57 protein-coding genes and 1 riboswitch (2 of these 58 running past the window's edge) are annotated in these 56778 nt (G+C 42.1%); of the genes, 23 read left to right on the top strand and 34 right to left on the bottom strand.

Translation table 11 applies throughout. The features are described from left to right. From spoT to gmk, 3 genes are all read right to left on the bottom strand, one after another. Window positions 1-1860 carry the 5' portion of a bifunctional GTP diphosphokinase/guanosine-3',5'-bis pyrophosphate 3'-pyrophosphohydrolase gene (gene spoT / locus CWO27_RS11990; RefSeq protein WP_048661313.1) on the bottom strand. The gene continues 267 nt to the left of window position 1, outside the view, so 1860 of the gene's 2127 nt are visible here — the first part of the coding sequence; its start codon is at window positions 1858-1860; the stop codon falls past the left edge of the window. A gap of 39 nt (window positions 1861-1899) precedes the next feature. Further along, on the bottom strand, window positions 1900-2172 hold the full coding sequence (gene rpoZ, locus CWO27_RS11985; RefSeq protein ID WP_009848003.1) for a DNA-directed RNA polymerase subunit omega: 273 nt from the start codon (window positions 2170-2172) through the stop codon (window positions 1900-1902). A gap of 279 nt (window positions 2173-2451) precedes the next feature. Beyond that, the gene (gene gmk / locus CWO27_RS11980; RefSeq protein ID WP_048661314.1) at window positions 2452-3075 is read right to left on the bottom strand and encodes a guanylate kinase; all 624 of its coding nucleotides are present in this window, start codon (window positions 3073-3075) and stop codon (window positions 2452-2454) included. Between the two features lie 324 nt (window positions 3076-3399). Next, window positions 3400-3499, top strand: a riboswitch (purine riboswitch). A 58-nt stretch (window positions 3500-3557) separates the two neighbouring features. Between gmk and CWO27_RS11975 the strand changes: the two genes are divergently transcribed. The 3 genes from CWO27_RS11975 (at window position 3558) to cspE (ending at window position 6066) form a co-directional block, all read left to right on the top strand. Beyond that, entirely contained in the window at window positions 3558-4928 is a 1371-nt protein-coding gene (locus tag CWO27_RS11975) for an NCS2 family permease (protein WP_060983211.1), read from the top strand. Between the two features lie 189 nt (window positions 4929-5117). Next, window positions 5118-5543: a phosphate-starvation-inducible protein PsiE gene (locus CWO27_RS11970; RefSeq protein ID WP_050652097.1), complete on the top strand. Its 426-nt coding sequence runs from the start codon at window positions 5118-5120 to the stop codon at window positions 5541-5543. A 310-nt stretch (window positions 5544-5853) separates the two neighbouring features. Then, window positions 5854-6066, top strand: a complete 213-nt coding sequence (cspE, locus tag CWO27_RS11965; protein ID WP_004735656.1) for a transcription antiterminator/RNA stability regulator CspE — start codon at window positions 5854-5856, stop codon at window positions 6064-6066. A gap of 347 nt (window positions 6067-6413) precedes the next feature. On the opposite strand, the gene CWO27_RS11960 is transcribed toward cspE, so the two are convergent. After that, on the bottom strand, window positions 6414-7280 hold the full coding sequence (locus CWO27_RS11960; protein WP_048661316.1) for a YicC/YloC family endoribonuclease: 867 nt from the start codon (window positions 7278-7280) through the stop codon (window positions 6414-6416). Between the two features lie 248 nt (window positions 7281-7528). Between CWO27_RS11960 and rph the strand changes: the two genes are divergently transcribed. Both rph and pyrE read left to right on the top strand, forming a co-directional pair. Beyond that, a complete protein-coding gene (gene rph, locus CWO27_RS11955; RefSeq protein ID WP_019826449.1) occupies window positions 7529-8245 on the top strand; it encodes a ribonuclease PH in 717 nt (238 codons plus the stop codon). A 106-nt stretch (window positions 8246-8351) separates the two neighbouring features. Continuing rightward, window positions 8352-8993, top strand: a complete 642-nt coding sequence (gene pyrE, locus CWO27_RS11950) for an orotate phosphoribosyltransferase (RefSeq protein ID WP_107899019.1) — start codon at window positions 8352-8354, stop codon at window positions 8991-8993. A 157-nt stretch (window positions 8994-9150) separates the two neighbouring features. On the opposite strand, the gene lpxL is transcribed toward pyrE, so the two are convergent. The 3 genes from lpxL to coaBC form a co-directional block, all read right to left on the bottom strand. Then, window positions 9151-10131 (bottom strand): LpxL/LpxP family Kdo(2)-lipid IV(A) lauroyl/palmitoleoyl acyltransferase, encoded by a 981-nt coding sequence (lpxL, locus tag CWO27_RS11945; RefSeq protein ID WP_107899018.1) that lies wholly within the window; start codon window positions 10129-10131, stop codon window positions 9151-9153. 39 nt (window positions 10132-10170) lie between these two features. After that, on the bottom strand, window positions 10171-10761 hold the full coding sequence (slmA, locus tag CWO27_RS11940) for a nucleoid occlusion factor SlmA (RefSeq protein WP_017063086.1): 591 nt from the start codon (window positions 10759-10761) through the stop codon (window positions 10171-10173). Between the two features lie 139 nt (window positions 10762-10900). Next, window positions 10901-12142, bottom strand: coding sequence for a bifunctional phosphopantothenoylcysteine decarboxylase/phosphopantothenate--cysteine ligase CoaBC (gene coaBC / locus CWO27_RS11935; protein ID WP_107899017.1), 1242 nt, complete (start codon window positions 12140-12142; stop codon window positions 10901-10903). A gap of 224 nt (window positions 12143-12366) precedes the next feature. Here coaBC and radC point away from each other — a divergent pair, with 224 nt between their 5' ends. The 6 genes from radC (at window position 12367) to CWO27_RS11905 (ending at window position 16436) form a co-directional block, all read left to right on the top strand. Continuing rightward, the gene (gene radC, locus CWO27_RS11930; RefSeq protein WP_048666236.1) at window positions 12367-13041 is read left to right on the top strand and encodes a RadC family protein; all 675 of its coding nucleotides are present in this window, start codon (window positions 12367-12369) and stop codon (window positions 13039-13041) included. Window positions 13042-13332: 291 nt separating this feature from the next. Beyond that, a complete protein-coding gene (gene rpmB, locus CWO27_RS11925) occupies window positions 13333-13569 on the top strand; it encodes a 50S ribosomal protein L28 (RefSeq protein ID WP_004728407.1) in 237 nt (78 codons plus the stop codon). A gap of 13 nt (window positions 13570-13582) precedes the next feature. Then, the gene (gene rpmG / locus CWO27_RS11920) at window positions 13583-13750 is read left to right on the top strand and encodes a 50S ribosomal protein L33 (RefSeq protein ID WP_002535344.1); all 168 of its coding nucleotides are present in this window, start codon (window positions 13583-13585) and stop codon (window positions 13748-13750) included. Window positions 13751-13966: 216 nt separating this feature from the next. Beyond that, window positions 13967-14527, top strand: coding sequence for a hypothetical protein (locus tag CWO27_RS11915; RefSeq protein WP_102432190.1), 561 nt, complete (start codon window positions 13967-13969; stop codon window positions 14525-14527). 3 nt (window positions 14528-14530) lie between these two features. Next, window positions 14531-15340 (top strand): bifunctional DNA-formamidopyrimidine glycosylase/DNA-(apurinic or apyrimidinic site) lyase, encoded by an 810-nt coding sequence (gene mutM / locus CWO27_RS11910; protein WP_102432189.1) that lies wholly within the window; start codon window positions 14531-14533, stop codon window positions 15338-15340. Window positions 15341-15431: 91 nt separating this feature from the next. Then, entirely contained in the window at window positions 15432-16436 is a 1005-nt protein-coding gene (locus CWO27_RS11905; protein ID WP_050644496.1) for an NAD-dependent epimerase, read from the top strand. Between the two features lie 79 nt (window positions 16437-16515). Here CWO27_RS11905 and CWO27_RS11900 read toward each other — a convergent pair whose 3' ends face one another. From CWO27_RS11900 to CWO27_RS11890, 3 genes are all read right to left on the bottom strand, one after another. Further along, window positions 16516-17268: a glycosyltransferase family 25 protein gene (locus CWO27_RS11900; protein WP_102432188.1), complete on the bottom strand. Its 753-nt coding sequence runs from the start codon at window positions 17266-17268 to the stop codon at window positions 16516-16518. 242 nt (window positions 17269-17510) lie between these two features. After that, window positions 17511-17993: a pantetheine-phosphate adenylyltransferase gene (gene coaD, locus CWO27_RS11895; RefSeq protein WP_048663095.1), complete on the bottom strand. Its 483-nt coding sequence runs from the start codon at window positions 17991-17993 to the stop codon at window positions 17511-17513. 1 nt (window position 17994) lies between these two features. Beyond that, on the bottom strand, window positions 17995-19077 hold the full coding sequence (locus tag CWO27_RS11890) for a glycosyltransferase family 9 protein (protein ID WP_050652090.1): 1083 nt from the start codon (window positions 19075-19077) through the stop codon (window positions 17995-17997). Window positions 19078-19173: 96 nt separating this feature from the next. Here CWO27_RS11890 and CWO27_RS11885 point away from each other — a divergent pair, with 96 nt between their 5' ends. Beyond that, window positions 19174-19893, top strand: coding sequence for a 3-deoxy-D-manno-octulosonic acid kinase (locus CWO27_RS11885; RefSeq protein WP_102432187.1), 720 nt, complete (start codon window positions 19174-19176; stop codon window positions 19891-19893). A 2-nt stretch (window positions 19894-19895) separates the two neighbouring features. Here CWO27_RS11885 and CWO27_RS11880 read toward each other — a convergent pair whose 3' ends face one another. Both CWO27_RS11880 and waaA read right to left on the bottom strand, forming a co-directional pair. Continuing rightward, window positions 19896-20375, bottom strand: a complete 480-nt coding sequence (locus CWO27_RS11880) for an acyltransferase (RefSeq protein ID WP_240698005.1) — start codon at window positions 20373-20375, stop codon at window positions 19896-19898. Window positions 20376-20442: 67 nt separating this feature from the next. Continuing rightward, window positions 20443-21717: a lipid IV(A) 3-deoxy-D-manno-octulosonic acid transferase gene (gene waaA, locus CWO27_RS11875; RefSeq protein ID WP_102432185.1), complete on the bottom strand. Its 1275-nt coding sequence runs from the start codon at window positions 21715-21717 to the stop codon at window positions 20443-20445. Between the two features lie 108 nt (window positions 21718-21825). Here waaA and CWO27_RS11870 point away from each other — a divergent pair, with 108 nt between their 5' ends. The 3 genes from CWO27_RS11870 to CWO27_RS11860 are packed head-to-tail and all read left to right on the top strand — an operon-like array spanning window position 21826 to window position 24763. Beyond that, complete coding sequence (locus CWO27_RS11870) at window positions 21826-22872, top strand: CDP-glycerol glycerophosphotransferase family protein (RefSeq protein WP_107899016.1); 1047 nt, start codon at window positions 21826-21828, stop codon at window positions 22870-22872. 9 nt (window positions 22873-22881) lie between these two features. Further along, window positions 22882-23673, top strand: a complete 792-nt coding sequence (locus CWO27_RS11865; RefSeq protein WP_102432183.1) for a glycosyltransferase family 2 protein — start codon at window positions 22882-22884, stop codon at window positions 23671-23673. Between the two features lie 10 nt (window positions 23674-23683). Next, a complete protein-coding gene (locus CWO27_RS11860; RefSeq protein WP_107899015.1) occupies window positions 23684-24763 on the top strand; it encodes a glycosyltransferase family 4 protein in 1080 nt (359 codons plus the stop codon). 20 nt (window positions 24764-24783) lie between these two features. Here the strand turns inward: CWO27_RS11860 and CWO27_RS11855 are convergent, their stop codons facing one another. The 13 genes from CWO27_RS11855 to rfaD form a co-directional block, all read right to left on the bottom strand. After that, a complete protein-coding gene (locus tag CWO27_RS11855) occupies window positions 24784-25476 on the bottom strand; it encodes an acylneuraminate cytidylyltransferase family protein (RefSeq protein WP_102432181.1) in 693 nt (230 codons plus the stop codon). Continuing rightward, entirely contained in the window at window positions 25476-26537 is a 1062-nt protein-coding gene (locus CWO27_RS11850; RefSeq protein WP_102479810.1) for a nucleotidyltransferase family protein, read from the bottom strand. Before CWO27_RS11850 ends, CWO27_RS11855 begins: the two co-directional genes overlap by 1 nt. Before the next feature lie 67 nt (window positions 26538-26604). After that, window positions 26605-27591 (bottom strand): pyridoxal phosphate-dependent transferase, encoded by a 987-nt coding sequence (locus CWO27_RS11845; protein WP_102432179.1) that lies wholly within the window; start codon window positions 27589-27591, stop codon window positions 26605-26607. Beyond that, window positions 27575-28738, bottom strand: a complete 1164-nt coding sequence (neuC, locus tag CWO27_RS11840) for a UDP-N-acetylglucosamine 2-epimerase (RefSeq protein WP_107899014.1) — start codon at window positions 28736-28738, stop codon at window positions 27575-27577. Before neuC ends, CWO27_RS11845 begins: the two co-directional genes overlap by 17 nt. Next, complete coding sequence (gene neuB / locus CWO27_RS11835) at window positions 28738-29739, bottom strand: N-acetylneuraminate synthase (protein ID WP_102432177.1); 1002 nt, start codon at window positions 29737-29739, stop codon at window positions 28738-28740. The genes neuC and neuB overlap by 1 nt, the downstream gene beginning before the upstream one ends. A gap of 8 nt (window positions 29740-29747) precedes the next feature. Beyond that, entirely contained in the window at window positions 29748-30740 is a 993-nt protein-coding gene (locus tag CWO27_RS11830) for a GNAT family N-acetyltransferase (protein WP_102432176.1), read from the bottom strand. Beyond that, entirely contained in the window at window positions 30740-31891 is a 1152-nt protein-coding gene (locus CWO27_RS11825; RefSeq protein ID WP_102432175.1) for a LegC family aminotransferase, read from the bottom strand. Before CWO27_RS11825 ends, CWO27_RS11830 begins: the two co-directional genes overlap by 1 nt. 12 nt (window positions 31892-31903) lie before the next feature. Further along, on the bottom strand, window positions 31904-33094 hold the full coding sequence (locus CWO27_RS11820) for a UDP-N-acetylglucosamine 4,6-dehydratase (protein ID WP_102479816.1): 1191 nt from the start codon (window positions 33092-33094) through the stop codon (window positions 31904-31906). A 47-nt stretch (window positions 33095-33141) separates the two neighbouring features. Continuing rightward, complete coding sequence (locus tag CWO27_RS11815; RefSeq protein ID WP_102460930.1) at window positions 33142-34245, bottom strand: polysialyltransferase family glycosyltransferase; 1104 nt, start codon at window positions 34243-34245, stop codon at window positions 33142-33144. Between the two features lie 61 nt (window positions 34246-34306). Further along, on the bottom strand, window positions 34307-35059 hold the full coding sequence (locus tag CWO27_RS11810; RefSeq protein WP_102431738.1) for a glycosyltransferase family 25 protein: 753 nt from the start codon (window positions 35057-35059) through the stop codon (window positions 34307-34309). Next, the gene (locus CWO27_RS11805; protein ID WP_102460923.1) at window positions 35052-36251 is read right to left on the bottom strand and encodes an O-antigen ligase family protein; all 1200 of its coding nucleotides are present in this window, start codon (window positions 36249-36251) and stop codon (window positions 35052-35054) included. The genes CWO27_RS11810 and CWO27_RS11805 overlap by 8 nt, the downstream gene beginning before the upstream one ends. Before the next feature lies 1 nt (window position 36252). Next, entirely contained in the window at window positions 36253-37206 is a 954-nt protein-coding gene (lpxM, locus tag CWO27_RS11800) for a lauroyl-Kdo(2)-lipid IV(A) myristoyltransferase (RefSeq protein ID WP_102432358.1), read from the bottom strand. Window positions 37207-37346: 140 nt separating this feature from the next. Then, window positions 37347-38288 (bottom strand): ADP-glyceromanno-heptose 6-epimerase, encoded by a 942-nt coding sequence (gene rfaD / locus CWO27_RS11795; RefSeq protein WP_102432359.1) that lies wholly within the window; start codon window positions 38286-38288, stop codon window positions 37347-37349. Window positions 38289-38439: 151 nt separating this feature from the next. Between rfaD and CWO27_RS11790 the strand changes: the two genes are divergently transcribed. Next, window positions 38440-39603, top strand: coding sequence for a nucleotide sugar dehydrogenase (locus tag CWO27_RS11790; protein ID WP_102432360.1), 1164 nt, complete (start codon window positions 38440-38442; stop codon window positions 39601-39603). Window positions 39604-39711: 108 nt separating this feature from the next. Continuing rightward, window positions 39712-40350 carry a TetR/AcrR family transcriptional regulator gene (locus CWO27_RS11785; RefSeq protein ID WP_055320036.1) on the top strand — a complete coding sequence of 213 codons (639 nt, stop codon included), beginning with the start codon at window positions 39712-39714 and terminating at the stop codon, window positions 40348-40350. A gap of 655 nt (window positions 40351-41005) precedes the next feature. Here CWO27_RS11785 and CWO27_RS11780 read toward each other — a convergent pair. From CWO27_RS11780 to CWO27_RS11740, 9 genes are all read right to left on the bottom strand, one after another. Further along, the gene (locus CWO27_RS11780) at window positions 41006-42157 is read right to left on the bottom strand and encodes a murein hydrolase activator EnvC family protein (RefSeq protein ID WP_107899013.1); all 1152 of its coding nucleotides are present in this window, start codon (window positions 42155-42157) and stop codon (window positions 41006-41008) included. A 405-nt stretch (window positions 42158-42562) separates the two neighbouring features. Then, window positions 42563-43384 carry a serine O-acetyltransferase gene (gene cysE, locus CWO27_RS11775; RefSeq protein WP_009847961.1) on the bottom strand — a complete coding sequence of 274 codons (822 nt, stop codon included), beginning with the start codon at window positions 43382-43384 and terminating at the stop codon, window positions 42563-42565. 265 nt (window positions 43385-43649) lie between these two features. Further along, window positions 43650-44696, bottom strand: a complete 1047-nt coding sequence (gene gpsA, locus CWO27_RS11770; protein ID WP_102431277.1) for an NAD(P)H-dependent glycerol-3-phosphate dehydrogenase — start codon at window positions 44694-44696, stop codon at window positions 43650-43652. Window positions 44697-44874: 178 nt separating this feature from the next. Then, the gene (secB, locus tag CWO27_RS11765; RefSeq protein WP_009847959.1) at window positions 44875-45342 is read right to left on the bottom strand and encodes a protein-export chaperone SecB; all 468 of its coding nucleotides are present in this window, start codon (window positions 45340-45342) and stop codon (window positions 44875-44877) included. A 98-nt stretch (window positions 45343-45440) separates the two neighbouring features. Continuing rightward, a complete protein-coding gene (locus CWO27_RS11760; protein WP_016786319.1) occupies window positions 45441-45875 on the bottom strand; it encodes a rhodanese-like domain-containing protein in 435 nt (144 codons plus the stop codon). Window positions 45876-46582: 707 nt separating this feature from the next. Beyond that, window positions 46583-47320: a hypothetical protein gene (locus tag CWO27_RS11755; protein WP_102431276.1), complete on the bottom strand. Its 738-nt coding sequence runs from the start codon at window positions 47318-47320 to the stop codon at window positions 46583-46585. A 9-nt stretch (window positions 47321-47329) separates the two neighbouring features. Next, entirely contained in the window at window positions 47330-48052 is a 723-nt protein-coding gene (locus CWO27_RS11750) for an SDR family NAD(P)-dependent oxidoreductase (protein ID WP_102431275.1), read from the bottom strand. Continuing rightward, window positions 48052-49407, bottom strand: a complete 1356-nt coding sequence (locus CWO27_RS11745) for an AMP-binding protein (protein WP_102431274.1) — start codon at window positions 49405-49407, stop codon at window positions 48052-48054. Before CWO27_RS11745 ends, CWO27_RS11750 begins: the two co-directional genes overlap by 1 nt. After that, complete coding sequence (locus CWO27_RS11740; protein WP_102431273.1) at window positions 49388-49633, bottom strand: hypothetical protein; 246 nt, start codon at window positions 49631-49633, stop codon at window positions 49388-49390. Before CWO27_RS11740 ends, CWO27_RS11745 begins: the two co-directional genes overlap by 20 nt. A gap of 944 nt (window positions 49634-50577) precedes the next feature. On the opposite strand from CWO27_RS11740, the gene wecB reads away from it, so the two are divergent. The 6 genes from wecB to CWO27_RS11710 all read left to right on the top strand — a co-directional run. Continuing rightward, the gene (gene wecB, locus CWO27_RS11735) at window positions 50578-51702 is read left to right on the top strand and encodes a non-hydrolyzing UDP-N-acetylglucosamine 2-epimerase (RefSeq protein ID WP_102431272.1); all 1125 of its coding nucleotides are present in this window, start codon (window positions 50578-50580) and stop codon (window positions 51700-51702) included. Between the two features lie 17 nt (window positions 51703-51719). Further along, complete coding sequence (wecC, locus tag CWO27_RS11730; protein WP_102431271.1) at window positions 51720-52997, top strand: UDP-N-acetyl-D-mannosamine dehydrogenase; 1278 nt, start codon at window positions 51720-51722, stop codon at window positions 52995-52997. Then, window positions 52997-54085 (top strand): dTDP-glucose 4,6-dehydratase, encoded by a 1089-nt coding sequence (gene rfbB / locus CWO27_RS11725; protein ID WP_102431270.1) that lies wholly within the window; start codon window positions 52997-52999, stop codon window positions 54083-54085. Before wecC ends, rfbB begins: the two co-directional genes overlap by 1 nt. Next, a complete protein-coding gene (gene rfbA / locus CWO27_RS11720; protein WP_102431269.1) occupies window positions 54085-54945 on the top strand; it encodes a glucose-1-phosphate thymidylyltransferase RfbA in 861 nt (286 codons plus the stop codon). The genes rfbB and rfbA overlap by 1 nt, the downstream gene beginning before the upstream one ends. A 406-nt stretch (window positions 54946-55351) precedes the next feature. After that, window positions 55352-56503: a dTDP-4-amino-4,6-dideoxygalactose transaminase gene (rffA, locus tag CWO27_RS11715; protein ID WP_102431704.1), complete on the top strand. Its 1152-nt coding sequence runs from the start codon at window positions 55352-55354 to the stop codon at window positions 56501-56503. After that, window positions 56496-56778: the beginning of a TDP-N-acetylfucosamine:lipid II N-acetylfucosaminyltransferase gene (locus tag CWO27_RS11710; RefSeq protein WP_102431705.1), read on the top strand. 773 nt of this gene lie beyond the right edge of the window; 283 of the gene's 1056 nt are visible here — the first part of the coding sequence; it begins with the start codon at window positions 56496-56498; its stop codon lies off the right edge, out of view. The genes rffA and CWO27_RS11710 overlap by 8 nt, the downstream gene beginning before the upstream one ends.

Raw genomic sequence — 56778 nt, 5'->3', positions numbered from 1 at the left:
CGCCATGTATTTATCTGGTTCTTTCTGGTAACCACGAACGTTTGGACACGTTTCGCGGTGAACCACAAGGCCACGACCTGGAGATACATGAGCAATGATGTGATCGTCTGGAATCGGGTGACAACAGTTAGCGAACGTCAGTAGCAGGCCTTCAGCACCACGAATAGGCAGTTTCTTCCTAGGCGCATCGCTGTTGTTTTTCACTTCCGTCAGTTCGTCAGCATCACCCAGTAGACGACGAGCAATAACGATACTCATCAGCTCACCAAGACCAATCGATGCGAGCAAGTCTTCAACGCTTTCTAGGCGCAAGTCAGACAATACATGTTCGAGATTCTCTTGGCCGATATCGGTAATAGAGTGCTCGCCAAGTGCGTGGTTCAGTAGACGACGACCAAGGGTAATCGACTCTTCACGACGCATGGTTTTCAGAACCTGACGGATCTTAGTACGTGCACGTGATGTCACCACGTAGTTGAGCCATGCTGCATTTGGACGTGCGCCCGGAGCACTGATGATCTCAATGGTTTGGCCATTCTTCAGCGATTTGCTGAGTGGGTAAGGGTTCATGTCTACACGAGCACCTACACACATGTTGCCGACGTCGGTATGCACCGCGTAAGCAAAATCGACCGCTGTTGCACCTGCCGGAAGTTCGACAATGCGACCTTTCGGCGTGAATACGAAGATCTCATCTGGGAACAGATCAGATTTAACGTTTTCAATGAATTCGAATGAGTTACCTGCGCTTTGTTGTAGCTCAAGTAAGCTCTGCATCCAACGTTGTGCTTTAACCTGTGCGGTTGTCCCGTTACTGCTGCGCGAGCCATTACCTTTGTAAGACCAGTGCGCCGCGACACCTTTATCTGCCATTTGCTCCATATCTTCAGTACGGATCTGGACCTCAACTGGCACCCCGTGAGGGCCGATCATTGACGTGTGCAGAGATTGGTAGCCGTTGGCTTTTGGTACCGCAATATAGTCTTTCATGCGGCCAGGACGAGGCTTGTACAGGCTGTGAGCCTGACCAAGTACGCGATAACAAGTATCTGGGGTATCAACCACTACGCGGAAAGCGTAGATGTCCATAATGGTGTGGAAGCGCTGCTCTTTGGTTTTCATCTTGTTATAGATGGAGAACAGATTCTTCTCACGACCAAGTACGCGAGCAGGCAAACCGACTTCTTCAAGGCGGCCTTCGATTTCGCTATGGATACGTTGGATCATCTCCTTACGGTTACCACGCGCAGCTTTCACTACGTTTTTAAGTACGCGATAACGGTTCGGATAAAGGGCTTCGAAGCCTAATTCTTCTAGTTCGGTCTTGATGTTATGAATACCAAGACGGTGAGCTAGCGGAGAATAAATCTCGAGGGTTTCACGAGCAATACGACGCTTTTTGTCAGGACGAAGTGCCCCAAGCGTGCGCATGTTGTGAGTACGGTCAGCTAATTTGATCAAGATAACGCGGATGTCTTGCACCATCGCGAGAACCATCTTGCGGAAGTTCTCTGCTTGCGCTTCTTTGCGATCACGAAATTTAAGCTTATCCAGCTTAGATACACCATCAACCAGTTCAGCAACAGTATTGCCAAATTGAGCTTCTAACTCCTCTTTTGTAACTTCAGTATCTTCAATTACATCATGGAGTAGGGCTGCTTGCAGAGTTTCGATATCCAGACGCATTTCTGCCAGGATTCTTGAAACAGCAACAGGGTGGATTATGTATGGTTCACCCGTTGAACGGGTTTGCCCTTCATGGGCGTTTCTCGCTACCACATAAGATTGACGCAGAGCCTCAATTTGAGGCTCTGTTAGGTATTCTTGGGCAACGTCTTTGAGGCTATCGAATAGATACAAATTAAAGGCCCGGAAGGTTAATTAGTTCGAATGACGTTCTTATCGAGTGTGAGCGATGCTGCTTACTGCTGCAAGTTCAGCCGCTTCTTGCTCTTGTTGCTCTTGACGCTCACGAGCATCTAGTACGTCTTTAGTGATAAGACCTTCTTCGATTTCGCGAAGAGCGATAACCGTTGGCTTATCGTTTTCTTCAGGCACTAGTGAATCTTTACCGCCAGTTTGCATTTGACGTGCGCGGCGAGCCGCAATAAGAACTAGGTCGAAACGGTTGCCAACTTTTTCAACAGCGTCTTGAACAGTTACGCGTGCCATGAGGACTCCAAATAGTAATTAACTAATAAATTTTTGATGACGAGAAAGTATACAAGTTTAACTAGAGACTTTCTAGATCACCGTATACTTATCTCAATGGAAAATCCAGTTATACCAATCACAGTAAATAAGTGCTCAGAGATAGCGCCGGAAAAAAGTTTGAGAACAAGGCAGAATTTTTCGATAAGTAGTGACCCTACAATCAAAAATTCTAACGACGTTATCAGGCTTTTTCACAAGCTAGAATGACCAGTTGTTTACTACGATTGGTATCAGAGATTATTCCGCCAGTAGTGCTGTAAGCATGCCGCTGTATTTAGCTGCTTGCTTATCTTCTTTCAAACGCTCCGCACGAATGATTGCTCTGAAGTCCATTAGGGCTGCATCAAAGTCATCATTCACGATCACATAATCGTATTCTGCATAGTGAGAAATCTCTGATTTTGCTTCGCTCATGCGTTTCGCAATAACTTCGTCGCTATCTTGACCGCGAACATTCAAACGACGCTCTAGCTCACCATTTGATGGTGGAAGAATGAATACACTCTTCGCTTGAGGCATTTGTTCACGGATCTGACGAGCACCTTGCCAGTCGATATCTAGGAACACATCGATACCGCGGTCTAGGTTTTCTTCAATCCAAACGCGTGAAGTACCGTAGTAGTTGCCGAACACTTCAGCGTACTCTAGGAACTCACCTTTACCAATAAGGTCTTCGAAGTGATGCTTTTCTACAAAGTGGTAGTGAACACCATTCTCTTCACCAGGGCGCATACCGCGAGTGGTGTGTGAAACAGATACCTTCATTGCGTAGGTTGGATTGGTTTCTAGCATTGCTGAGATCAAGCTCGACTTACCTGCGCCACTAGGTGCAGATACGATGTAAAGAGTACCTTTGCCCATCTGTATATTTCCACTGTTGGTTGGATTGAGTGAAGGCAATAAACCTACACTATAAAAGATAGCACTGACTCTAATTGTTGTTCCGTTGGTTACGTCTATAAAGAGATAACGAGTAAAACTAATAGAAGCAACTGGTGAAAATTAGGTCAGAAAAATGGAGGCGAAGAGTAGCATATTTAGATGATTGAGAACAACTGGCTTGATCGTTATTTATTGGCGAATGATCTTCATGAGGATCTTTGTAGAAATGTAATGACTGGTCATCGGTACTTTTTTATGTGATCTGGACAAAATTTGTTGAAGTTTTAATCTCAATCCTTACAATCCGCGCAAACGATTAAATGCTGTATATGTCTAGTGATATGGACTAGATGTTTCTACTACCGAGCCTACCTTGGTGACTACAGTTTTTAGTGTAGAGACTTCTCTATTCTCACAGCATTTGAATCACCAAATTCTTAATTTATTGCATAGGTTTTGTTGTGAGTACCGATTCCACCCTAAAAGCCCAGAACTCTTCTGGCTCACTTGATTCGTTGTTTAAAATCACTGAAAGAAAAACCACGATTGGCACTGAGCTGTACGCGGGTTTCATTACTTTCTTGGCGATGAGTTATATTCTGGCGGTCAACCCAGCGATTTTGGGTGGTATTCCTGGCATGGATAAAGGCGCCGTGTTTACTGCAACAGCACTTGCTGCGGCTATTTCGACCCTAATCATGGGTATTTGGGGCAATTATCCAGTGATGCTTGCGCCGGGCATGAGCATGAACGGCTTCTTCAAAGGCTTGCTGTTAAGTGGTTCAGTCGCGGTACTTTGGAATGAGGCGCTGTTCGGCATCTTCCTGTCAGGTATCCTGTACCTCGCGTTCTCGTTAACCAATATTCGTAAATCGATGATTGAGTCGATTCCTGAAGATTTGAAGTTGGCGATTACCGTTTCTCTCGGGCTGTTCATTGCTTTCTTAGGTCTTAAGAATGCGGGCATCATCGTTTCTAACCCATTCGTATTGGTTGGCTTAGGTGATATTTCCGATCCAAAAGTGATCATCGCTTACGTGAGTATCTTCATCGCACTGGGTTGTATGGTTCGAGATATCAAGCTAGCGACGTTTATCTCGTTCGTTTCAGCTATCGTGTTGACGATTCTTGCTGACGTCTTCATGGGCACTTCAAACGCACCAATCCCAGAACAGTTAGTAGCTATGCCACCAAGCATGGCTGGTAGCTTCGGCGCTATCTTTGATTTCTCAGCTTTCACGCCTGAGAAAATGTTCGACCTATTGTTCATCGTGCTTATCTTCTTGATTGTCGATTTCTTTGATGGTTTGAGTACGATTGTTGGTGTTGGACGCGATGCGGGCATCATCGATAAAGATGGTAAGGTGCCAAACGCGAAATCGGCTCTAGTGGCAGATGCGGGCGGTACTGTGATTGGCTCTATTCTTGGTACCACATCGATTACCGCGTTCTCTGAGTCTGGCATTGCTTCTTCTCAAGGTGCGAAAACGGGCTTGGCAGCAGTGATGGTGGCTGGTCTGTTCTTAATATCACTGTTCCTATACCCAATCTTCTCTATCTTCTCGGCAGCTATGGTTGCACCGGCGATGGTAGTAGTGGGCATCTACATGGTAGGTCGCCTTGGTCAGATTAACTGGGAGAAGAAAGAGTCACGTATTGCGGCCTTCTTCACCATCATGTTCACAGTGCTAAGCTTCTCTCCAGCGAACGGTATGGCGATGGGCTTTATCAGCTACGCATTCACAATGGTTGTGGCAGGTAAGCGTAAAGAAGTGCACCCGCTTATCTACGGACTGTGTGTGGTGTTCTTAACTTACCTGATTCTGCTGTAAGGTTAATTAGTCACTAGAAGTCGCTAAGTAAAAGACAAACAGATGGCTCTGCAGTGAATGTGGGGCCATTTTTGTATTTGCCGTCTCTAGACGTGTAACTGGTGGCGTTATCTTAAACTTGACAGTACGCGACTTATATTGATGCATGCTATTGTAGAGACTGGATTAATTATTTTTTGAAGAGTGACTATGCCTTCTAATTTACCTAGATCTTTTAGTAAGCCGTTTTTAAAAGTATTCCACATTATGGAAGCGGTATTGCTGGTGGCGATCACGCTCGCGACCTTGTTTGCGATGGTCGAAGAGTTCATGCATGTTTTCGCTGAACGCCGTGTACAGCTGACCGACATTCTACTGATGTTTATCTATTTAGAAGTGTTGGCGATGGTTCAGCAGTTTGTGATGAACGGTAAGATCCCAGTGCGGTACCCAATCTATATCGCGATGATGGCGATTGCTCGTTACATCACTTTGGGCATGAAAGAACTCGATGCGGTATTGATCGTTTGGTTATCTTTAGCGGCATTTATCTTGGCCGCTGCAACACTCTTGATTCGTGTTGGGCATCATTATTGGCCGTATGTAGACCTTCGAACCAAGCAGCCAGATGAGTAACACTTTGAAGGTTAAGGTTTTATAAATGAAGCCCAGCGATATCGTTGGGTTTTTAATTGGGCTAATTGAACAAAAAAGCATCGATTTATCCAAATAACGCTTTACAAGCAGGCTAAGATCACCAAGAATGGCGTCGCTCTGTTTTCAGGGTTATTAAATGAAACATCCAGTTGTAAAGTAAAACCCTTAGTATTGCTTCATTGTTATTCTCAGTGTTTCCCTTAGCTTCATAGATACATTAAATAATTCAAGCTTTCAGCGCATCGCACTTTTGGCGATTAATTTTTTATTTTTATATAAGGGACACATCATGTCTAACAAAACAAACGGCGTAGTAAAATGGTTTAACGAAGAGAAAGGCTTCGGTTTCCTAACTCAAGACAACGGCGGCGCTGACGTATTCGTACACTTCCGTGCAATCGCTTCTGAAGGTTTCAAGACTCTTAAAGAAGGCCAACAAGTGTCTTTCGAAGTAGAGCAAGGCCAAAAAGGTCTTCAAGCTGCAAACGTTGTAGCTCTATAAGATTTTAAGTCGGCGCAGGTTGCAACAGCAACTTGCGTCACTTTCTCTCTCAAATCTGTTTCCTCCTCAGTTTTACCGTAACACTCTTCTCCACTTGCAATACCTCCTCAAAATATCAAAAATCCTGTTTTACATCCGTCATCTCGTTCTATCTATCGCTGTATCTATTTCTTGCTCTAAGTAAATCTCCAGCGTAACTATCCGCTTACTGACTAGCCTTGATTTTCATTACTGTATCCATAAAAAAAGCCCCTAAAACTAGGAGCTTATCTTGATCTAATCAACACTGTTAGTTAATCAACACTGATTCAGCTAATGGCTATTCACAGTGTGTTACTGACAAACTGTTATTCAATATTCTGGATCTGCTCACGCATCTGTTCGATAAGAACTTTAAGCTCTACGCCCGATGCTGTGATGTCTGTGCTGATAGACTTAGATGCTAGCGTGTTTGACTCACGGTTGAACTCTTGCATCATGAAGTCAAGCTTACGGCCACAAGCGCCGCCTTTCTTCAGTACTACATTCGCTTCTTTCACGTGAGAGTCTAGACGGTCTAGCTCTTCTGCTACGTCTGACTTCTGCGCAAGTAGGATAAGCTCTTGCTCAACACGAGAACCTTCAAGCTCGATTTTCGCATCTTCAAATTTGGTAAGAAGACGCTCACGTTGCCACTCTAGGATTTCTGGCATGCGTGCACGAACTTTAACTACTTCTTCAGTGATTGCATCTAAGCGCTGTACGATTAGCGCCTTCATGTTTTCACCTTCACGAGCACGAGCGTCAATGAACTCCGCAATAGCATCGTTGAATGCTTCTAGTAGGTCTTTGTTGATAGCATCCATGTCTTGCTCTGGAGTTTCCATCACGCCAGGCCAGTTCATGATTTGGAATGGGTTCAAACGGCTCTCTTCGCCTGTCATCGTCATTACTTGGTTGGCTGCATTAATGACTTGCTGAGCTAAGCCTTCGTTAATGCTTAGTTCACCCTTTGCTGCAGGGTTTGCTTCAAAGCGTAGGTTACATTCAACCTTACCGCGCGCTAGACGCTTACGGAAACGCTCACGTAGGATTGGCTCTAAACCACGGAACTGTTCAGGCATACGGAAGTAAGTTTCTAGGTAGCGTTGGTTTACACTACGGATTTCCCATACTGCGCTGCCCCAATCGCCTTTTACTTCTTTGCGTGCGTACGCGGTCATACTATAAATCATCGAATTTTCCTGTCTTTTATCATTCTGAAAATAACGCGCACGCATAGTATCACGATATGGTGTGCTCCCGAAGCTTGTCTCTTGTGACTATAAATAGCCGGTTACGGTAAATAGCTTTGAACGGTAAATAGATTTGAAAGATAAACTGCTATATAATCTCGCCCCAATCAAAACTGTCTCACCCCTTTCTTAGGTGATGCACTCTTTCGATAGTAAATCACTTCAGACTGTTAATAAGGTAGATACCAATGCGTCCAAATGACCGCGCTGTAGATCAAATTCGTCCAATTAAAATTACTCGTAACTACACAGCTTATGCTGAGGGTTCTGTATTAGTTGAGTTCGGCAACACTAAAGTTCTATGTAATGCGACGGTAGAAGAAAACGTACCGCGTTGGTTAAAAGGCCAAGGTAAGGGTTGGGTAACCGCTGAATACGGCATGCTGCCACGTGCAACGCACACTCGTAACCGTCGTGAAGCGGCGAGCGGTAAGCAAGGTGGTCGTACGATGGAAATCCAACGTCTGATCGCGCGTAGCCTACGTGCTGTTGTTGACCTGAAAGTAATGGGTGAAATCATGATCACTGTCGATTGTGATGTTATCCAAGCAGACGGCGGTACACGTACTGCTTCTATCTCAGGTGCAAGCGTAGCAATGGCTGACGCTATCAACAGCCTACTAGCAAGCGGCAAACTGAAAAAGAACCCAATGAAAGGCCACGTAGCGGCAGTTTCAGTGGGCATCGTTGGTGCACAAGCACTGTGTGACCTTGAGTACGTTGAAGACTCAGCAGCAGATACCGACATGAACGTTGTAATGACAGAAGACGGTAAGATGATTGAGATTCAAGGCACCGCAGAAGGCGAACCGTTCAGCCATGAAGAGCTGATGCAGCTTTTAGCCCTGGCGAATAAGGGCATTGCTGACATTGTTGAAGCGCAGAAGTCGGCGTTAGCAGAATAGTTTTTAGATAGCTCCTTTCATAAGGAGCTATTTTTTTGTCTGTAAAACTCGAAAGAGTAGTGCAGAGCGTAAGTTAAGTTTTATTGAATAAACGTAGAGGAAAAACATGAAAGCATATCAACGTGAATTTATTGAATTTGCACTAGAGAAAGAAGTACTTAAGTTTGGTGAGTTTACTTTAAAGTCTGGCCGTAAGAGCCCTTACTTCTTCAATGCTGGATTGTTTAATACAGGTCGTGACCTAGCACGCTTAGGTCGCTTCTACGCAGCGGCATTGGCTGATTCTGGTATTGAGTTCGATGTACTGTTTGGCCCTGCATACAAAGGTATCCCAATCGCGACCACGACAGCAGTTGCACTGGCGGATCACCACGATGTAGACACGCCTTACTGCTTTAACCGTAAAGAAGCGAAAAACCACGGTGAAGGTGGCAACCTTGTAGGTAGCGCACTTGAAGGCCGCATCATGCTGGTGGACGATGTGATCACTGCCGGTACTGCGATTCGTGAGTCGATGGAAATCATCCAAGCAAACGGCGCTGATCTAGCGGGTGTGCTTGTTGCTATCGACCGCCAAGAGAAGGGCAAAGGCGAGTTGTCTGCGATTCAAGAAGTAGAGCGTGACTTCGGTTGTGCAATTATCTCAATCGTTAGCCTGACTGACTTGGTGACTTTCCTTGAAGAAAAAGGCACAGACGCAGCACACCTAGAGTCAGTAAAAGCGTACCGTACTCAATACGGAATCTAATTCTTGAAGCGTCGAACCTAACGGTTTAGCGTTCTAAGTTTAGAATCGAAAAATCAAAAAGGCCCGAGAGATAAATATCTTTCGGGCCTTTTACTTTTCTATTGAAGTGAGCTGTTTTTTTATCTAAGAAATAGTCGCTCTATTTGTAGCGGCTACTCTATTTATAACGAATGCCGCGTTCAGCTTCTGGATCTTCCATGGTCTTGAAGCGTTTGTGTAGCCACATCCACTGTTCTGGTGCTCTTAAGATAATCTTCTCAAGATAGCTGTTCATGTAGGCAGCGGCGGCTTTCTCATCTTTTTGTGGATAGTTATCTTCAATTGACTCGTCGGCCATGATTTCATACTTGCCGTCGGCATTTCTAAAACCTGACCCCGGAACAAGTGCGCATCGGCTGGTGTACGCAAGAATGCTGGTACCTGTGGTAGTACACGCATCTTCTACCGCGAAGAAAGGCACAAACACTGCTTTGTTACGGCCGTAATCATGATCCGGAAGGTAGAAAAGGATCTCACCCTGACGCAGGATTCGAATCATACGCTTCACGTCTTTACGGTGAATCAGGCGGTTGCCGTTTTGAGTACGACCACGGTATTGAATGAATTCATAAGCCGGATTGTTGTGCGGGCGATAAACACCTAAACCTGAAATACCGAGAACAGCCATTGCTCGCGCAGTGATCTCTAGGTTCAAGGCATGCACACAACACAGCAGAACACCTTTGCCGTTGGCTTTATGTGTACGCAGCATTTGAGTGTCTTTATCTACTAGGATTCGCTTGAAGCGCCACGTCGGCCAAAACCAGGTAATGCCCGTTTCGATGAGTGCCATACCGGTGTTCTTGAAGTTCTCACTGACCATTGCCGCGACTTCATCTTCTGGCTTGGCTGGGAAGGCGAGCTCCAAGTTACGTGTTGCGACTGCGACGCGCTTTTTGCCATAGCGAGCGCCCAAAGTGCCTAATGAGCGTCCTAACAGTAATAACAGGCGGTAAGGTAGAACGTTAACGATAAGCGCCAACAGCCCAAAGCCGAACCATACTCCCCAGTATTTAGGGTGGAGTAACGCCAGAGTAAAAGGTGGCTTAGTAATAACGTGTTGTGCAGTGCTGCTTGTCGGAGAAGTTTTCGTCGTCATAACCATCACTTAAGATTTGATTGCTACTTAATTTGATTGCTACTTAATCTGAGCGCTTAATAGAGCCCAATAAGCATCAAAATTTTCTGTCGGTTGATATTTGAAGTCTGAACGAACAAAGCGATTCAAGCTGCCTTCAACTTGACCGAGCAGCTGAGCCGCTAAGATTTTCTCATCAACCGGGAATGATTTCCCTTCACGAAGTTTTCTTTCACGCAGGATTTGGCGAAGTTGCGTCTCAATGCGTTCGAAAAGTTGGTTGATGCGATCACGCAGTCGTTCATTTTCAAACATTAGAGCATGACCAGACAAAATTCGAGTCAGGCCAGGGTTACGTTCTGAGAAAACTAAGATAAGTTGTAGCACTAGGCGTATGCGCTCTAGCGTGTCTTTCTCTTCATCCAGAATACGGTTGATTCGAGACATCAACGCTTCTTCAATGAACTCGATTAGGCCTTCAAACATGCGAGCTTTGCTTGGGAAGTGGCGGTATAACGCAGCCTCAGAAACACCCACTTGCTTGGCCAACTTTACCGTTGTGATACGAGAAGCACCTTCGGTCGATTCCAACATTTGTGCGAGAGCTTGTAGGATTTCTTCACGACGGTTTGATTTTCGAGCACCAGCCATCTATTTACTTCCTTTCCTAAAGATGAGGATTGAGTGAAGAAGGATTATAAACACCAATCAATTCTGTTTCCTAGTTTTGTGAGCCCTAGGTCAACAGAATCGAGAGGTGTCAGCAGATTGTCAGAGCAAATTTGTGCGTTTATGCATCAATAAGCTGTTGGATCTGATCGAGGATCTGGAAACCAAGTGTGTCTTTGCTTTCCAGTGGCAGAGACTTATCGCCGCCTTTCCAATAAAGATGCAGCTCATTGCTACTGCTATTGAAGCCTTGACCTTCGACAGAAACGTCGTTGGCGCAAATCATGTCGAGGTTCTTTCTTTCCAGTTTGCCGCGCGCGTACTTCTCAACATCTTGAGTTTCAGCTGCGAAGCCGACAGTAAATGGGCGACCTTCAGTCATTGTAGCGACAGAAGCGACGATGTCAGGGTTCTTAACCATTTGAATGGTCATGTCGTCTTTACCGTCGACCTTCTTAAGCTTTTGGTCTGCGATGGTCTCAGGGCGATAATCGGCAACCGCGGCGCAGCTGATGAAAATATCGTGTTGAGCGGCGTGAGCAGTAACAGCATCAAACATCTGTTGAGCGCTGTCGACATCGATACGATTAACCTTATTTGGTGTCGCGAGTGATACAGGGCCGCTGACTAGAGTCACCGTTGCACCTTGTTTCGCGGCTGCTTCAGCCAGTGCATAGCCCATCTTGCCTGAGCTGTGGTTGGTAATGTAACGCACAGGGTCAATCGCTTCACGAGTCGGGCCTGCAGTAATAAGCACAGAACGGCCAGCGAGTGGCTTAGGTTGGAAAAATTCTTCACAGCGATGTACGAGCTGCATTGGTTCTAGCATACGCCCCATACCGACATCACCACACGCTTGTTCGCCTGCTGCTGGGCCCCAGATCTCACAGCCACGACGTTTTAGTGTCGCGATGTTCTCTTGAGTCGCAGGGTGGCTGTACATCTGTTGGTTCATTGCTGGAGATACCGCAACTGGCGCATCGGTTGCTAAAACCAAAGTGGTTAGCAAGTCGTTACCCATGCCAGCTGTCATACGAGCAATAAGGTCTGCGGTTGCTGGCGCTAGTAATACCAAGTCAGCCCACTTTGCGAGCTCAATGTGCCCCATGGAAGCCTCAGCAGCAGGATCAAGCAAACTATCAGACACTGGCCTACCAGAGACGGCTTGCATGGTGAGAGGAGTAATGAACTCCTTGGCTGCATTGGTCATGACGACCTGCACTTGTGCTCCACGCTCAACCAAACGTCGAGTCAGCTCGGCACATTTGTAAGCAGCGATACCACCACTAATACCAAGAAGAATTTTTTTCCCTGCTAGGCCTTGTAGGTCCGCGTTACTCAGTGGATTAACCTGTGTTTGCATGATTCTGTTCCTTAATTTTTCTGCGACTTACGATATCAGAACAAAGGATGAGTGCCTAGAAGCAGAGTTGGAACAGATTTGACGCTCATCAAGTTGGTGTTATCAAACTTATCAATTACACGGTTTTGCTAGTGAGTCGTTTCCTTTTATCTCTATCGAAGGATCTCTGATTACGATCTCATTACGGTGGTGGGTCGTGTTCATGACTAGTGATCAGTTTTTATATGCCAATAGATAAAATACCTGCCGAATCGATGCCGAGAGAAAAGCTATTAAATAGAGGGCCTGATTCTTTGAGTGATGCGGAACTGCTCGCGATATTTCTGCGAACAGGGACACAAGGAATGAACGTGTTGGAGCTCGCTGACAAGTTGATCAAAGACTTTGGTTCGCTCCGCCATCTCTTTTCAGCAACGCAGGAAGAATTTTGTGCTCATAAAGGGATGGGACAGGCTAAGTATGTTCAGCTACAAGCTGTATTAGAGATGACGCAGCGTTATCTAGCGGAGACTTTGTCTCGTGGAGATGCGCTCACTAGTCCAAGTCATACTAAGCTTTATCTTTCGAGCATGTTGCGTGATCGCCAGCGAGAAGCCTTCTATATATTGTTCCTCGATAACCAAAATAGGGTAATAAAGGACGAGGTGATGTTTGAAGGAACCATTGATGCCGCATCGGTTTACCCGCGGGAAGTGGTTAAACGGTCACTTCATCACAATGCGGCGGCATTAATCTTGGCTCATAACCACCCTTCAGGTGTTGCTGAGCCCAGCCAAGCGGATAGGAGGATTACACGCCGATTAACCGATGCATTAGCGCTGGTGGACATCCGAGTTCTCGACCATTTTGTCGTTGGAGATGGCGAAGTTGTCTCTTTTGCAGAGCGTGGATGGATTTGAATCACATTTTAGGTTGTTAGTTGCGTTAAATCTGCTATTATTCCGCCCACATTTTTAGACCTAAAATCAGCTCTGATTACTCAAGCAAGCTGCGCTGCACAAAAAAAGATCACGAAATCCGTAAAAAGGATCTGTTCGGGTCTTGAGCAATGCGTGTCAAGTTAGTATAATGCGCGACCTTTGATAGCCTTGTATGGATTTTCCATAACGGTTTTTACCTTCTATTTTAATTGATAGAGAGGTTCGGCCACCAAGGTTGATATCGAGCTGAAACGATTGGAGAAGACATTCATGTCCCGAGTATGCCAAGTAACTGGTAAGCGTCCAGTAACGGGTAACAACCGTTCACACGCACGCAATGCTACTAAGCGCCGTTTTCTGCCGAACCTACAAACTCATCGTTTCTGGGTAGAGAGCGAAAAACGTTTTGTTAAACTACGTCTAACTGCTAAAGGCATGCGTATCATTGATAAGAAAGGCATCGATGCTGTTCTTGTTGATATCCGTGCACGTGGCGAAAACGTTTAAGAGGAATTAAGCAATGGCTAAAGGCATTCGTGAGAAAATTCGTCTAGTATCTTCTGCAGGTACTGGTCACTTCTACACAACTGATAAGAACAAGCGTAACATGCCAGGCAAATTTGAGATCAAAAAGTTTGATCCAGTAGTTCGCCAACACGTTATGTACAAAGAAGCTAAAATCAAGTAATTGATGCTTTTTTTGCTCTTCTTCAGTAGAAGAAAGAATTGAAAAACCCAGTTTAATCGCTGGGTTTTTTTATATCTAAAATTTGAGTAACTCAATTGCTCTTGTTTGATGTAGCGCTTGATATAGCGTCTGATAGATAGAAAACTGCGCAACATAGCAAGTATTGCTACTTTCACGATATACTGATAGCTCAATAGGTTAGATGAGTGGAATCAGATGAGATATCGTGGACGCCGGTGGAACAACATACTCATGTTCAGTGTGATCGCTTTTATTGGCGTGTTAAACCTTCCAACATTGATCAAAGCGTACCTTATCGAGCCTGAGCCTCAGGTAGATAGCCCTTATCCTTATCTCCTGAATCCAAAAGCAGAGCTTCAAGCGTTGCACTTTGCTAAGTGGTCTGTCATTCAACAAGACAATAAATGGTTTTACCAGTTCCAAGGTACGGACTTCCCTCAAACCACCAATGCACAAGAGCTGTCACAACGTTGGAAAGAGCTTGTGGGCACGGAAGTCGACTTACAGACCTACACAGACCTTACGCCTCGGTTAAAGACACCACACACTATTGAAGTTTGGTATCAAGACCAAGAAGAGCCGCAACGCATTACTTATTATCAGCTACCTGAGTTTTGGTTGTTAAAAAACTGGAATGATCAGTGGTTGGCGGTGTCTATTGAAGAGAGCTACCTGTTTCCAAGCTTTAGCTCGAAACCTTCATTTAAATCAGACAAGCTATCTATATCAGACAAACCACCTAAATCGGACGACTAGATTATGCCTGAATTACCCGAAGTCGAAGTAAGCCGCATGGGGATCTCGCCTCACTTAGTTGGCGAGACCATTAAAACCCTTACTTTTCGCACTCCAAAGCTGCGTTGGGATATCCCACAAGAGCTTAAAAAGCTAGAAGGGCAGGTGATTCGCTCTATCTCGCGTCGCGCAAAGTACCTATTGATTGAAACAGATACTGGCACTGCCATTGTTCACCTTGGTATGTCTGGCTCACTGCGTGTGTTAGACGCTGACTTCCCTGCAGCCAAACACGATCACGTGGATCTTAAGCTCACCAACGGCAAAGTACTGCGCTATAACGATCCGCGCCGCTTTGGAGCATGGTTATGGTCGGCGCCTGATGAGATTCATCCTGTGTTACTGGGATCTGGTCCTGAGCCGCTCACTGACGACTTCAACGCCGATTACATAGCCGAGAAGGCAGAGAAACGTAAAGTCGCCGTCAAGCAGTTCATCATGGACAACAAAGTGGTGGTCGGGGTAGGGAACATCTACGCCAATGAAGCACTATTTTCTTCACGTATTAGCCCTTTGCGCCCAGCAAGTAAAGTGACAAAAGAAGAGTGGGTCTTGTTGACCCAAGAGATCAAACAAGTACTCGCTACCGCCATCAAACAAGGCGGTACTACGCTTAAAGATTTCGCTCAAGCAGATGGCAAGCCGGGATATTTCGCTCAAGAGCTACAAGTGTATGGCAAAGCAGGCGAAAAGTGCCCTACTTGTGAAGCTCTTATTCAAGAGTTAAAAATAGGGCAGAGGAACACGTTTTATTGCGAAGAGTGCCAAGTATAAAAAAACTGAACTCGTGTTCACTTTTTTACGCTAGTAGATAGGCAGGCTAATAGCTACAATTACACTAATGATATGAATTGAGAATAGTAGAATGAAATATTTAGTAACTGGCGTTGCCGGGTTTATTGGCTCTGCAGTTTCAGAGCGACTATGTGCGGCTGGACATAAGGTTGTCGGCATTGATAACTTGAATGACTACTATGAAGTCTCTTTGAAACATGATCGCCTAAAGCGCATTGAGCATGAAAACCTGACCTTCATCGAGCTAGATCTTGCTGATAGAGAAGGCATGGCAACACTGTTTGCTGAACAAAAGTTTGACCGTGTTATTCATTTAGCGGCACAAGCGGGCGTTCGTTACTCAATTGATAACCCGATGGCGTATGCCGATAGCAATCTGGTTGGTCACCTAGCTATTTTGGAAGGCTGCCGTCATAACAAGGTTGAACACCTAGTTTACGCTTCATCAAGCTCAGTTTATGGCTTGAACCAGAAAATGCCATTCCACACGGCAGACAGTGTTGATCACCCTATCTCGTTGTATGCTGCGACCAAGAAGTCGAATGAGCTAATGGCGCATACCTATTCTCATTTATACGATGTACCGACAACAGGTCTACGTTTCTTTACGGTTTACGGCCCTTGGAGTCGCCCAGACATGGCGATGTTCAAGTTTGCGAATTTAATCGTAGCGGGTAAAGAGATCGATATTTATAACAACGGCGACATGATGCGTGACTTCACTTATATCGATGATATCGTTGAAGGTATTATTCGTGTTCAAGACCGTATTCCAGCTAAGCAGCCAGATTGGACTGTGGAGCAAGGCTCACCAGCAACCAGTTCAGCACCATATCGCGTATTTAACATCGGTCATGGTAGCCCGGTTAAATTAATGGACTACATCGAAGCATTAGAAGGTGCTTTAGGTGTTGAAGCGAAAAAGAACTTCATGCCAATGCAACCAGGTGATGTGTACGCGACTTATGCTGATACGGAAGATCTGTTTGAAGCGGTTGGCTACAAGCCTCAAGTTAAGATCCAAGAAGGAGCGAAAGCTTTCGCGGATTGGTACAAAGCCTATTACTCGCTGTAATAATTGATGGTTTTGAATAAAAATAGCGCTCACTGAGCGCTATTTTTTTGAAGAGGGTTAGTGTTTTACTTTCCTATCTTTAGAGCTTTGGTCTGAACTCTTTATCTAGAACTACAAGGTGGTAAAGGTTTGTTGATAAGTTGAACGTCATACTTTTTATTTTGTTCACAATCTTCATAAAGGCGACAGAATAGTCTTTTCTGCCTTTATGTTTACGACTACCAATAATTGACGGCTGTTTACTACGTTGTAATCCCGCAGAAGAAACACCAAACATGGGGTGCTTGTGAACCCAAGTATTCCGTAGGAAGACATCGACAGGATAATTGAACGTTGAACTTTGTTCGATGAAAGCTTGTGCAGCTTTGGGAGATATAGCGTAACAGGCGGTTCCTTGAGGAACTTTCAAATACTTTACAAGATGTTGGGTATCGTGCCTATCAACGGAGTAATGTAGTTTGTTCTTACTGTCTTGTAAGCGAATAAAACCACACTGATTAATATGCTGCTCGGCGATAGTCAGAGTATTACGAAAAGTGTCGGTATCAATCTCGGCATGATCTTCGAAGACTAAAATTGGCTCATTGAGCTCTATACATTTTTGCCAAATAAGGTAATGGCTTGCATAACATCCAACTTCTCCAATTGCATGCGGCCTACCCATATTATGTAAAAAAGCTCTATCGTGAATTCTTGCTAGTAGAGGGTGTTCATCGGTTCGTGCATCCACTCCAATAAAAAACTCAAAATCAACCTGAACATCCTTGAGGGCGTCGGCTGTTGATTTTTGTCTACAATGATTCGCTTTTAAGGTAATACAGTATGATTTCATAGAGCTATATTGATGTGTTTATTTATAGTGAACTATGTTATCACTCGCCTCGCTTTTTGTAATGACGGTTCACTTATTTAGCGATTATGGTTGTGACGGGCTTCAAGAATGTTGAGGCAGTACGGCTGATTGACTGTTATAGGCTCTGTAGTGTCAGAGCGACTGTGCTAGGAGGGACTAAGTTATAGGTATTAACAAAAAAATAGCGCTCACTGAGCGCTATTTTTGTTTTGAAGAGAATATTACTTAGCTGTTTTTATTTTGATTTCAGCTGCAACTTTTTGTGGCACAAACTGACTAATATCCCCGCCGTGTATAGCGACTTCACGAACAATAGTTGAAGAGAGGAAGGCATACTCTTCTGAAGGGGTTAGAAACACACTTTCAAGGCCGGGCAGGAGTTTTCGGTACATACTCGTGAGACCGAATTCGTATTCAAAATCCATGGTCGTTCTGAGGCCGCGTACCAGCACATTAGCTTTCTGTTGTTTGACAAAGTCGACCAGTAACCCAGAGAACCCCTCAACAGACACGTTAGGTAAGTGAGACACAGCATCACGCAACAGCTCTACTCGTTCATCTAACTTAAACATGGTTTTTTTGCTTGGGCTCGCGGCTACTCCTACAGTGATATGATCAAACATGCTCGCTGCACGGACGATGATATCGAGGTGACCATTGGTTACCGGATCAAAAGTACCAGGGTAGATAACGTGTGTGGTCATATTAGCTGTCCTTGCTTAATGTAGTGTTCGGGTTCGGTGTTTTAATAGAGTTTAAGGCTTTGTCGAGTTTTTGCTTTACCATATCGACGGTGATGTCCTTCATTAAATCATCGCCTTTTGCTCGAGTTCCCCACGGAAGGTCTTGAACCGGTTTCCCTTGTTGCGCCTCTACGTGCTGTTGATACACGCTGACCACGATATCCAGATCGTTGTAAGGGCCAGTTCTACGAGGATCGCTATGTGCGTACAAGCCAATTACCGGGGTTGATTGTGTCGTTGCCAAGTGGGCTGGACCAGTATCAGGTGCCAATACCACCGTTGCATGCTTGAGTACGGCGGTGAGCTGCTTTAAGTTGGTTTTGCCTATTAAATTGATGACAGGAGATTGGCATAGCGCTTCGATGTCCTTACCAAGGTTTACTTCTCGTGGAGCAGGAGAGCCACAAAGTACCACTTGCATGCCTTTTTCTGTAGCGTAATCGGCAATAGCTGCATATCGATTAGTCAACCAGTTACGCGAATCCTTGCTTGCGGCAGGGGAGATAACCAAGGTTGGTTTCTCTGTCATGGTGTCGATGGCCAGCTGTTCGTCTTCCGGTGTTAAAGGAATATCCCATTGAGGCTTATCGAAGGGGACACCAATGTAGCGAGCAAATTCGGCAAAGTTATCCAAAACATGAAACTTATCTGAAATAGGTAGATGGCGATTAGTAAAGAGTGACTGCATTTCACGAGTGCGATCTTTGCCAAATCCTACTTTGCACTTTGCCTTTATCCCCCAAGATAGCACACTAGCTCTGAGTGCGGCTTGCATATGCAGAAGTGCATCAAATTTACGGTCAGATAGCTGAAGCCATAATTCACGCATCCCTTTGAAGCCTTGTTTCTTATCGAAAACAATCACCTCAATACCAGGCAGGTCGCCGATCAGCATGGCTTCTATTTTCCCGGTTATCCAAGTGATTTTCGTTTCAGGCCACTGCTTCTGTATGGCTTGAACCACAGAAATAGCATGACAAACATCACCAATCGCGGAGAGGCGAAGTATGCAAAGAGATTGAGGTGCAGTTGAGAACAGTGACATAAAGTGCCCGAAAAAAGTGAATAACATCAGAATTATGCAGATACTCGCATTAGTTGTAAAATAGCAATGACGAAAAGCGACCCAAAGGCCTCATAGATGGAAACGATTAGCACCAAGAACCAAACAATTTGGTATGACCCTGAACTTCTGGCGCAAGTGCCGGAGGATGAGATGGTTCAGATCTTTGAGGCACAATACTGGCAGCAACGTGAGGCTATTTCAGGGAGTGCGCAGGGGCGTGGTACCACCTGGTTTATTCAACTTGATGGAATGCAAGCCGCGTTGCGTCACTATCGTCGTGGTGGGTTATTTGGCAAACTCGTTGAAGACCAATATCGTTTCTCGGATTGGGAAAGTACGCGCTGTGCGATGGAGCTTAATGTTCTCAAAGCATTGGCAAACGCAGGTGTGAATGTCCCTAGGCCTATTGCTGCTAGAGCAATTAAAAGCGGACTACTTTATCGAGCCGACTTAATGTCTGAACGAATTCCCAAAGCCAAGGACCTGGTTGATGTATTGGTCAATGGCCCGATAGATGCGGATGTTTATCGTCGAATTGGCCAAGAGATCCGCAAAATGCACGATGCTGGCGTTAATCACACTGATCTCAACATCCATAATATCCTGCTTGATGACTCGCAAAGGGTGTGGATCATTGACTTTGATAAGTGTGGCCAGCAGGCGGGTGATGGCTGGAAGGAAGGTAACTTGAATCGCTTAAAGCGCTCGTTTTTAAAGGAAGTGCACAAGCGCCAGATTCAGTGGCAGGTGTCAGATTGGGAGTATTTAGTTCAGGGCTACAAGGCAAATGAATAAAACTATTTGTTTTTTATAAATTTAGCAGGTACACCGCCGTAAACAGTATTTGAAGGTATATCTTTTGTGACTACACTATTGGCTCCAATGGCAACATTGCTACCGATTGTTACTCCTGGGAGGATTACAGTATTAGCTCCAATCCAGACCCCTTCGCCAATATCAATATTACCAAAATAGTTTTTTAGAGGACGTTGCGTGAAATCTTGTTGAGTTTCTGTTGATGAAGTGTACATTCTGACGTTGTGGCTAATACGAGTCCTTTTACCTATTTTTACTGTATAACCAGGCATCGCTTGTATTGCTGTGTTGTGGCCAACATAAGACTCAGCACCACCAATAATGTCGCCTTTTCCATAAAACCTAACGTGGCTTCGTTTCAAATCAAATGTACTATCAATAGAGTAGCGCCTTTTATATTTCGCTTCCTTCTCTTTGATATGTGCTTTCTCTAGTGCTCGAAATAGAGCAGAACCAATCATATAGAACATATAACCTCAAAAATTTAAAACCTGACCAAACTATAATCATTATTTCCTTTGCGTGCTACTAAGTAGGTTGGTTAAAAATTATAATATCTAAGGTTTTGCCTAGAGCCCCTCGGTTCTGCTCGACCACTTGATAAGCCGCTAAGCCTTTCTCTTTACGTAAGTTAGGTTGGGTGAACAGCTCTTTGAGTTGGTGTGCAATTTCATTGCTGTTTTGGCAAATAGTGACGGCTTGAGCTTCAAGCAGTTTGTCTGTGATCTCGCTGAAGTTAAAGTAACTAGGACCATTGAGTAAAGGTAACTGCAGGGCCGCAGGCTCTAGAAGATTGTGGCCACCGACCTTATCGCCCACAAGGCTTCCTCCCATAAAACAGACATCAGATCCGCCAAGTAATACCAACATTTCTCCCATCGTATCCGCAATATACACTTCAATATCAGAGGTGATTGGCTGCTGACTCATTCGAGTGATGGTGTTGAATTGGTGTTGTTTAGCCAGTTCCGTCACTTGGTTAAATCGCTCTGGGTGGCGAGGCACGATCATCAGTAGCGCACTAGGGTTGTCTTTAAGAAGTTGCCTATGAGCGTCTAAGATAATTTCATCTTCGCCTTGATGAGTGCTGGCAGCTATCCATACACAGCGTTCAAAGCCAATTTGTTCACGTAACGCTTTGCTTTTTGATACTTGTTCAGCTGAGATTTCAATATCAAACTTGATCGACCCAGTCACATGCACAGATGCTTTATCTAACCCTAATCGTATAAAACGCTCAGCATCACCTGGGTATTGGCAAAGTACTTGAGAGAGGTTTTTGGCTAAGAGGTCAAAAACGGATTGGAATTTAGCATAGCGCTGGCACGAGCGTTCTGATAGACGAGCGTTGAGTACTGAAATAGGAATCCCAGCTTTCGCGACGCAATGCAACGTGTTTGGCCAAAGCTCTGTTTCCATAATCAACATTTGCTTTGGTTTTACTGATTTAAGGAAGCCTCGTACACACCAAGAAAAATCAATCGGCATGTAGCGATGTTCGACCAAATCACCAAGCTTGTCTATTTGCTCAGCACCTGTGCTGGTTGTCGTGGTAACAATGATGGCTTGATTTGGATCTCGCAGCTTCAATTGTTTAATGACAGGCATCGCAGCAATAGATTCACCCACCGACACGGCATGAATCCAGATAGGGCTTTTACCTTGAGTTTGCGGTGTGATACCGAAATGTTCTTTCCAGCGCTTACCAAAATTTGGCTTTCCGGGTTTGCTCTTATAAAGCCCATAGAGAAGCAGTGGAGAGGCCAATGACAATATAAGAGTGTATATAAGTCGTATAAGCATAAGAACAGTGACACCAGAGGGTAAATTCAGTAATCAGAAGAGTATTTTCTTCAATCTCGAAAGTAAAGAGCGTTATAATTAAATGCTTAGTGACACTTTTAAACGGAAATGGTGAACTCTATCTCATCGCTTATTCAATCCTATCGTTTTTTGCTCTATGTCGAGCAAAACTACTCATTTGCTATCCTTCGTCCATTTTATAACTACGCGAAGCAACTTGGCCATGACGTAAAGTGGTTGCTCGTAGGTGAGGATGCTTCTGAACATCTTTTATTAGAGCAAGAGCAGCGTGTGTCTTTGGCGGAAGCTGTTGCCTATAATCCTTCTGCTGTATTAGTACCCGGAGATCGCGTTCCTGCTTTTATTCCAGGGTTGAAGGTGCAAGTGTTTCACGGTTTGAATGAGAGTAAACGAGGGAACTTATATCCTGAGCGTGGTCTATTTGATTTGTATTGCACAGAAGGCCATGAAAGAACGAGTTCATTGGAACCACTAGCTAAACAGCGCGGCTATTTTCAAGTAAAAGAGACCGGATGGTTGAAGCTAGATAGCTTGTTTAATTACCAAGCTAGCGAGAGCCGTTTTGAAAGACCTCAAATTCTATTCGCTTCCACTTTTTCGCCAAGCTTATCGTGTGCTGAATTGGTTTATGAAGAGCTTAAGTGCCTAAGCCAACTGAGCCAGTGGCAATGGTTGGTGACTCTTCATCCGAAAATGAATCAAGAGACGAGAACGAAATATCAAGCACTGGAAGGGGATAACCTTCTCTTTTTCGATAATGACCAAGTGATTGAAATGCAACATCGTGCTGATGTTATGGTGTGTGACAACTCATCGATATTTCAGGAATTCTTGTTGCTCAATAAGCCTGTTGTCACGGTAAATAATCGAGACCCTCAAGCGAGCTTTATTAATATAACGCAAGCGGAACAGTTAGAATCAGCAATTCAACAAGCGATGCTACCTGATGAAGAAAGAGATAACGCTATCGCTCATTATGGCCCGTCAATAACGCCATATTTAGATGGGCAATCCTCAGCGAGAGTTCTGAGTGCTATTACTGATGTGCTAGAAAGCGGCTGGCAAGATAACAAGCCAAAAAATTGGATTCGTAACTTTAAGATCCGTAAATCATTAAACTATTGGAAATTCTAGGGCTGAATAATGAGAAAACATACCCTGTCTGTCATTGTTATTACCAAGAATGAAGAAGACCGAATTGAAACTTGCCTTAAATCTGTTGTTGATATTGCCGATGAGCTGATTGTTTTAGACAGTGGCTCAACAGATGCAACAGTTGAAATATGCCAAAAATATACAGATAACGTGACAATCACTGATTGGCCTGGCTTTGGTAAGCAAAAGCAGCGAGCTCTAGATAAAGCGACATGTGATTGGGTGCTATCAATTGATGCTGACGAAGCTCTAGATAAAGAGATGAGTGATGCTCTTGTTGCACTATTAAAGCAAGATCAAATCAAACATACAGCGTATAAACTGCCTTGGGGAGTGACCCTTTATGGCACAACGCTCAAGTATGGCCGTAGCGCTCGCGCAGTCTTAAGATTGTTCAAGAGAGAAGGTTCTCGTTATACGCTTGATGAAGTTCACGAGACTGTCGTTCCTGAGCAAGGCTCTACAGGAGTATTGAAGGGTTTTCTTCTTCATTACACCCATCGTGATTATGGTCACGGCTTAGATAAAGCAGCGCAATATGCTTGGCTTGGATCTCAAAAATACCACCGTAAAGGCAAGAAGTCACACGGCTTATTCCTCGCTCTACTACGAGCTATATGGACGTTCTTCTTAGTGTATATTATCCGTCGTGGTTTTATGGATGGCAGTGTCGGTTTCATTATGGCTATGACTTACGCTCAAGTGAATTTCAATAAATACGTCGGTTTGTGGATTCTTGAAAATCGCTCAGAAGACCGTTCAACAGACCAAGCTAAATAGGAACCGATAGATGAAGATTTTAGTTTGTGCATCTTACTTACATGCATGGAACAGTTTGCGTCCAGAAGCTGCGATTTTTATCGAGCTAGCTAGTCAAGGGCATCAAGTGACGATCATGACTCAGGGAGAATCTGAGCACGTATCTAAGCTAGAAGAGCACGGTATCCGAGTAGTCGATGGTTACCCGAAGCGTAAAATTTGTTTTGATACCATTAAAAAGATCCGTCATGAGTTAAGAACGCATAATTACGACATCTGCTATGCTTTTAACTCTAAGACAATCCCCAATGCAGCTTTTGCGTGTATTGGTTTTGACGTTAAGTTGGTTGTTTATCGAGGTACTACAGGAGGGCTGTATCGACATGACCCAAGTGCTTACCTAACTCAGCTGCATCCTCGTGTAGATGGCATAGTTTGTGTTTCAGAAGCGGTTCGACAAGATGTGGTGAAGCGCGTTTGGAAGAACAAAGATAACGTTGTTACCATATACAAAGGGCATGAATTGGATTGGTATAAAGTACCACCAACTGAGCGCTCCGAGTTTGGTTTGAATGAAGATGATGTCGTCGCGATTACTGCAGCGCATGTAAGGCCAAGTAAAGGTATATCTGTTTTACTTGAGGCGACCAAATACATTACTGCACCGAACTTCCATTTGATCTTAGCGGGCAGCGGCTATGAGCCTCACTTTGATGAGATGAAAGTGAGCCCTATGAGTGAGCGAATTCACTACATTGGTCATCGTACTGACATCCCTTCGATCATGTGTATGGCAGATTTTCAAGTTCAGCCATCGACCAGCGGAGAAGGACTACCGCGTACGATTGTTGAAGCAATGGCAAATGGCACAACTTCTGTAGTTACGACCACTGGCGGTGCCCCTGAACTCGTTGTAGATGGTGAAACGGGTTATATCGTCCCTACGGGAGACGCAAAAGCTTTGGGTGAGGCAATGGACAAGCTCGCACAAGATAAGGCAAAGTGCACAACAATGAGCGAAGCGGCTAAGAATCGGCTAGATGAAAGCTTCAGTTCACGAGTGACGGTTAAGAAGCATCTAGAATTTTTTGAGAAGTTACTTAAGCAATAATATAAAGTGAGGAGGGCTATTTAGCCCTCTTTGTTTATAAAAAATTCGGCAAGCTCAAAATCTAATTGTTGGTCAATATCAAAAGAAACTCTATTTTCCATCACGTAGGCAAAGGATTCCTCTGTGTATCTAATTTCGCCGTATTCCTTAAACTTTCGAACATCAAAGATGTAAATAGCTCCATTGAATCGGAAGAAATCCCCGCAATCTTGAGATCGCTTTAATGCTTCTGGGCGAATAAAGTCTCCCATTGTGCCATCTTCTGGAAGCGTGTTAGCCCAAAGCGGTGGGTGTTCACATGGTGTAACGGAAATTACAGAGAAAGCCTGTTTTTCAATGAATAGATCCAATGCTTCATCGATATGTTGAGCTGTCCGCAACGGAGATGTTGGTTGAAGCAGTACAATTATATCTATGTCATTTCCAAACTGTTCTAACGTATAAGTTAGAACACTCTCTGTCGTCGCGGTATCTGATGCTAAGTGGTCAGGTCTTAGTTCTGGAACATCGATACCAAATCGGGAAGAGACATCCGCGATCTCCTTATCATCAGTGCTAACGAATATTTGATCGATATATTTACTGTTTTTCGCTGCATCAATTGACCACCCAATTAATGGTTTTCCAGCTAAAGGCAGCACGTTTTTTCTTGGTAGTCGTTTGCTGCCACCGCGGGCTGGGATAATCGCCAATACTTTTTTAGTGTGAATCATTAGAACATCTCTAAGCTATGGATATCAGCCTGCGCTCGATTGAAATCGTCCATGCGGCCAATATCTAACCAATACTCGTGGATTGGAAACATCAATACATTGTTGCGTGTATTCATATGTTGCTCTAACAACGTAGGCATATCTACACGATGGTTCTTTGGCACAGAATCAATGACTTGAGGCGAGACTACATAAATCCCAGCATTCACAAAAAAACGTTGTATTGGTTTTTCGACCATACTCGTTATTTTGTTCCCTTCCCCATTTATCACACCGTAAGGGATTTGATAGTCGTATTCACGGACACACATTGTTGCATCAGCGTTATTGTCTATATGAAACTCTAACAAGCGTTGAAAATCTACCTTTGTTAGAACATCTCCATTAATCATAATGAGAGGCAGGTCTTTAGGTAGGTTATCAGGTAATAAGCCTAATGCGCCACCGGTTCCTAGCGGTTCATTCTCATGGACATAGGTGATGTTAATGCCTAAATCACTACCATCGCCAAAGTGGTTTTGAATTTGCTCGGGCATATAATGCGTAGAGATATAAAAGTTAACGAAACCCGCTTTAGTAAAGCTTCGTATCACCGTTTCAAGAATTGGTTTATCACCGATCTTTAGCATTGGCTTAGGGCAATTGTCTGTAAGAGGTTTTAGGCGGGTACCAAAGCCGCCAGCCATAATAAAGACAGGGTTTTTCACCAAAGGTTGACTTAATATATCCTGAAGCGTCTCTAAACCAACGACAACCCCACTCTCACTCACTAACGGAATTGACAAAATACCTTTTAGTTCCATCAATTCAATAAGCTGTTCTCTTGAGGTTCCAAGAGTTGCCGTGATTGGAGATGTATTCATAACTGTCGATATTTCATCGTTTAATGAGAGTTTATTCAATAAACCTCTACGAATATCTCCATCAGTCACAACGCCGATGAGGCAACCTTTGTCATTGATGACCAGAACAACACGTAATGCTTCTTTATCAAGAATATCCAGCGCATCTAGAATTGTTGATGACGGTACTAGCTGCACATTTTTCCAATCATGACTCATAGGCAATCACCAGTCCACTTTACATATTTATTTATTTTTATCGGTTCGATTTCTAATTTTTCTTGATTCATTTCTCAAATTTCTTTATCAAATCACATATACGCTTGATGTCTTCCGTCGTGTAGCGACTATCTAGCGGTAATGACAGAATAGTGTCACACAGTGAACTCGGCGCTTGCCTGCTTTTTGGCCAATGAACAGCTAAAAAGATAGAATGCCCCATCAATGCCTTTCGAACTTTATCGCGATTCACTAATGATAATGGCAAGAAAGATGGGAAGTTTGCATTAATGTCTATGAACTGCTCTGAATCGAGCGCCGCTTTAGCAACTCTCAAGTTCTCAACTCGGGCTTTCTGTTCATTTCGGTAATGAAGGGAAAACTGACAAGCTAAGAATACACTTCTGTCTTCTGGCTCATACACTCCAGAACATTCATCAAGTAAGCTCTCCGCACTGGAAAAGAGTGATAGGTAATCACTCTCTTTTCCCACTGAAGCATTAAGGTATTGATATTTAGCAGATTTAGCTTTGTACTTAAGAGTAGAAAAATCAGGTAATCGCTCTTTGCGTAGTTCTGTTAGTGGTGTACTCGACACTAACTGGCTAAAGTCAGCTACAGCTGTAATTTTTCTTAAACTATTGAAGTAGCACCATGGCACTTCAGCAGGAATTTTAGGCGCTTCAATACCAAACACGTCATCGATAATGAGTGGTGTATCCGTGCTTTTAATTAGCTTGTCGAAGGAGTGACTCTCGTGGCCAAAATACTTCACGAGATATATGGCACTGATGCTTCCCAGTTCGTTGGGCAGTTCAAATTCAAAATCTTCTCGAACCTGATAAAATTGTACATCAATATTAAATTCAAGTAAGACATCAACAACTATCTGACACACGAAATCCGGAACAAGAACCTTCTTTCGTTGAAGAGACATAGAGCGAATAGCCCACCTTAATGATGAGCGTCCACTATTGGTTACACCATAGAAAAGACCTTCACTCTCAAGTTCTTGCTCTCCGCCGACCATTTTAGGTTCAGTACTTAACATCATAAAATTGCTTTGTTTTTAAACTGCTTAGTTCAACGGTTTTAAGAGTTTGCACCACTTTTTCAGAGCTATTTCCACGCCCGTAAGGATTCACGATATGCTTTAAAGATACCATAAACTCCGGAGTATAAACCTCAGCTAATGCCGAAGTGAGATCAGCCTTGTTTACACTAACATCAATTGTGCTATTGGCTTTCACACGCCCTTTTTGACGGTTACCAATGTTAATAGTTGCGAGTTTGAACGACGGAGCTTCCACGATACCACTCGAAGAGTTTCCTACTACAGCATCCATATACTGCAACGCTGACAAATAACGAAGTTGTCCTAGAGAGGTAAATGCAATCGCTTTCTCAGTGTTTTCAGCGACATACTTATCTATCATCTTATTTATCAATCGACCACCTACGTCAGCATTCGCCTTAGTGAAGATGACTAACGTATGCTCCAAAGTGTCTAATGCACTAAGGATCTCTCGAAAATCTCTTTCGACTTCTGCGATATCTTGTGTAGTTTCAGGGTGATAAGTGAAAAGTAAATTCCGCTCTTTTAATTTACAAGATATGGAGTTTTCAAACTCATCTTTCGACATCAACTGCATACGAAGTAAGTTATCAAGGCCGACTTCTCCGACGGTGAATACACGTTCTGGCAGCTCACCCATCTGAATAACTCGAGTGGAATACTCATCCATCGCAGTAAAGTGTAGTTGGGATAACTTAGTAATGGCATGACGAATTAATTCATCGATTGCACCTTCGGTAAGCTCTCCACCACTCAAGTGCGCAACGGGAATACGGGCAATATTTGCCGCAGAAACGATAGGGACCAGTTCATAACGATCCCCTAATACGACAACAATATCGGGCTTTAACTCATCAAACGCCTCTGAAAAGCTGATTTGCGCAAGGCCCATGCTCTTACTAACTCCAACCGGAGTATCCGAGGAAAGAAGGATTTCTACTGTCTTATTCACGACAAATCCATCATCAAGAATTTGCTGATTCGTTAAACCAAACTCTGGAGATAGATGACTACCTGTTGAGATTAGTTGAAGCTCAAGTACTGAATCATTTTGAATATCTTCAAGTAAACACTTTAACAATCCGTATTCAGCTCTTGTCGCCGTGACTACACATATCTTACGCATCAGATCAGTTCCCCAACTTGGTAATCTTTCTTCGCTATTGAATCAACGACTTCATCCCATCGAGTTGGAGAAATACCGTTACCTGGGCGCTTGATTTCAAGCATCTCTGCTGAGATAACTTGTCCGGCAGAAATCGCCTTACCTGCAATAATGCTCTTTCTTACAATATCGCGGTTCGCTTTTTCCGTTTTGGTTGGTACTTTCCAACCAGATCCCATCGCTTTTTCTATGTTGCGAATAGCGGTTACCATATCCGACAGCTCATGAGGTTCTAGACTTGCTTTGTGGTCTGGACCTTCCATTTTGTTGTCTAGAGTAAAATGCTTCTCGATAACTTTTGCCCCAATAGCCACTGCGGCAATTGGGATTTCAATACCTAAGGTATGATCTGAGTACCCAACGGTAACGCCAGGGAATGCTTTCTGAATCGTTAACATTGCTGTTAAGTTTACGTCTTCTGGTGATGTCGGATAGTCTGTAGTGGCGTGAAGTACTGTAATATCTGCAAGTGATAAACCGGCTTCAACAAGCGTGTTGATCGCATGCTCCACTTCATATAAGTAACCCATCCCAGTAGAGAGAATTACGGGCTTTTTAAAACCAGCAATATGACGTAGGAACGGCGTATTAGTTAACTCCCCGGAGCCAATTTTGAAGACGTCTTGTAGTTCATTAAGGAACGTTGCGCTCTGTTCTTCATCAGGTGTCGACATAAAGGTGATCGCTCTCGCGTCACAGTATGCTTTTAAGTCAGCAAAATCATCGTAGCTCAATTCAAGACGTTTGAGCATTTCAAACTGAGTTTCTTCTCGTTGAGTATTCTCCACTTGATACTCAGCCATTTGAGCATCTTCAGTGACGAGCAACTCCGTTTTCCAAGTTTGGAACTTTACAGCATCAACCCCAGCCTCTACCGCTGCATCAATCAACTTCTTAGCTAGACCAATGTCACCATTATGATTGACACCCGCTTCTGCGATAATAAAAATATTGTTTGTCATAGTTACCTCTAAGCTCGGTATAACTGGAATAATTTCGGAGTAGTAGAATCTTTACTTTGATCAATCCACATTTGATTCAACATCTGGCGCTTTTCGGGTAAGAAATCTAACCCCGCAATATAAAATGGCATCGTTAAAGGAGAGAATTTCGACTTAAACTTGAACAAACTGTCGTCAGGAGAAGATGTTCGACCTCCACCTAGCATCATGTAACGACAACCTTGGCTTTTAGCATGCTCAAAAGCGGCATCAAGTAGCAAATAATTGCCATTTTCCTTAGCGATGTCCTGATTATTGGCAGACAAGTGGTAATGCGCGAGTTCTTTACCACACATGAAAAAGCCCACTGAAGCATATGTACTTTCTTTCTTTGTGGCGAGTAAAGACACACCATCTAAAGCATTCAAATCATTGAAGTAGTTTTCTTGGAAGTAAAAAAAGTCACTGGCTGAGTTTTTATTCATTGTTTCGTAGTACATCTCCATAAAATCAGAGAGTTGTACTGATGTTGTATCGACAGATAAGTTTTTCTCAGCTCTCTTAACGATGTTTCTTGTTGTTTTTGAGTATGATTTTCGGCGCTCTTCTGTGTTCTTTTCTAGGTCAACAATAACGACTTGGCGCTCAGGGAAATGCATGTCAAATAACGACGGCATTTCACCGACAGTATTAAAAGGGTGAAAACGGATGAACTCGCACACAATGTTCTGAGCTTTGCAATGCTCTCTGTAAGCACTAAATGCACGCTGTAAAAATAACGTATCTGAAGAGTTAGAAATTGGACCTCCGTAACCGTAAGGTGTTTCTAAGTCATACAACTCTTCGCTGATGGTCTGCCCTGCAACACTTCGGATTGGACGTTTTAAAGCACTAAACCAAACATAAGAGCTATCCTCACCATACTGAAATTCAAAATGTTCACCATCGCCTTCATATAGCGCAGAGTATTCTCGCTGGTAGTATATGTCTGACGGCAAATCTGTAATGGTAATATTCGTCATCATTCAGCTCTAAGAATTGGAGTACTAGGTAAATTAACCAAATGCGCTTCAATAAACTCAGACTGAGTTAGATCGCCACACATGGCATTTTCAAACATTGGTAAACGATGCATTAACTTCCAGATTGGGCGAGTCATGACACCAGCAGCATTCGTTTCCTGCAATATATGTTCACGAAATTCAACATCAGGACAAATAATGGCATTCAACCAATAGTTGGATTTAGCGTACTTGGGCTCGACAACAAACTTAATGTCAGTGCCTTCAAACAGGCTTATGTATTGATTAGCAAGACTGCGTTTTTGAATAAGGTATTGCTCAATCACTTCCATCTGCGCACAACCAAGCGCTGCATTCAGATTTGGCATGCGGTAGTTAAAACCTGGCTCATCATGGAAAAATTCATAAGGATGAGGCACTTTCGCTGTCGTAGTGACATGCTTGGTTCGTGCTCCTAGTTCTTGAGTTTTACATAGAACCATACCGCCACCACCAGTGGTAATGATTTTGTTGCCATTGAAGCTGACTGCACTCACATCACCAATAGTACCGGTGTGCTTACCTTTATAGAAAGAACCTAGGCTTTCTGCTGCATCTTCTACTAAAACAAGATTCCAGTTCAGGCAAACTGCAACCAGCTCATCAAGCTCTACAGGGTGGCCAAAGGTATGCATAGGGACAACCGCTTTAATTCGTTTGCCTGTATTCTTGTGAATACACCCCGTATTGGTTACTTCAGCATGCTCACTTAAGAATGCATCTACAGCTTTAGGGCATAGGCCTAAGCTCACAGGAGAAACATCCACAAAAATAGGCTCGGCACCCATATGATAAAGAGCGTTACAAGTTGCAACGAAAGTCAGAGCTTGTGTAATAACAAGGTCTCCTCGTTGAACATCAGCCATGTACAAGGCCGCATGTAATGCTGCAGTACCATTGACTGTCGCTACCGCTTTAGCCGCACCTGTATACGCTTCAATCTTTCGCTCAAAATCATCAACAAATTTACCAACGCTAGAAACAAAAGTACTTTCAATCGTTTCCATAACATAGGCTTTTTCGTTGCCATTAAACGTTGGTGCGTGCAACGGAATGAATTCATTAGTTTTATAAGTATCTCTAACAAATTCAACAATAGATGTCGCTTTCATTACTTACTCCGCTTACATCTTACTATCGAGGTATTTACCCGTTTCTTTGTGTCCAAAATCAGGGATCATGGTAAAGAAGAGTTTTACAATTTGATCCTTAGTCCAAGCTTTCTCGCCTTTCATCGCTAAAATGCTGTCTTCGAATAAGGTTAGTAATTCTTGGTCATAAAGTGGGTCGTTTTTAATGATTCCAAGATTTGCAAATCGAGACATGTCCAACTCTTCTTTATCCGTGAAAAACTCTTCAAAGTCTTTCTCACCCGTTGTATCGCTAGCTGTGAACAAACATGGCCACTTTCCTTGTTCAGGAAGTGTATGAGCCAATTGTCGAGCTTCTTCTTCTGTTTCACACAGATGAGGCTCGTAGCCAAGTTGCTCTAAATATTTCACGGCAATATCAGCAAACGAAATAAGATGAAGTGCTTCACTCAACTTAGGAAAAAAAATGTCACGATTTTCACCAAAGATACAAGACATTAGACATAGCTCACCTGACTCTTGAGGGGTCACGAAGTAACGCTTGATATCGTTTGGAGCCACGATAGGTTGGCGTTTTTGAATACGCTGATTGAAACCATGCAGTAGTGAACCATCTGAGAACGCAACATTGGCAAAGCGCGCTGTTGAGATAGTCATTTGTTCACTTTTACGCATTAGGAACATCTCCATAATACGCTTTGATGCGCCCATCATATTGACTGGGTTCGCTGCTTTGTCTGTTGATACACAGAAATACTTTTTAGCGCCAGCATCAATAGACTGTTGAATGGTTTTATCTGTATTAAACACGTTTACATCGATCATTCGCATCAATGTATAGGGATCTTTCTCGCTTCGAACATGCTTAAGTGCTGATAGGTTCAACACATAATCAAACTTACCATCTGCTTTGATGAACGCGTCATACTCGAGAGAGCCAATATCTAAGGCAAATGTTTGGAAATCACCATCGATGTACCCAAATGAGCTGCGAATATCACGAACCAGTTCAACCATGTTGTTTTCGCTAATATCAACAACATGCAGCTTCTTCGGGCTACGTTTAAAAATTTCTTTAGTTACAGATTGGCCAATTGAGCCTGCTCCACCTAAAACAAGAAAGCTAGATTTTGATATTATGTCTGCTAGTTCATTGTGATGCTGTTTTATATCAGAATTGAACAGCATCTCCGTACGACCGATTAGTGATAAGGCATTAGTCATCGAGTTACTCTTTATGTTGAACTTAATTGGATAATTAATTTAGGTAATTATAATTCAAATTTTTGTAAAACTTGCTTAATCCTGAGGTCTAATTCTGCAGGGTTTTTCTCAAAGCTTACAATTGTATCGATTGTTTCGGCTATTTCTTCTTGTTTCAATATCTGAAAAACGTCACAGTATTCTTCCAGCCCCATACCAACGGATGAGAATAACGACACAATCCCAATCTTCTTATCGGACAACATCAGGAATAGCTCAACCGGAAGCTTAGGTGGTAATTGCTCAACACCTTCAAAGAATTTGTTGTAATCGTCTTTTGGCTCTGATGGGTGGAGTTTTAAAACAACATTATAACCTGCATTGACTGCCTGTTTATAAATGTTTTGATAAACTTTTTTGACAAAGTTTATATCTTTGAATCGTAAATTGTTTTCTTTAGATGTTGGTTGAGTGGCGAGAATTATAGTTCTTTTTTCGTGTGTGTAACTATCGACTTGGAATATTTTTGATAATAGGTCTGTCGCATATGTTGATTGTGAAATATTAAGCTTTTGTACTTTTCTATGTATTTGTGATGGTGATTTATCGGGTGAAAGAAGGTGAATTTCTAGACACTCATTTTTCTCTCCCATGATCATTGTCTTTGAATGGTAGCCCTTTAATTTTCTAAATATTTTTTTTATTGGACTATGAATAGGTATTTCAATATAGTTTCTCATTCCATCTTCAATCATCTTATAGTTGGGAACCAGTAATCTAAACAATCTAGACATTTTATTGTCATCATTGAAAACAAAAAGTTCATAACTAACTAAATCTAGAAATATTTTTTCTTCATAGGCATTAATATATGAAATTAATGTTCTCTTTAGAAAGTCAGGGATACGAAAGCCTAGTATAGATGACTTGAGTATAAACTTGCCAATTAGACCTTTTTGTTTTATTACGGATGTTAATTCATCTCTACTAGCCAATACAATTTTAATATTGCTTGGCAAGTTAGATGTATTTATAAGTGTAGAGGGAATACTTTGGTAGTCATTAAACAATACAATAGTTGAATTTTTATTTGACTCAACAGCATGAAAAACACTTAGCATGACATGCCTTACCGTAGAGCACATATATAGATTTGAAATGTCATCTGCCATAGTTACCTCGATCGACTGCGTGTCAATTTGTATGCATAAGAGCATTCTAACTTCATAAAGTTCATTGTTTTTTTATACTGATTTTGAATTTTATATTATGTAGATGACGCTGAATGGTTTCGTTTAAATTGAACCACTCACGCTTAAATTTCTTGAAGAAGCTTCTTGTTCTGGTGCGCTTTTCATATCCGATATCAGAATCAAACTTTGGGTCATTCGTTAAGCAGGGTACCGCAGTGCCATAGCACTCAACATCGTTTTGCCAGAATCGATCCATGTAAATATCTACTGCCATATACCATTCTTTTGAGTGTTTAAGGAATTTTTTCGCCCCTGAAGGTCTTAAGAAATAGGCTGTTGCACTCATGTGTCCTTTAGTGAACTTATGAATGCTGGTAGATTTAGCTCCGAACACTTCGTAAGAATCATATTTACGACGCTTATTTCTAAATAATCGAATGCACTCTACAGATTCTGGTATAGCTCGGGTATCTTGAATGAAATTAATAAATGCCTCTTTAAATAAAAGAGCGTCATCTTCAATTACGATTATTGGCTGATTGAGTTCAACACACTTTTCCCATAATAAAAAATGGCTTGCATAGCACCCTAGTTGTCCTGCATTAAGTGTCTTTGCTCGGTATGTTTGACTTAAGTCATCATTGTAACGATTGAGTAACGGGTGAGGAGGTGATGTTCTGCCATCCACGGCAGAAAATAGCTCGAAAGGAAGGGATAGCTCGTCTAATTGACGACTAATGTTCTCTTTTCTCTCTGTGGAAGATTCTAAATTTATGACAAAGATTTTAGTCATTGGAAACTCTCTTACATCTTGAGCAAATAGGAAACAATAGTAACAAGAATAGTATTAAAGGTTGCGGGTGATTGAGCGGTACATCAGACAGTGATGCTATGAATATCACTGATACAATACTAAGAACTAGCATTTCTTTACGTGTTGATAGTTTATGACTAATTATCACTGGATATATCATCAGTGCAATTAACATAATTAACCCAACAATCCCAGACTTTATAAATTTGTCTAAAAATTGGTTGTGATAGTGTGTTGGGTTAAATTCATATAACGAGGAAGATATTTTTCCGTCATCATAGAGTTGTTTTATTTCTAATTGATGCTTATCGCCACTGCCTAGTATGATATTGTCTTTTATTAAACTTGGAGCTGCTAACCACATTTGAAATCTTAATCCTATGGAATTATTTAACTCACCAGACTCTATTTGATGTATCTCTGATTGAGTTTTTTTAATTGTTAACTCTATATTGTCTTTTAGTAATGTTAAAGATCCAATAGATACTATTAATATAGGAATAATCAGATTGGTTATTGTTTTTTTTGTGAGATTTTTATGTGATATATGGCGTAAAGATACTAAAGTTATAGAAAAAACAAGAGCTAACCACACTCCTCGCGATTCGCTTGTTATTAAAGGGTAAATAACAAGTAGTAAAGATAGTGTGCATATCAATCTTTCTTTAATATCAGAACTTGATAATATTAATGAGTATGCTATAGAACCAATTATTGCACATATAGTTGCGTATGGAATTGGGTTTATATATCCAGAAAATCTACTGTAACCTAAAATTTGATGGTAATAAAAACTATTTAAAAATAGAACTAAGCTGCCTGTGAATAATAATGAAATTAGCAGGTTGTTTTTTATTTCTTTCAGAGGGTAAAAAGCTAGAAATATAGATGTAACGATTAACGCCCTCATTTCTCTAGAGCTTGCACCGTGAGTGTAATAACTGAATATACTATATGATGTTACTAATATAACAATAATTAGATATGGATTATACAAGCGATCTTTTAGGTTGATATTGTTGATTTTAGAAAAAAACAAGCTAGCCAAAGAGCCAATGATTAGAAATATAGCCATTTTCTTATCACCATTCGGAATGATTAGCATGCCCGAAAAAGCAAAAAAGTAAGGAGCAAGTATAAGGGTTTTAAGAATGTTTTTATATAAATTCATATTATGAGTACGGGTTTACATTACTGTCCGGACGAGTCTTAAGAAGTCTCAAGATCCACATATATTGTTCTGGGTTCTTACTCACGTAATCTTCAATGCATTGATTCATCATGCGAGCGTCTTGCTCTTCGCTTCCTGTTGGGAAGGGTAGTGCAGGGTGAAAATCCAACGTGTATTGGCCGGTCTTGCTATCGTATTGAGCAAACAAAGGAACGATTTTGGCCTTACTAAGTTTTGAGAGGCGGCCGAGGCCTGAAATTGTTGCTTTTTGAGTCGCGAAGAAATCGATGAAGACACTATGTTCACGACCAAGATCTTCATCAGGGAGATAGTAACCCAGGTACCCATCACGTACTGACTTGATGAAAGGCTTGATGCCTCCGCTACGGTCGTAAACACGACCACCATATTGCACGCGCTGTCGGTGCATTAGCCAGTCACTGAGTTTGTTTTTTTGTGCTTTCGCCATCGCAGACACAGGTAAATTGCGTGATGCTAATAATACCGCGGGGATATCGATAGCCCATGTGTGTGGCACCAGCAAGATCACATTCTCGCCACTGTCCGTAATATCGGTTAGGTTGCTCAAGCCGTTAATCGAGGTATTGCTCTCTAACCAATCTTTGCTCTTTAGTGTCAGTGAAGCAAAGCCCATCAAAAACGATATAGATGTAACGTATGACTGATAAAGAGTTTCTTCGCGCTGATCCACAGATTGCTCAGGAAAGCACATCTCAAGGTTTACGCGAGCTCGGCGGTTAGCCTTATTCTTGATTTTTACAGCTTGCTTAGCCATAAATTTAGCGAGTGCTAAACGAATGCTATTAGGTAAGAAGCAGACTAAAGACGATAACAGAACAGCAATCCAAGTGCCCCAGTATTTAGGTGCTAGAAATCCCCATTCAAACTCAGGATTGTAAGCTTTTGGATCAAAATCATTGCGTTGTGTGGTCATTCGTTCACTACATTATTTAAATCAGAGAGTTAACTTTATATCGGTCACTCGGGGAATGATTATGTTTACTAGATTATCTAATAATGCACCACAAAAATAGGATGTACTAATAGTCTTAATCTGAAATATAAAGCTTACAGCTATGCGTTTACGAGCTTCATGTACTCAGCGACGCCATCTGCCACTGTTTTAAACTCGATATCGCAACCTGTATTGCGAAGCTTGGTTAAGTCAGCTTGAGTAAACTCTTGATAAGCGCCTTTCAAATGCTCAGGGAAAGGAATCGTTTCAATTTCGCCTTTACCATGGTGCTTGATGACTGCTTTTGCGACTTCTTCAAAAGACTCTGCGTTACCTGTACCTAGGTTGAAAATACCTGAAACACCGTTTTCTAGAAACCATAGGTTTACTGCTGCTACATCACCAACATATACAAAATCACGCTTGAAGGTTTCACTACCGGCGAACAACTTGGGGTTTTCACCGGCGTTCATTTGGTTGTTTAGGTGAAATGCTACCGATGCCATACTGCCTTTGTGTTGCTCGCGTGGACCATAAACATTGAAGTAACGGAAGCCAACGATTTGTGGAAGCGTTTCGTTATGCGCTGCAGCATCCGCGGTTAATCGGCGAACGTAGTTATCAAATTGTTGTTTTGAATAGCCGTAGACATTCAATGCTCCTTCGTACTCTCGCTCTTCAATGAAAGTATCGGTTTCACCGTAAGTCGCAGCTGAAGATGCATACAAGAAAGGGATTTCACGCTCAACACAGTAATGAAGTAGCTCTTTTGAGTACTCATAGTTGTTAAGCATCATGTATTTGCCGTCCCACTCAGTGGTAGCAGAGCATGCACCTTCATGGAAAATAGCTTCAATATGACCGAAATCATCACCAGCCATAACTTGAGTTAGAAAATCATCACGATCCATGTAATCAGTGATGTCTAGGTCTACAAGGTTCTTAAATTTCTTACCATCTTTTAAGTTGTCGACGACCAGAATATCGTTGTGGCCCGCTTCATTTAGCGCCTTAACAATATTGCTGCCAATCATGCCAGCACCACCAGTTACGATAATCATAATTTCTAACTCTTTTGAATAAAAAACTGTCACGAGTATAGCAAGGAATGGATAAAGCGGGCTAGTGGAATAATTCCCCAACCAGAGTATGATACGGCAAGCTAAGTTATAAATTATGTTGAGTTAATTACTCAAAACTATAGGTATTATCATGAAGATTGCAGTAGCCGGTACTGGGTATGTAGGTCTATCAAACGCAATGCTGTTAGCACAACATCATGAAGTAGTCGCGGTAGATATCATCGATGAAAAAGTGACAATGCTGAATAATAAGCAGTCGCCGATTGTAGATAATGAGATTGAGCACTTTCTATTAACTAAGACGCTGAATTTCAGGGCGACAACAGATAAAGCGGCTTACAAAGATGCTGAGTTTGTCATCATTGCTACTCCAACCGATTATGATCCAAAAAATAATTATTTTGATACCAGTTCTGTAGAATCGGTCATTAAAGACGTCATGGATATCAATCCAAATGCTGTCATGGTGATCAAATCAACGGTGCCTGTTGGTTATACTGAGCGCGTTAAGCAAGAACTGAACTGTGAAAACGTTATGTTCTCACCTGAGTTTTTACGCGAAGGCAAAGCCCTGTACGATAACCTACACCCATCACGTATTATCGTTGGTGAGTGCTCTGAACGCGCTAAAGTGTTTGCTAATCTTCTTGTTGAAGGTGCAGAAAAAGAGAATATCGACGTGCTATTTACTAATTCCATAGAAGCGGAAGCGGTAAAACTATTCTCAAATACCTACCTAGCGATGCGTGTTTCTTATTTCAATGAGCTCGATTCTTACGCCGAAGCGCACGGCTTGGATTCTCGTCAGATCATCGAAGGCGTTGGTTTAGATCCTCGAATTGGCAATCACTATAATAACCCTTCATTTGGCTATGGTGGTTACTGCTTACCGAAAGATACCAAACAGCTGTTAGCTAACTATCAAGATGTACCTAACAATATTGTGGGTGCCATTGTCGATGCTAACCGCACTCGCAAAGATTTTATCGCGGACTCAATTATCAAACGCTCACCTAAAATTGTTGGTATTTATCGTTTGATCATGAAGGCTGGTTCGGACAACTTCCGTGCTTCTTCGATTCAAGGCATCATGAAGCGTTTGAAAGCTAAAGGTATTGAAGTGGTCGTATTCGAACCTGTGTTAGAGGAAGAGCATTTCTTTAACTCGAAGGTTTATTCTGACCTAGAAGAGTTCAAAGCCGTATCAGATGTGATTGTATCTAACAGAATGGTAGAAGAGATCGCTGACGTTGCAGATAAGGTTTACACGCGAGACCTCTTTGGCAGTGATTAATCTGGTTCTAGTTTAGCTAATGCTAATTAGACCAGATGTTAACAGCTCGATCTATCCGTTTAGTGGCGATATACTGAACCTCTAAACGGATAGGGATACTAATAACTAATGAAAACACGTGACAAGATTGTTTACGCTGCTCTAGAGCTTTTTAATGAGCACGGCGAGCGTAGTATTACGACCAATCATATTGCTGAACATATTGAGATTAGCCCTGGCAACCTCTACTACCACTTCCGCAACAAACAAGAAATTGTCCGTGATATCTTTACTCTCTATTCAACAGAGTTGCTCGAACGGTTTACACCAATCCAAGGACAACAAGAAAGTCTCACGCTACTAAAGCGCTACTTAGATTCTATTTTCACACTGATGTGGAAGTACCGATTCTTCTATGCGAATCTGCCTGAAATATTGTCACGTGATGAAAAACTCCACCTTGATTACATGGCCGTACAAGAAAAGTTGCAAACCAACCTTGTCGATATTATGAGAGCCTTTGTTGAGTTGAACTTGCTTAAAGCAACGGATTCGGAAATGAAATCGATGGTCACTTCTCTTCACTTGATCGCATCGGGTTGGTTAGCTTATCAGTCTGCGATGTCTCCTAAAGCTCAAATTACTGAGCAAGTTGTTCATCAAGGAATGCTGCAGATGATCGCGACTGTGAAGCCCATTGCGACTGCCCAAGGTTTTGAGCAGCTGACACTGTTGGAAGATGGTGTAAGGGCGTTGAACTCTAAGTAGAAAGATACGAGTAATGAAGATCGGGAAAGAGCAGATTCGAGTAACGGGATACGAGTAAACGAAAAGTTTAAAAGCAGATGCGAGTAACCGAGATTCGAGATACGAAGAGCGGTGGTTACTCATTAATACGATTACTGCACTCGCTTTCTAAAGCTCTTGGTTAGCGTTATTCGTATCGATGTCTTCATCACGCATTGTAAATAGCGACGTCACTCCCTACAGCGAGGTACGAGCGCGATAGGGAATCTTTGTGGTGTGGTGAATTAAACATGACAAATAATATATGAGACTGAGATTCCAGATATTTCGTTCCTCAATTCTGGAATGACGAGGTTTTGTAAGTGACTAGTTAAAGGCCTCTTAACTCTTTTGGGTTGCTCAAGATTAATTAGCACCTTTTCCTCGAACCTACTCTTAACCTTTCTGTCTCTGGAACATTCGCCCCCGATTCTGCTTTAAGCTCTTCGCATCTCGGTTCCCCGCATCCCGCATCTGATTTTAAGCTCTTCGTATCTCGGTTACTCGCATCCCGCGTCTGCTTTTAAGCTCTTCGCATCTCGGTTACTCGCATCCCGCATCTGCTTTTAAGCTCTTCGAATCTCGTTTACTCGAATCCCGTATCTGTTTTTAAGATCTACGCATTCCGTATCTGCTCTTACCTAACTAACCAACTCTTCGGATTCTGAGCTTGGCTGTTTCTGCGAATTTCAAAGTACAGTGATGGGCGAGTTTGGCCGCCAGTGTCACCAGCAAGTGCGATGGCTTCACCCGCTTTAACCTTGTCACCTTCTTTCTTTAAAAGTGCTTGGTTAAAGCCATAGAGCGTCATATCGCCTTTACCATGGTCAAGCAGTACCACTAAACCATAACCTCGCAGATACTCGGCAAAGACCACCGTGCCTGAGTAAACGGATTTTACTTGCTGACCGTACTTGGCGTTGATCACCATGCCTTTCCAGTTAATTTGGCCCGTTTGGCGTGAACCATAGTTATGTAGCACCTTATCTTTGATTGGCCAAGGCAGTTTACCTTTACGTTTGGCTAACCCATCCATAGGGATTGCATTACGTCTCTCGCGAGCCGCTTTCTCTGCTTTCGCTATTTCAGCTTTCAGGCGAGTTTCATTTCGCTGAAGCTCCGCCAAGTAATTCTTATCGCCCGAGATGTTTTTCTTGATGCTGCCAACGGTTTTCTTACGCTGCGTTTGAGTCTTAGATAGCTTGTCGCGCTTGGTGGTTTGCTGTTTTAGCAGTGTTGCTATCTGTTCTTGCTCAAGTTGACGCTGTTTGTGGCTTTCTTCTAATTCAAGTTGCGTCTGTTCAATCGTTTTGATTGTTGCGGAGCGAGCTTTGGCAAGGTGTTGGTAATAGTGGCTGATGCGATCTTCTTCCACACCTGTGTTGAGGATGTGAGAAGAAGCTTTAGCTCGACTAGTCATGTAGTAAGTCTGAATCAGTTGCTCTAACTTATCGGTATGGACTTTTTTCTGAGCCGTAAGCGATTTAATCTTGGTGTCTAAGCTGGCAATATTTGCATTGGCCGTATTGAGTTGCCTTTTACTGTCTAGAATCACTCTTTCAAGCGAAGCGATGGATAGCTCTTGTTTCTTGAGGCTTGCTTGCAGGCTATCGAGCTTTTTCTGCTGTGAGGATAGGTTTTTTTGTTGGCGAGATATTTCACTCGACACGCCTTTCAGTTCCCCCTGAGAGGCGGCAAATGACGATGTAGATAAAAGAGCAGCGCAAAGGCTAGCAGATACTAGAAGAGTCCGGCTAATGGCTCGAATTTGTTTCATCATTATCGTCATTTAGTTGTATTCATCTGCTCTTGATTTTTCGAATTTCACTGAATCGAATCCCGCATCTGCTCTTAGTCTTTTCGCATCTCGGTTACTCGAATCCCGCATCTGCTCTTAGTCTTTTCGCATCTCGGTTACTCGTATCCCGCATCTGCTCTTAGTCTTTTTGCATTTCGGTTACTCGTATCCCGAACCTGCTCTTAGTCTTTTCGTATTAGGTTACTCGAACCCCGAACCTGCTTTTAGTCTTTTCGTATCTCGGTTACTCGAATCCCGCATCTGCTTTTAAGCTCTTCGCATCTCGGTTACTCGAATCCCGAACCTGCTTTTAAGCTTTTCGCATCTCGGTTACTCGCATCCCGTATCTGCTCTTAGTCTTTTCGTATCACGGTTACGCGATTCCCGCATCTGCTCTTAAATCCCATCACCATGGATGAAATTTTGCGAGCGACCGTTGAACCCTTGATCCATATCTAAAGAGGGTTTGTCTGTTTTCGGTTTACCGACAATTTTTGCAGGAACCCCAGCGACTGTCGTATGAGGTGGCACGGCTTGTAGAACCACAGAGCAAGAGCCAATCTTAGCACCTTCGCCCACTTCAATATTACCGAGGATTTTAGCGCCGGCACCAATCATTACACCTTCGCGGATTTTAGGGTGACGATCGCCACCTTCTTTACCTGTACCACCAAGGGTCACGTCTTGAAGAATCGATACATCATTTTCAACGACGGCGGTTTCACCAATTACAATGCCTGTCGCGTGGTCGAGCATGATAGCTTTACCGATACGAGCTGCTGGGTGAATATCCACTTGGCAAGCAACCGAGATTTGGTTTTGTAGGTAAGTGGCAAGTGCGATACGGCCTTGCTTCCACAACCAGTTAGCCACTCGGTAGCCTTGCAGAGCGTGGTAGCCTTTCAGGTAAAGCAGAGGCATCGAGTACATCTCGACCGCAGGATCTCGATTTACCGTCGCGCAAATATCACAAGCGGCAGCATCAATAATCGATTGGTCCTGTTTGAATGCTTGTTCAACCACTTCACGCACTGCCATTGCTGGCATTGAAGCTGTTTTTAGCTTGTTTGCTAGGATGTAACTGAGCGCAGCGCCTAAACTTTCATGGTTGATGATCGTGGCATGATAAAAACTCGCAAGCATAGGTTCTTGCTCCGACTGCTGTCGAGCTTCTTTCACAATGCATTGCCAAACTTTTTGTTGTTCACAGTGTTTCATTTTACCATCCATTCCTTTAAACCAGATACTTGTAGCGAGATGAGAGATACGAAGAGCTATAAGAGCAGATGCGAGTAACCGAGATTCGAGATACGAAGAGCGAGATGTAAAGAACAGATTAGAGTTGCGATATACGAGTAACGAAAAGCAGCCTTCTTTAAGCGCTCAATCCGCTTTTACTCTCTTCGTATCTCGTTTACCCGAATCTCGTATCTGCCTTTACTCTTTTCGCATCTCGATTACTCGAATCCCGTATCTGCTCTTGTTATCTTTCTGACTTCTTATCTCGAGCAAGTAGGTCTTGCGCCGCTAAGTGTGCATCTTTCCCTTGATACAACACTTGATAAATTTGTTCAACAATTGGCATCTCAACACCCATGCGTTCTGATAGTAACCAAACTTCTTTGGTGTTGCGATAACCTTCTACTACTTGGCCAATTTCTTCTTGTGCAGTGTCGACGTCTTTACCTGAGCCTAATGCCAAGCCAAAACGGCGATTTCGCGATTGGTTATCGGTACAGGTTAGTACTAGGTCACCTAATCCAGCCATGCCCATGAAGGTTTCTGGTTGCGCGCCAAGAGCTGCACCTAATCGGCTCATCTCAGCTAAGCCGCGAGTGATAAGCGCGGTACGTGCATTCGCACCAAAGCCAATACCATCCGACATGCCAGCGCCAATTGCGATAACGTTTTTAACCGCGCCGCCAAGCTGCATGCCGATGAAATCTGAGTTTGCGTATACGCGGAATGTTTTGCCACAGTGAATCTTTTCTTGCAGCTCTTCTAGGAAGTTTTCGTCTGGTGAAGCCACTGAAATTGCTGTTGGCATGCCCATCGCTAACTCTTTGGCAAAGGTGGGTCCTGATAGAACAGCTAGTGAGTAGCCATCACCAAGCACATCATGCGCGACATCTTTAAGTAAACGACCGGTTTCAGGCTCTAAGCCTTTGGTCGCCCAACAGATGCGAGAGTCTGAGGCTAAGTAAGGTTTAATGCTGTTAAGCACGACGCCGAATACGTGGCTAGGAACGACAACGAGAAGGTCGCGACTTGCTGTTACTGCTTTCTCAAGATCTGACTCGATGATAAGACTTTCTGGGAATTCTATATTTGGTAGAAACTCATTGTTCGCACGCTCTGATTCAAGGCGATTCATATGAACAGGGTCATGACCCCAAAGAACAACGTTTGCACCGTTACGCGCTAGAGATATCGCTAAAGAGGTTCCGTAAGAGCCTGCGCCAATTACAGTCATAGTGATCTCTTTACCGTAAGCGTCTGCCGTGTTAGTCGGGTGAGTTGTTTCTGTCATGCTTCCACCTAAAAATAATGAGGGAAATCGAAGAGTTCTGGAAAAGCTTTCTACTAAAGTAAGAAGAGCTTTCAATCTTAGTACAGTGTAAAGAAAAAATGCACATCGCAGAAGTTGCGATGTGCATTTAAAAGCTAACTAGCGCTTGAATCGTTAGAGTTAAGTTCTACTTTGAGACTTAAGCCTGTTCGCCTTCAGCTTGTTGAGCTTGGTTTTGTAGGTAGTTCATGAACAAAGCATCAAAGTTTACTGGAGCTAGGTTCAGTTGTGGGAACGTACCTTTAACCACTAGGCTAGAAATTGTTTCACGAGCGTATGGGAACAGGATGTTCGGGCAGAATGCGCCTAGGCAATGAGCCAGTTGACCAGCTTCCATTTCGCTTGCAGAGAAGATACCGCCTTGTTGAACTTCACAAAGGAATGCAGTGTCTTCTGCGTTCTTAACTGTAACCGTTAAACGTAGGATTACTTCGTAAACGCCTTCGCCAAGTTCACGGCTTTGAGTGTCTAGGTCCAGTTTTACATCTGGATTCCACTCTTTCTGAAACATGTCTGGAGAGTTTGGCGCTTCGAAAGAGACGTCTTTCAGGAAGATGCGTTGGATTGCGAAGTTTTGTTGTGCGTCTTGTTGTGCTGCTTCAGCCATTTTCTTGTCCTTAAAAATTTTAAATTAGACTCTGTTCATTGTATTTATCGAACAGAGCCTGAAAGTTAGTTTATCGGTCAGCCGCTTCTTGCCTTTAACTACTTCTTGCCTTTAACCAAAGGAAGGTTAGCTTCGCTCCAAGCCACTAAGCCGCTTTTCAGTACGCTTACGTTTTCGAAACCTGCTTTAACCAGTAGGTTAGCGCTTTCTTGAGCAGTTTGACCTGTCTTGCATACTACGATGATTGGGTCTGCTTTGTGGCTTTCAAGGCTACCAAAGCTATTTGCTTTGATATCTGACGGCAAAATGTGAACTGCGTCCGTAATATGGCCCTTTTTGAACTCATCCTTAGTACGAATATCAACCACAACACCATTTTCACGGTTAATCATGTGTGTGGTTTGCGCTGCCGTAATCTCTTTGTAGGCTGCGTTTGATGTCTTGATAACGTTCGCAATGATGGCAACAACCAAGCCGATCCATACGATGGCTAAAATCATATTCTCTTGAACAAATGGCACTAACTCTTGCATATCTTGAACTCTTATTCGTTATTGGGCGAAAAACTATAGGTCAGGAGTATAGCGAGAAAGGATAAGAGAATACAGAGGAAGCATGTAGTGGTGTAAACTCTCCTTGTCTCGAGAGGTAAATATACTCCTGAATTTAAAGCCGAAGCTCTTTAAGCTAGCCGAGAAAGTCGGTGTCACGGGGGGACGATAGCTATTTATAGTAACCTCAAATCTATGGGGGGCGTAAAGTTGGCAAAGGAATAGGAATAGGAATAGGAATAGGAATAGGAATAGGAATAGGAATAGGAATAGGAATAGGAATAGGAATAGGAATAGGAATAGGAATAGGAATATCAGCGATAGGAAAAATAACTGGCCGTTGAAAATGAAAAGCTAAAACGACTATTAGCCAAACAGGCCATAGAGTATGAACAATAACTACAGACCACTTTTATCTGAGTATTTCGCGGAAAGCTGCTGGGAAAACATAAACGTCACGAACCTCTTTTCTGTTATGTCCTTTACCTCGTCTAGATAGAGAGGTGTCAAATCATCGGAGGTATCAAATTAACGACCCCCAATATCCGTGGCTAATGTTCGGATATCAAAGGTTCACACAACGCAGGGCTAGAGTGATTATTAGGGGAACTGTCAGCGTCCACATAAATTAAAAGGTAATACAGGGAGATTGCAAAAGTGTAACCTCCCACTATTTCGGACAACAAATTTTATGTTACAGGTTTAACGTGCTTATGATAGTCAATGTTAACTTCTGTTATCTTAAACCCTAAGCTCTGATACAAAGATAAAACACCACTATTAGCTGCAGATATTGTTGTTGAAACCTTTGAGTAATTACTTTCTTTAAGATAATTAATAACAGAGCCCCAAAAGAAAGGAGAATGAAGTTCATGCCCTTTTTTACTTCCGCCTAAAATCAATTCAACAGCATTAGAACCTACAACTTTAAATATCATAAATGATATAATTGCACCAGAAGTTGACTTATTAACCAAACACGTTACGTTTTGATTTGCTAAGTCTTTAACCCACAATGACATCCTGTCATTAGCATGATTTTTAGGTATAAATGGGTCTTCATGAAACCTAGAGTGATTAAACATATCCTTAGAAATTTCAGCAACCTCATGGTATTCAGATGTATTTAATATAGACACATCAATCTTTCTTCTTGAATAAATACTAGGCAAATTAAAAGACTTTAAATTATTTAATGTAACAATGAAGCTAGTCTCTGAAACAAAATATCCTGATTTTAGCATTAGCTCTTTAATTTTCAGGTTCTTTGCAGGGAATCGACCATAAATCAGTTCTGCGTTACAAAAATCATTATTACTTAAGCTATGCAAGCATTCTCTTTCACTACTATAGTCAATATCTTGGATTTCGAAGGTACTAACCATTAACGCTCTTTCATCCCATGGTGTATAACGACCTTTAATCATATACCCTCCTTAGGCAGTACTACCTGCATCAACGGTAAATGTTGCACCCGTAATACCCGCAGCATCTTCAGATAACAAAAATAAAGCCATGCTTGCTGCATCTCTAACATTGGCAAGACGACCTAAACAACTACGTCTTTTGATTTTTTCTAGCTTATCTCCAACAAGACCATCAGTCATGTTTGTTTCCATGTAACCAGGAGCAAGCGTATTCACTGTTATTTGGGATTTACCCAACTCTCTTGCTAATGATTTGGTAAAACCACTAAGCGCTGACTTGGTTGCACCATAAACACTTAAACCGTTAAACCCCGTAGAACCAATAATTGAGCCAACATTGACAATACGCCCACCACGGTTAAGTAACATAGAGCGAGATACATATTTTGTTAATAAGATCGGTGCTTCAACATTGACTTTTAAGAGTGATGAAATATCAGATTCATGCATTGTTGCCAATACGCCATCATGTCCTAAAGCGGCATTATTGATTAGTCCAAAAATGCGTCCATGCTCTTGAGTAACCAGTTTGACTAATTCTGAGATTTTTTTAACCTCTGCAAAATCAAACTGATAAAAGAATACAGCTTCAGGATAACTTGCTTGCAATTGTTGATATTCATTGGTTGGCGTACGACTAATACCAATTACTTTGTATCCAGCTTCTGCAAGCATTTTCGATGTTTCTAAACCAAGCCCTTTTGCACAGCCTGTAATGATGACATTTTTCATTAACTTCTTACCTTTTTACCAGTCGCATTGGTTGTGATTGTCTCAACAATTTTAAACAAGGCTGGTATTTCAAATGATTGAAGACTTTTTTTACAGAATGATAAGACTTCTCGCTTAACATCTTTAGGTGGTAGCTCTTTTGCACTATCACCAATAATAACTTCACAAGCTACGAGAGCTCCAAGCACTGGGTTAGCTTTTGAAAAAACCTTTGCCATTACTACGTGCGAGTGTTGTTCAAGTACAGACTCTACTTTTTCAGGCATAACCTTGTTGCCACCGACGTTAATTGATCCACTTTCACGCCCTTGGAAAAGCACCCGCTTATTTTCGAGGCAGACCATATCCCCCGTATTAATGAACCCTTCATCATTAATATCTAAATTGCCTCTTACAAACTTAGAGCAGCCGTTATTACTTTTGATCCATAAGTTGCCATCAATAATTTTTAATTGGCACGCTAGAGTTGAATCATCGTGCAAATATGACGAGGGGAAGCCTTCTTTTTTGTCCTTAACAACAAAACCTACGCCTGCTTCAGTAGAGGCGTAAATGTGGATGATCATCGCAGAAGGGTAGCATTGCTCCAATGCTGAAAGTACACTCTGGTTACTGATTTCACCTCCCAGAGTAATACGTTTTAATGGAAGTTTTCTGTGTTCAGGCTCCATCAACATTTTGCGCCAAAAAGATGGTGTCGCAGATAGACAGTTCACTGAAGAGCGTACAAATAGAGTAATGATCTCATTCATATTTGCTGTGCTTGGTGGTACGGCAAGCGCCGAACCAGCAGCCAGTGTCTGAAGATAAACCTGCAAACCCGCAAATCGATTCACATCGTAGGTTAAGCCCCAAGTAAACTCCTCTCCTCGCTTGATATCATTCTTTGCAGTTGCGAGCAAAGTAGCTAACGAATAACTGGCCAGTTTTGGCGTACCCGTTGTTCCAGATGTAGCGAGAATATATGTTTTTACTTGCTCATTTTGGGTTGGCTGTTGATCTGATACTACTTTTACATCGGACACTTTCCCTGCAGATAAGTTTATGACGTAATGGATGTCAGCCGACTGGTAGAATATCTCTTCGTGTCCCTCTGCGTCTTTAGGTAACAGGAATACACTACCGCAAATAGAGTCTATCGCAGGTAAAAGTAGCGCCAAAGATTCTCGATCATCAGAAATAATGGCACAGTTTTTATTAGCTAGTTGAGAGTAGTTTGATCTGAGGTTATCGCTTAGTTCAACGACATCGCTATAGGTATAAGATGATGTAGGTGTCGAAAGAAAAACCCTATCGAGAGGAACTCGTTTTACAAGATCAATCAAACAATTTTGCTTATACAGAGTACTTTTCATAAATCTCTACAAATTCACCAAAGGTTGTTGGATATACAGCATCTTCCATTTGTTGGAATGGGTCTAAATCTAACTCTTCATCAAGTAGAGCAACTAGGATTGCAAATCCTAGAGAGTCTAATCCACTTTCCAGTAAAATCTGGTCATCACGAATATCTTCGTAACGTTGCTCTACATCTGTTTGCTCAAGAGCCTCATTGAATTTTTCTAAAATAATATTTTTCATATTAACCACCGATTAAAAACTTGATATGTGTAGGATACTATATCACTCTAGAGAACTGAAAGAATAGAAAACAAAAATGATATGACGTCCCAATTCATGCTCGTGTCACTTTATCGGTAATGCTATTGCTTACAATAAGTTATGATGATAAGGAAGTTTAAATCGACCACGTCATTACTTAGATCGCTTCTTCCCCCTACCGATGCCAAAGCTACATAGTCAGAATTTTCTGATAACGAAATCAGTGACTTCAAGTGTCTAGGTGGCAAGTCATGATCCAAGCACTTCTTACTACGATATATTTTCAAAGTCGAAAGCATCCATTGCCATTGGTCGCCTCCTTAATCGTGACTATCATAAAAAGTCATATTGAAATTAAAGTTATTTGTATTCAATACTAAAGTTCGATCCCACTATTCCCTTCTCGAGCAGTATAAAGCAAAGCCGCTTTTTAAGAAGACGGATATTTTTATAGAAAACGCTATTGCGATACGACACAAGAAGGCTGGTGCTTTATAGGCTCTAAGTACTTGCAAAACGAACAATGTTTTCGTTGGGTGAGTAAGTAGTCACAGGCTGGCAAGTTAGACAAAGGAATACGCTGGTTAATACACGCGTATGTTGCTAAAATTGACGTTAGAATACTAATTAGAACCGTATGGAACTGCATAAAAGCAGCACCATCTTGCCTTTAGGAGCCAAACCTAAGGGCGGTAGCGTACCCAAATTCAAATGAATGGCAAACCTAAAGGTTGAACAAGAGGCGTTTACGGCCTATTGGGGCGGTTTTTTAAAATAAGCAAAATTTAGGCTTTATAAGAGATAGGCGAAAGTCGACTGTCTTAAAATGAATAAAAAGTGTCTCAGTGTCTTAAAATTGACCGAGGCTAGAAGCTATAAAAATCAATCATTTAATTTCACCTGCCGGTTGGAAACTTCATAAGATGACCCAGAAAAAAATCCTTACGGTTTTTGGCACACGTCCAGAAGCCATCAAAATGGCACCTCTTGTTCATGCTCTAGCGACAGATGATCGCTTTGAAGCAAAGTGCTGTGTTACCGCTCAACACCGTGAAATGCTTGACCAAGTTTTAGAGTTGTTTGAAATCACGCCAGACTATGATTTGAACTTAATGAAAGTCGGTCAAACGCTCAACGAAGTCACCGCGCGTATTTTGTTAGAGCTTAAACCAGTGCTAGAAGATTTTAAACCTGATGTGGTTTTAGTGCATGGTGATACCGCAACGACGTTTGCTGCTAGCCTAGCGGCTTACTACGAGCAAATCGCAGTAGGTCATGTGGAAGCTGGCCTTCGTACCGGTAACATTTACTCACCGTGGCCAGAAGAAGGTAATCGCCGATTAACGGGCGCCTTAACCAAATATCATTTTACACCAACTCAAACATCCAAAGAGAACCTTTTAAAAGAGAACTTTAATCAAGAAGATATTTCAGTAACGGGTAATACCGTAATTGACGCTTTGCTGATGGTAAAGGACAGAATTGATTCTGATAGAAATTTGAACGCCAAGCTTTCTGCTCAATTTCCATTCTTAGATGAAAACAAAAAGTTAATTTTGGTTACCGGCCATCGCCGTGAAAGTTTTGGTGGCGGTTTTGAGCGCATTTGTGAATCGCTTGCTATCACTGCTAAAGCGCACCCGGACACACAAATCCTGTATCCGATGCATTTAAATCCTAATGTCCGTGAACCAGTCAATCGTATATTAGCTGGTATCGATAATATTCATCTGATTGAACCTCAACAGTATCTGCCATTTATTTATTTAATGAGTCGCGCGCACATCATTTTAACCGACTCGGGTGGTATTCAAGAAGAAGCGCCTTCTTTAGGTAAACCGGTATTGGTAATGCGCGATACGACCGAGCGACCAGAGGCGGTTGGTGCGGGTACTGTTAAGTTAGTTGGAACGGATATAAATATGATTACAGCGAACTTACAGATTTTATTGACTGATAAAGCTGCATATCAAGCAATGAGTTTTGCACACAACCCATACGGGGATGGGCAGGCTTGCAAAATAATTTTGAACGAATTAGCAAAATAGAACTTTAGGGAAGCATAATGTCTTTTGAAACAATTTCAGTTGTAGGCTTAGGTTACATCGGGCTACCGACAGCAGCAATGTTTGCATCAAGAAAGTTAAGAGTGATTGGGGTAGATGTTAGCCAACATGCAGTGGACACTATTAACCAAGGTAAAATACACATTGTTGAGCCTGATCTTGATATGCTAGTGCAGGCAGCCGTAACTGAAGGTTACCTAAAAGCGGTTATAAAACCTGAGCCGGCAGATGCATTTTTAATTGCTGTACCTACTCCTTTTAAAGAATGTGCTAAAGGCGAAGTACCTGAGCCAGATCTTCGTTATATTGAGGCAGCGAGCAAAGCCATTGCACCTGTTCTAAAAAAAGGTGATTTAGTTATTTTAGAATCAACATCTCCTGTTGGTGCGACTGAGCAGATGGCTGATTGGCTAGCCGAAGCTCGTGCTGATCTAAGTTTTCCACAACGCGTTGGTGAACAAGCGGATGTAAATATTGCGCATTGTCCTGAGCGTGTTTTGCCTGGTCATGTTGTTCGTGAACTAGTTGAAAATGATCGAGTAATTGGTGGTATTTCAAAACGTTGTTCAGAGCGTTCAGTGGAGCTATATAAAAACTTTGTTGTGGGCGATTGTGTTATTACTAATGCACGTACTGCAGAAATGGCCAAACTAACCGAAAATAGTTGTCGTGATGTGCAAATTGCTTTTGCGAATGAATTGTCAGTTATTTGCGATAAGTTAGATATTGATGTGTGGGAATTAATATCTTTAGCAAATCGTCATCCTCGAATCAATATCTTACAACCAGGGCCAGGCGTAGGTGGTCATTGTATCGCAGTTGATCCCTGGTTCATTGTTTCAAAAACACCAGTTGAAGCACAAATTATACACACAGCGCGAAAAGTGAATGATGCAAAGCCTGAATGGGTCATTAATAAAGTAAAACTAGCTGTTGCAGAGTTTCTACAGGCAAATCCGACTAAAACAGCTTCAGACGTACGTATTAGCTGTTTTGGTCTTGCATTCAAACCTGATATTGATGATTTGCGAGAGAGCCCATCATTATCGATAGCTCAAAAAATTGCAGCAGAGCACCCTTCAGTAGTTAGCTTTATTGAACCAAATATATCTAAGCTTTCATCTTCATTTTCTAATAATGCAAAACTAGTTGAATTAGAGGAAGCAATTAATAAAACGGACATAGCTGTCTTGTTAGTTGATCACTCAGAGTTTAAGAAATTACAAAAGCTACCAGAGAACCTCGTTATTGTGGATACAAAGGGAGTATGGGCATAATGAAAATTTTAGTTACTGGTGGTGCCGGCTTTATTGGCTCAGCAGTTATCCGACATATTATCAGTAATACATCGAGCAGCGTTATAAACGTTGATAAGCTCACTTATGCGGGTAACTTAGAGTCACTTGTCGATGTTGATTCAAATGAACGTTATGCATTCGAGCAAGTAGACATCTGTAATCGCTCAGAGCTTGACCGTGTTTTTGCTGAGCATAAACCGGATGCGGTAATGCACTTAGCTGCTGAGTCGCATGTTGATCGCTCTATCACTGGTCCTGCTGCATTTATTGAAACGAATGTAGTTGGAACATATACGTTATTGGAAGCGACACGCGAGTACTGGAATAAACTCGAAGATCAAGCAAAAGCAGAGTTTCGCTTCCATCATATATCTACAGATGAAGTTTATGGCGACCTTCCTCACCCTGATGAAGTTCCTGAAGGTACAGAGCTCCCAATGTTCTTGGAGACGACATCTTATGAACCATCTAGTCCTTATTCTGCTTCAAAAGCATCAAGTGACCATTTAGTTCGCGCATGGCTGCGTACTTACGGCTTGCCAACTATCGTCACTAACTGTTCAAATAACTACGGCCCGTATCATTTCCCTGAAAAATTGATCCCACTGGTTATTCTTAATGCGTTGGAAGGAAAAGACCTTCCTATATACGGTAAAGGTGACCAAATTCGTGACTGGTTGTTCGTAGAAGACCATGCTAGAGCACTCTACAAAGTCGTGACCGAAGGCAAAGTAGGCGAGACCTACAATATTGGTGGTCACAACGAAAAGCAGAATCTTGAAGTTGTTAACACTATTTGTGACATCCTTGATACGTTAGTTCCAAAAGACACTAAGTATGCTGAGCAGATAACGTATGTACAAGATCGCCCAGGTCACGATCGCCGCTATGCTATCGACTCATCTAAGATGCAACGAGAATTAGGTTGGACACCGGAGGAGACTTTCGAAACGGGTCTTCGTAAGACAGTACAATGGTATTTAGACAACTCCAAGTGGTGTCTAAATGTGCAAGATGGTAGTTACCAACGCGAGCGTCTAGGTGTAGTAACAGGAGATATGAAGTAATGAAAGGTATTGTATTAGCTGGTGGCTCGGGAACGCGTCTCTATCCAATTACTAAAGGCGTATCGAAACAGTTATTACCTGTTTATGATAAACCGATGATCTACTATCCACTGTCGGTGTTAATGCTTGCTGGTATTAAAGATATTCTGATTATTACAACTCCTGATGATAAAGATAGTTTTATTCGCTTGCTGGGTGATGGTAGTGATTTTGGAATCAATTTAAGTTATGAGGTTCAAGAGAGCCCTGATGGTTTAGCTCAGGCATTTATTATTGGCGAAGAATTTATCGGTGATGATTCTGTTTGTTTAGTATTAGGTGATAACCTTTTTTGGGGACATGGCTTCTCTCCACTTCTTTTAAACGCTGCTTCTAAAAGTTCTGGTGCGACAGTTTTTGGTTATCAAGTTCAAGACCCTGAACGGTTTGGGGTTGTTGATTTTGATGAAAATATGAAGGCACTTTCAATCGAAGAGAAACCTGTCAAACCAAAGTCAAAATTTGCTGTAACAGGCTTGTATTTCTATGATAACGACGTTGTTAATATTGCAAAAAAAGTAAAACCATCGGAGCGTGGAGAGCTTGAGATAACAAGTGTTAATCAAGCCTATCTCGAAAAAGGCGAGTTAAATGTTGAGCTGTTAGGACGAGGATTTGCTTGGTTAGATACTGGTACGCATGAATCACTATTGGATTCCGCAATGTTTGTTGAAACAATAGAAAGGCGTCAAGGGTATAAAATTGCTTGTTTAGAGGAGATTGCTTTTAATAATGGCTGGCTAACTAAAGAGCAATTAGAAGTCTTAGCAAGACCGATGATGAAAAATAGCTATGGACAATATTTAAAAAATTTAATATGAGTAATGAAAGTTCATTGATATTTAATTTTTAATCGAAGTGTTGAGTTCTTATAACTTATACACGGTATGATATAACCTAGCATTAATAATAAATTAAGTGTCAAATTTTAATATATAATTTATTATTATATTTAAGATACCGCTGGGTTGTATTTCAACACTAAAGTTATTGATATTTCCATGAATAGAATGATTTAGAGTGAGTTAAATGTTATTACATTTTTGTGTGATAATTTTATTGTCAAGGTTCGATTTTTATCGAAATTGAAAATACTTAAAATGTACAAACTATAAAAATCAAAAATCGACTGGTAAGCTTACCAGTAGTGTTGGAAGGTTTGGACATTCTTTCATAAACCCCCTCTCTTGAATTGCCTTCTATATTGACTGAATTAGGTATATAAAAATGATTAAATTTAACAAACCGCCGTACACAGGTGATGAAGACCAATATGTTTTGGAAGCAATGCGTAGTGATCAAATGTCAGGAGATGGGAAGTTTACGAAACTTTGTCATCAATGGTTTGAGCAAGTATTTGGCTGTAACAAAGCTTTATTGACACCCAATTGCACACAAGCCTTGGAAATGGCAGCCATTCTTCTAAATATTGTACCAGGTGATGAAGTGATCATGCCTAGTTTCACCTTCGTTAGCACGGCAAACGCCTTTGTGCTGAGGGGGGCAAAGGTGGTGTTTGTCGATATTAGACCTGATACTATGAACATTGATGAATCTTTGATTGAAGCAGCTATCACACCAAAAACTAAAGCTATAGTAGTGGTGCACTATGCTGGCGTGGCATGTGAGATGGATACAATAATGGATATTGCTAATGAAAACCAATTATATGTTGTTGAAGATGCTGCCCAAGCGATGATGACAACTTATAAAGGTAAATATTTAGGAACCATTGGTCATATAGGCGCATTTAGTTTTCATGAAACAAAAAATTATACTTCAGGTGGTGAAGGCGGACTATTACTTGTAAATGATTCTAAGTTTTCTGAACGAGCAGAAATAATTCGTGAAAAAGGCACGAATAGAAGTTTGTTCTTCAGAGGTATGGTTGATAAATATTCTTGGGTTGATTTAGGTAGTAGTTATTTACCAAGTGAAATCCAAGCCGCATATCTATGGAGCCAGTTGAAAAATGCCACTTTGATCAATGAAAATAGACTTACTACTTGGCGCAGCTATTATACAGGACTAATGAAGTTGAGTGAACTAGGTTCACTTGATTTGCCTAGTATCCCTATGGAAGTTAATCACAATGCACATATGTTCTATATCAAAGTTAAGGATCTTAATACCCGTTCCTCGTTGATCTCGTTTTTAAAAACTAGAGGTGTAATGGCAGTATTTCACTATATACCTCTACATAGTTCTCCTGCAGGATTGAAGTATTCGAGTTTCATTGGAGATGACTTACATACTAGCAGTCAGAGTGAAAGGTTGTTACGTTTGCCTATTTATTATGGTATGACCAAAGAAGAAGTGGATAAGGTTATTTCTGAAGTTACTTGTTTTTTCTCTGATAGGACTTGTATTAGTGTCTAAAAAAATACTTCATGTATGTTATTTGGATAAGTTCATCCCTGCCTTCGTACGCCTTGTTCGTGATGAATTAACGGTAAACAAACATCACTTTATTACATTTGGGTCTAATGTAGATAAATATCCAATCGAAGCGGGCGGAGATTTAGAGTATCTTCAAGGTAAACTACTAAGAAATTTCAAAATTGGTTATGAAATGAACCAAGCGGATGAAATTGTTTTACATGGTTTATTTGATTTGGGGACAATTTTGTTATTAGTGGCGCAGCCTTGGCTAT

This window comes from Vibrio sp. 10N.286.51.C3 (assembly GCF_003050065.1).
GTDB lineage: Bacteria > Pseudomonadota > Gammaproteobacteria > Enterobacterales > Vibrionaceae > Vibrio > Vibrio crassostreae.
Note: the sequence above shows the minus strand (reverse complement) of the source record. Positions and strands in the feature narration are given on the sequence as shown.

Excerpts from the sequence above, each read along its gene's own strand:
- rpoZ (WP_009848003.1), bottom strand. The coding sequence starts at position 2,172 with ATGGCACGCGTAACTGTTCAAGACGCTGTTGAAAAAGTTGGCAACCGT.
- gmk (WP_048661314.1), bottom strand. The coding sequence starts at position 3,075 with ATGGGCAAAGGTACTCTTTACATCGTATCTGCACCTAGTGGCGCAGGT.
- CWO27_RS11970 (WP_050652097.1), top strand. The coding sequence starts at position 5,118 with ATGCCTTCTAATTTACCTAGATCTTTTAGTAAGCCGTTTTTAAAAGTA.
- cspE (WP_004735656.1), top strand. The coding sequence starts at position 5,854 with ATGTCTAACAAAACAAACGGCGTAGTAAAATGGTTTAACGAAGAGAAA.
- CWO27_RS11960 (WP_048661316.1), bottom strand. The coding sequence starts at position 7,280 with ATGATTTATAGTATGACCGCGTACGCACGCAAAGAAGTAAAAGGCGAT.
- rph (WP_019826449.1), top strand. The coding sequence starts at position 7,529 with ATGCGTCCAAATGACCGCGCTGTAGATCAAATTCGTCCAATTAAAATT.
- pyrE (WP_107899019.1), top strand. The coding sequence starts at position 8,352 with ATGAAAGCATATCAACGTGAATTTATTGAATTTGCACTAGAGAAAGAA.
- lpxL (WP_107899018.1), bottom strand. The coding sequence starts at position 10,131 with ATGACGACGAAAACTTCTCCGACAAGCAGCACTGCACAACACGTTATT.
- slmA (WP_017063086.1), bottom strand. The coding sequence starts at position 10,761 with ATGGCTGGTGCTCGAAAATCAAACCGTCGTGAAGAAATCCTACAAGCT.
- coaBC (WP_107899017.1), bottom strand. The coding sequence starts at position 12,142 with ATGCAAACACAGGTTAATCCACTGAGTAACGCGGACCTACAAGGCCTA.
- radC (WP_048666236.1), top strand. The coding sequence starts at position 12,367 with ATGCCAATAGATAAAATACCTGCCGAATCGATGCCGAGAGAAAAGCTA.
- rpmB (WP_004728407.1), top strand. The coding sequence starts at position 13,333 with ATGTCCCGAGTATGCCAAGTAACTGGTAAGCGTCCAGTAACGGGTAAC.
- rpmG (WP_002535344.1), top strand. The coding sequence starts at position 13,583 with ATGGCTAAAGGCATTCGTGAGAAAATTCGTCTAGTATCTTCTGCAGGT.
- CWO27_RS11915 (WP_102432190.1), top strand. The coding sequence starts at position 13,967 with ATGAGATATCGTGGACGCCGGTGGAACAACATACTCATGTTCAGTGTG.
- mutM (WP_102432189.1), top strand. The coding sequence starts at position 14,531 with ATGCCTGAATTACCCGAAGTCGAAGTAAGCCGCATGGGGATCTCGCCT.
- CWO27_RS11905 (WP_050644496.1), top strand. The coding sequence starts at position 15,432 with ATGAAATATTTAGTAACTGGCGTTGCCGGGTTTATTGGCTCTGCAGTT.
- CWO27_RS11900 (WP_102432188.1), bottom strand. The coding sequence starts at position 17,268 with ATGAAATCATACTGTATTACCTTAAAAGCGAATCATTGTAGACAAAAA.
- coaD (WP_048663095.1), bottom strand. The coding sequence starts at position 17,993 with ATGACCACACACGTTATCTACCCTGGTACTTTTGATCCGGTAACCAAT.
- CWO27_RS11890 (WP_050652090.1), bottom strand. The coding sequence starts at position 19,077 with ATGTCACTGTTCTCAACTGCACCTCAATCTCTTTGCATACTTCGCCTC.
- CWO27_RS11885 (WP_102432187.1), top strand. The coding sequence starts at position 19,174 with ATGGAAACGATTAGCACCAAGAACCAAACAATTTGGTATGACCCTGAA.
- CWO27_RS11880 (WP_240698005.1), bottom strand. The coding sequence starts at position 20,375 with ATGATTGGTTCTGCTCTATTTCGAGCACTAGAGAAAGCACATATCAAA.
- waaA (WP_102432185.1), bottom strand. The coding sequence starts at position 21,717 with ATGCTTATACGACTTATATACACTCTTATATTGTCATTGGCCTCTCCA.
- CWO27_RS11870 (WP_107899016.1), top strand. The coding sequence starts at position 21,826 with ATGGTGAACTCTATCTCATCGCTTATTCAATCCTATCGTTTTTTGCTC.
- CWO27_RS11865 (WP_102432183.1), top strand. The coding sequence starts at position 22,882 with ATGAGAAAACATACCCTGTCTGTCATTGTTATTACCAAGAATGAAGAA.
- CWO27_RS11860 (WP_107899015.1), top strand. The coding sequence starts at position 23,684 with ATGAAGATTTTAGTTTGTGCATCTTACTTACATGCATGGAACAGTTTG.
- CWO27_RS11855 (WP_102432181.1), bottom strand. The coding sequence starts at position 25,476 with ATGATTCACACTAAAAAAGTATTGGCGATTATCCCAGCCCGCGGTGGC.
- CWO27_RS11850 (WP_102479810.1), bottom strand. The coding sequence starts at position 26,537 with ATGAGTCATGATTGGAAAAATGTGCAGCTAGTACCGTCATCAACAATT.
- CWO27_RS11845 (WP_102432179.1), bottom strand. The coding sequence starts at position 27,591 with ATGATGTTAAGTACTGAACCTAAAATGGTCGGCGGAGAGCAAGAACTT.
- neuC (WP_107899014.1), bottom strand. The coding sequence starts at position 28,738 with ATGCGTAAGATATGTGTAGTCACGGCGACAAGAGCTGAATACGGATTG.
- neuB (WP_102432177.1), bottom strand. The coding sequence starts at position 29,739 with ATGACAAACAATATTTTTATTATCGCAGAAGCGGGTGTCAATCATAAT.
- CWO27_RS11830 (WP_102432176.1), bottom strand. The coding sequence starts at position 30,740 with ATGACGAATATTACCATTACAGATTTGCCGTCAGACATATACTACCAG.
- CWO27_RS11825 (WP_102432175.1), bottom strand. The coding sequence starts at position 31,891 with ATGAAAGCGACATCTATTGTTGAATTTGTTAGAGATACTTATAAAACT.
- CWO27_RS11820 (WP_102479816.1), bottom strand. The coding sequence starts at position 33,094 with ATGACTAATGCCTTATCACTAATCGGTCGTACGGAGATGCTGTTCAAT.
- CWO27_RS11815 (WP_102460930.1), bottom strand. The coding sequence starts at position 34,245 with ATGGCAGATGACATTTCAAATCTATATATGTGCTCTACGGTAAGGCAT.
- CWO27_RS11810 (WP_102431738.1), bottom strand. The coding sequence starts at position 35,059 with ATGACTAAAATCTTTGTCATAAATTTAGAATCTTCCACAGAGAGAAAA.
- CWO27_RS11805 (WP_102460923.1), bottom strand. The coding sequence starts at position 36,251 with ATGAATTTATATAAAAACATTCTTAAAACCCTTATACTTGCTCCTTAC.
- lpxM (WP_102432358.1), bottom strand. The coding sequence starts at position 37,206 with ATGACCACACAACGCAATGATTTTGATCCAAAAGCTTACAATCCTGAG.
- rfaD (WP_102432359.1), bottom strand. The coding sequence starts at position 38,288 with ATGATTATCGTAACTGGTGGTGCTGGCATGATTGGCAGCAATATTGTT.
- CWO27_RS11790 (WP_102432360.1), top strand. The coding sequence starts at position 38,440 with ATGAAGATTGCAGTAGCCGGTACTGGGTATGTAGGTCTATCAAACGCA.
- CWO27_RS11785 (WP_055320036.1), top strand. The coding sequence starts at position 39,712 with ATGAAAACACGTGACAAGATTGTTTACGCTGCTCTAGAGCTTTTTAAT.
- CWO27_RS11780 (WP_107899013.1), bottom strand. The coding sequence starts at position 42,157 with ATGACGATAATGATGAAACAAATTCGAGCCATTAGCCGGACTCTTCTA.
- cysE (WP_009847961.1), bottom strand. The coding sequence starts at position 43,384 with ATGAAACACTGTGAACAACAAAAAGTTTGGCAATGCATTGTGAAAGAA.
- gpsA (WP_102431277.1), bottom strand. The coding sequence starts at position 44,696 with ATGACAGAAACAACTCACCCGACTAACACGGCAGACGCTTACGGTAAA.
- secB (WP_009847959.1), bottom strand. The coding sequence starts at position 45,342 with ATGGCTGAAGCAGCACAACAAGACGCACAACAAAACTTCGCAATCCAA.
- CWO27_RS11760 (WP_016786319.1), bottom strand. The coding sequence starts at position 45,875 with ATGCAAGAGTTAGTGCCATTTGTTCAAGAGAATATGATTTTAGCCATC.
- CWO27_RS11755 (WP_102431276.1), bottom strand. The coding sequence starts at position 47,320 with ATGATTAAAGGTCGTTATACACCATGGGATGAAAGAGCGTTAATGGTT.
- CWO27_RS11750 (WP_102431275.1), bottom strand. The coding sequence starts at position 48,052 with ATGAAAAATGTCATCATTACAGGCTGTGCAAAAGGGCTTGGTTTAGAA.
- CWO27_RS11745 (WP_102431274.1), bottom strand. The coding sequence starts at position 49,407 with ATGAAAAGTACTCTGTATAAGCAAAATTGTTTGATTGATCTTGTAAAA.
- CWO27_RS11740 (WP_102431273.1), bottom strand. The coding sequence starts at position 49,633 with ATGAAAAATATTATTTTAGAAAAATTCAATGAGGCTCTTGAGCAAACA.
- wecB (WP_102431272.1), top strand. The coding sequence starts at position 50,578 with ATGACCCAGAAAAAAATCCTTACGGTTTTTGGCACACGTCCAGAAGCC.
- wecC (WP_102431271.1), top strand. The coding sequence starts at position 51,720 with ATGTCTTTTGAAACAATTTCAGTTGTAGGCTTAGGTTACATCGGGCTA.
- rfbB (WP_102431270.1), top strand. The coding sequence starts at position 52,997 with ATGAAAATTTTAGTTACTGGTGGTGCCGGCTTTATTGGCTCAGCAGTT.
- rfbA (WP_102431269.1), top strand. The coding sequence starts at position 54,085 with ATGAAAGGTATTGTATTAGCTGGTGGCTCGGGAACGCGTCTCTATCCA.
- rffA (WP_102431704.1), top strand. The coding sequence starts at position 55,352 with ATGATTAAATTTAACAAACCGCCGTACACAGGTGATGAAGACCAATAT.